Here is a 56561-nt window from a genome sequence, read left to right as displayed (position 1 = left end):
AAAGACTTATGGTAAAATCCTTTTCGAATTGAGGAAGAACTATAGAGAGCTAAGTCTTACAGAAGAAAAGCCTTCTTGACCCAGTTAATATAAGATAACTCACTCAATGAAATGCTTTTTTGTTATGTGTATAATAAAAAAACACTATTTTTGTAATCTAAATTTTTCAAGAAAATATGGCAGAATATACTTTTCGTGAGGTAATTGCACAGGCAATGAGCGAGGAAATGCGTAAAGACGAATCTATCTACCTGATGGGGGAGGAAGTTGCAGAATATAACGGTGCATACAAAGCCTCTAAAGGAATGCTGGATGAATTTGGTCCTAAAAGAATAATCGATACACCCATTGCTGAACTTGGTTTCACAGGAATCTCTGTAGGAGCGGCAATGAACGGTAACAGGCCAATCGTAGAATTTATGACATTTAATTTCTCTTTAGTAGGAATTGATCAGATTATCAACAACGCAGCAAAAATACGTCAGATGAGTGGTGGTCAGTGGAACTGCCCGATCGTTTTCCGTGGTCCTACAGCTTCTGCAGGCCAGTTGGGAGCAACGCACTCTCAGGCTTTTGAAGGTTGGTTTGCCAACTGTCCGGGTTTAAAAGTTGTGGTTCCTTCCAATCCTTATGACGCGAAAGGATTATTGAAAACAGCCATCCAGGATAATGATCCGGTTATTTTCATGGAATCTGAGCAGATGTATGGGGATAAAATGGAAATTCCTGAAGAAGAATATTACATTCCTATAGGTAAAGCAGATATTAAGAGAGAAGGTACAGATGTTACTCTGGTTTCTTTCGGTAAAATCATGAAGCTGGCTATCCAGGCCGCCGAAGATATGGCTAAAGAAGGAATCTCTGTAGAAGTGATCGATCTTAGAACCGTTCGTCCTCTTGACTTTGATACCGTTTTAGCTTCGGTTAAAAAAACAAACAGACTGGTAATTCTTGAAGAAGCTTGGCCATTTGGTTCCATATCTTCTGAAATTACTTATATGGTACAGCAAAAAGCATTTGATTATCTGGATGCTCCGATCAAGAGAATTACTACTCCTGATGCGCCTGCTCCTTACTCAGCTGCATTATTTGCAGAATGGTTCCCTAAACTTGAAAAAGTAAAAGAGGAGATCAAAAAAGCGATGTACGTAAAATAACTATTATAGAGAAAAACTTCCGAAAGGAAGTTTTTTCATTTATTATATTCATGAAGAATAGTTCTTGACGTCATAAAATTAGTATAAATTTGCGCGTTTAAAAAATAAGCTGACATGGCAGACCTTACAGAAGATGGTTATCATTTTGACATAAAGAAACTTTCTTTCATAGGAGTTTTAGTCTCTCTGGGAATTGTATTCGGAGATATCGGAACATCCCCGCTTTACGTAATGAAAGCGATTGTAAATGCAAAGGACGGAGGCAGTAATATGCCTTTTAACGAATACATTGAGGGAGCCCTTTCATGTATTATCTGGACCCTTACCCTTCAGACTACTATAAAATATGTGATCATTGCTTTAAGAGCAGATAACAAAGGGGAAGGAGGTATTCTGGCTTTATTCTCGCTGGTCAAAAACCTTAAAAAGGGATGGCTGTATCTTATTGCCATCATTGGGGCTGCAGCACTCATTGCAGATGGGGTAATTACACCATCGCTTACCGTAATGTCGGCTATTGAAGGTCTTGAAATATATAATCCTCACACCCCTGTAGTGCCTATTACCATTGGAATTCTGATTGTGATTTTTGTGGTACAGCAATTTGGGACCAGTTTTATCGGGAAGTTTTTTGGCCCCGTAATGGTGGTCTGGTTTTTAGTTTTAGGTGGGTTAGGAATGATGCATTTAAGCGAAAATCTCGAAATTTTGAGATCTTTCAATCCTTATTATGCCTACAAGCTTATTGTAAACTCTCCTAGTGCAATTGTTATCCTTGGTGCCGTTTTCCTTTGTACAACGGGAGCAGAAGCCCTTTATTCAGACTTAGGGCATTGTGGTGCCAAAAATATACGGGTAAGCTGGGGATTCGTTAAAATTATGCTTATTCTGAACTATCTTGGACAGGGAGCATGGCTTTTAACCAATCATGGAAAGCCAGGTTTTTCTGTAGTGAATCCGTTTTTTGGAATTATGGAAGAATGGATGATCGTACCGGGAGTAATTCTGGCAACTGCAGCCGCAATTATTGCAAGCCAGGCGTTGATTACAGGTTCATTCACCATTTTCTCTGAGGCAATGTCCCTTAATTTGTGGCCCAATCAGAAAATTGATTACCCTTCCGGGGTTAAAGGGCAGATGTATATCCCAAGGATCAACTGGGGACTTCTTATTCTGTGTATTATTGTTGTTCTTCATTTCAGGGAATCAGGAAAAATGGAAGCGGCTTATGGACTTTCCATCACTGTAACCATGCTGATGACAACAGTTCTTTTAATTTTTTGGTTATTGAAACACAGAGTAAGCAAAGTGTTGATCGTATTTTTTGCTTTGGTGTATATGGCTATTGAATTAGGCTTTTTCAGTGCAAATATCATCAAATTCATGGAAGGCGGCTGGATCACAGTTGTTCTTGCCGGTTCTATCGGGATCTCTATGTATGCATGGTATAATGGAAGACTGATAAAAACCAGATTTATCCAATTTGTGAAAATAGAAAAATATGTTTCCATCCTGAAAGATATGAAGCTGGATGAAAGTATTCCAAAATATGCTACCAATCTTGCCTATTTGAGCAGAGCCAAAAGAAATGATGAGGTAGAATCAAAAATTATCTATTCCATCATCAAAAAGCAGCCGAAAAGAGCAGATCATTATTTTATATTAAGTATTGTTAACCAGGAAGATCCATATACTTTCAAATATACAGTAGATGAAATTCTACCGGGAACAGTGTACAAAATCAACTTCCTTTTAGGATTCAAAGTAGACCGTAGGATCAATGACTATTTTAACATGGTGCTGAAAGACCTTATGGCAGAGGGAACCATTCCTTCAAGAAGCAGCCATCCGTCTCTCAGAGCCCACAACATACCGCCGGATCTGAAGTATGTAATTATAGATAATACATATATTAACGATATACTTTTAACTGTTAAACAGAAGATTACCCTCAATATCTACAACTTCGTGAAGTACATCGGAAGCGATGATTTCAAAGCCTGGGGAGTATCTTCGCACAACGTAGAAGTGGAATCAGCGCCGATTACCGAACTGACGGTTTATGACAGCAAGATTGAACAATCCGGTTTCTTCCGTCATAATTCATAAAAAAGTGCCCGTACCATATCATAAGGTCTATTTAAATAAAAATCAATAAATTTGTAGATAATTTTTTTGATGGATACAGTACAAAAAGAAAAGAATATTGCTTTGATCAAGGATGTTTTAAGAAATTACCTTTTAGAAAAGGGTTTCAGAAACACGCCTGAACGATATACGATATTGGAAGAAATTTACAGTATGGATCACCACTTCAATGTGGATGATCTGTACCTTCTTATGATGCAGAAGAAATATCATGTTTCAAAAGCAACCATTTACAACACTATTGAAATTTTCCTTGATGCAGGCTTGATCCGTAAGCATCAGTTTGGAGAAAAAACATTGACCTCTTCATCTTATGAAAAGTCTTATTTTGATAAACAGCATGACCACCTGGTGATCTACAAAAAAGACTCTGATAAAGAAATTGAGGAAATTATCGAATTCTGTGATCCGAGAATTCAGGGAATCAAAGAAGCAATTGAAGAAGCATTTGGCGTAAATATTGATTCGCATTCGCTGTATTTCTATGGTACCAAGAATGATTAATCAATGAGAATAATCCTTTTTCTGTTAATTTTTATTTCTGCGTTAAGCTCCGCACAGGACAATAAAACCACGCAGATGGATCCTTATATCCAAAATAAAGGAAAAGCTTCACCTGCAGTAAGACCTGAAGACAAGGTGAAAATCATTCATGCTGATGAGTTCAGAAAAGATACCAAGTACGAGGGAAACCAGTACATGATAGGACATGTTCAGATAGAGCATCAGGGATCAGTTCTCTATGCTGACGAGGTAATCCTTTACAACGACCAGAGTCTGGTAAAAGCTATCGGTAATGCAAAACTTCAGAATGCAGACGGTTCCGTAATCACGGCTAATGAAATGGAGTACAACGGGGTTACCCAGAAAGGGGTTGCCAAAAAAGATGTGGTTCTTACCGATCCTAAGCAGACCATTAAAACAGATATCCTGTACTATGACAGGCTGGCCAATCAGGCATACTTCAATACCGGAGGAACAATTTCTGACGGACAGAATGTAATGTATACAAAATCTGCCACCTATTTCCTCAATACCAAAATGATTGATTTTGTTGGAAACGTGAAAATTGATAATCCTGATTATATCATAGAAGGTCCCAATATCAAGCAAAACCAGAATACAAAGGTGGCTGAGTTCTTCGGACCTACTACAATCACCAACCGGGCCAATCCTAAAAACCGTATTTACACCGAAAGAGGAACTTATAAGATGGATACCAAGGAGGCCTTCCTCAATAAGAATTCCAGGATTTTTTATAATGATAAAATCCTTACAGGGGATGATATGTACTTCAATAATACAACAGGATTCGGGACAGCAACCGGAAACGTTACATTGGATGATCCTCTGGAAAAAAGATATATCAAAGGCGGTTATGGAGAAGTTTTTCAGAAGAAAGATTCTGCCATGATGACCAAAGGACCGTATGCCGTTAAAATCATGGAAAAGGATTCCATTTATTTTGCCGCAGAGAAAATTCTTTCCTATCAAAAGCCTGATCCAACGGACATAACTTTAAAGAAAAGCTTTTTAAGAGCATTCAGAAAAGCAAGGATTTTTAAGTCCAATGCACAGGGAAGAGCAGATTCTATTGCTTTCAATGAAACAGACGGAATCATGCATATGTATACCCATCCTATCCTCTGGAGTGGAGAGAAACAGGTAACCGGTGACAAAGTTGAGGCGTATTTTAATACCAAAACAGAAAATATAGATTCCCTTAAAGTCATTGGAAATGCTTTTGCCATCAGTAAAGTAGACTCATTAAACCTTAAAGATGAATTTAACCAGGTAAAGGGGAAATTCATGACGGTATATTATGAGAATAATGATATTAAAGAAGCCAGAGTAGTAGGGAACGCGCAGTCTATTGTTTATGTGGATGATGTGGATCAGGAAACAAAACAGCCCCAGAGAATTGGAATCACCCTTTCTACCTGCGGAATTATCGGAGCGCTGTTTGAGCAAAGAGGTTTACAGATCATATCATGCAGTATTGCAGCCAATTCCGATACCTATCCAATGAGTAAGATAGAACCGGAGAAAAGAAAATTCCCGGATTTCAACTGGAATACCAAAGACCGGATCAGAAAATGGCAGGATATTCTTGTTGACAGCCCTAATTATGAAGAAATAAAGTATTCTGCTGATAATGAGTTGTTTAATAAAGCTCAGGAAGCCATAGATAAAGAAAAAGCCAAAGAAGAGGCGAAAAAGCCTAAAAGGGTAAGAAAGTAGAGTTATTTTTTTCAACAAAAACAATAAATCACCATTTTTTAACTAGCAAATGGTGATTTATTGTTTATAAAATATACAGAAAAAGTTCAAAATTAACATAAAACAGGCCTTTTTTTATAATTTTTAAACTCTACCACATTATCTGAATGGCCTATTAAATCTATGTTTTTATCATTTTATATTCTATTTAACACTATTTTTTATTGAATAATAAGATTTAAATTGGAAATATTTCTAAATTTATTACACCAAGAATGATAAAAAAATTTAGAAATGAAAATCAAGTATTTCCTCTTGGCTCTTATTATTTGCTTTATAAGAGTCAACGCACAGGTTGGGATTGCGAAAGCTCCCGGTTTTCAGCCTGACACAAGAACCCTCTTACATGTAAAACAGGATGACAATGCGGCCCGGATGCCCAGATCAAACACCGCTTCAGCGTTGCCTGTATCTGCTACCGGTACCACAGGAAACGGAACCCAGGGCTCTGTTATTTTCAACAGAGAGACCGGAAGTATCGTTCAAAATGACGGTACAGCGTGGAAAATTTCAGATCCCATTGTAACGGCTCTGAAAAACAACAAAATGGCGCGTTTTATAAGAAGTGCTGTAGTGACGGCAGACTGCGGAACGTGCGGATTGGGATGTGGTGGAGTAAACAGGCTTTGTCCTACCGGGGAGGAGCCATGGATGTTCCTTTTACAACTGCCAGCCCTAGTTATAATGATATCTCGTCAGACGTTTCCCTTGCATCTGCAACAAGTAATGTCATTAATATCAAGACAAGAGGTTTGTATAAAATTTCTTTCAAAAGCGGTGCTATAGATGTTAAGACGCCGGCTTTGTGCGTAGGGGTAACCATTAACCTGTATTCTAAGGTTGATCTGGAAACAAGTACTGCTGCGGCTCCTACTACCTGGAGACCTATTACCAACAATACAACCAGTTCTACCAGCGGTGCCTTATCCCTGGGAAGTTTGTCGCCGGGAGCTATTGATGTAGGACAGTCATTAGTCCTTACCTATGTTGGAAGCTTTGAGGCAGGTGATAATTTAAGGCTCAGATTTTACGGAAACCAGAACATTGGAACAGGAGTCTGTACCGGTATCATTGGAGGGAATGTAATGTCTTTTTCAATGGATACTACAGGGAATGGGGTGTCAGAAATTATTGTTGAAAAAATAAATATGCAATAAGATGAAAAAGACAATGTTAATTTTAGTGCTTTTATTTCAATATGGTTTAAATGCACAAGTAGTAATAGGAGATAATATTGCCAGCAATCAGAATATATTAAAGGTAAAAGATGGAACAAGAGGAGCGATACTGCCTTATTCCAATATTTATACTTCGTTCCCTAAATATGATGCTGCATCTGCGGATCTCTTTAGTGATTATCCTAACCTTGTAGGAGGGCTTATCTATAACAAAGCCGACGATCAGTATTATAAATACGACGGCTATGCCTGGAACCCTGCAAGACAGATACAGGGAATTTTTCAGCCTAAAGGTTCAAGATTGGGAATTTCTTCAGGAATTACCATACCCTGCCTTGCTTTTGGCCTTGGAATATGTCTTTCCTTAGGATCTCCCCAGTACCTTGCACCGGATGATAAAAGCCAGGTTCTTGTTGATAACCTTCTTCTGAAAAATGCAAGTTCGGTTACGATAAAACAAAATGGGATGTATGATGTAGCAGCAGCTCTTGGTTTTACCGGGGGTAGTGTAGGAGCCCAGATAGGGGTTACAGAATTTAAATTGACACTGCAGGTGAAATATACTCCGGCTTCGGCTTGGGAAACTGTTGTTACCAAGAGTAATTACTCGATTATATTTATCATTGATACCCAGGGAAGTAAAACATCCAGTTTTTCCCAGACCATATCCTTGCCTGCCGGAGCAGAACTGAGAGTTGTTCCAACGATAACAACTATTGGAGGGTCCGGAGGATCTCTTGCCGCATACGGAACGGATAGCAGTTCTATCAACTCATATATTGGAGCCCGTTTAATTAAAGCCTATTAGTGATGAAAAAATATATATTCTGCCTGTTCCTGTTTACATTAAACATATACAGTGCGCAAGTTAATTTTACAAACATACCCAACCCTGATTCTAATGCTAACGGTAACGATCAGGTAATGATGTATATAACAAATGCAAACGAAGCGACCGGAGTTAAAGGTTTTGGCTTACCCGCTGTGGAAACCGCCACCGATTTGCCCTATACCGGGGTAAATGCTCCAGCCACAAGAATAGACGCTTTAAGAGGCATGCTTATATTTGTGAAAAGTACAGGTCAGGCCATGGTATTTGACGGACTTGTATGGAGCAAAGCTTTTGAAGTGGAATCTGATAATGTTTCAAGGTTTACGATAAACCCTGTAAGTACAACTTCAGGCGCTGTAATGCTTCCTATTAATTCCTTAATTGATAAGCCTAATTTTTTAGCAGATCCGTTAAAGCTTAAAACCAATGTTCCGACAACCGGGGCAGATCTGAACCGGATTTATATCCGTCAAAGCGGTTTATACAGAATTAATGTAAGCCTCAACTTTACAGGAGCTGCAGGTACATTCAGCAGCAGATTAGGGGCAAGTTTATATATCAACGATGCCAAGAGATTCCAGCTTTTGGAAAATACCGTGAATTTTGACGGTACAGTCAGAAAAATTAGCCTGGATTTCTCAGTATATGCTGTTCAGGGACAGTATATTACTTTGGAAGCGATTTCTGAGGTCGGGGGAACAACGGCCTATAATGTAATCAACAACAGTTATGTAACAGTCGAAAAAGTACTTTAACAAGATATTGATTTTAATACTATTGCCCTTAGAATTCTAAGGGCAATTTTTTTATTCAGGGGCCGATAATTTCTGCATGTGCTGAATCTTTTTTAGCTTTGCTGAAAATTTTCGAGACAATGGAAATGCACAAAGACTTTTTTATATATCAGGCACAGACCACAAAATTTGCAGCAGGTTTTGAAGTTGAAAAAGCAGAAGGAAGCTATATCTATGGAACAGATGGCAAAAAATATCTGGATTTTGTCGCAGGTGTTTCTGCCAATACTTTAGGGCATTCGCATCCTAAAGTGGTGGAAGCTATTAAAGAACAGGCAGACAAATACCTTCATGTAATGGTTTACGGGGAATATGCACAGGAAAAGCCTGTAGCATTATGTAAACTCCTGGCCGAAGCTACTCCGGACCCGCTTGAAATTACTTATCTGGTCAACAGTGGTGCGGAAGCGATCGATGGAAGCCTTAAACTGGCCAAAAGATATACAGGAAGAGAAGAAATTGTTTCCTTTAAAAATTCTTATCACGGGAATACCCATGGCGCATTGAGTGTATCCGGTAATGAAACCCATAAGCGGGAATTCCGTCCATTGCTGCCAATGGTAAGTTTTATAGAATTCAATAACGAAAACGATCTGGATAAAATTACAGATAAGACCGCCTGTGTGATTCTTGAAACCATTCAGGGAGCAGCAGGATTTTTAGTTCCGCAAGGTGATTATTTAATCAAGCTTAAAAAAGATGTGAAGAGGTAGGAGCACTTCTGATCCTCGATGAAATCCAGCCAGGGTTTGGCCGGACCGGTAAATTATTCTCTTTTGAGCATTTCGGAATTGTTCCCGATATCCTTGTTATGGGTAAGGGAATGGGCGGAGGAGTCCCTGTAGGTGCTTTTATGAGCTCCAGAGAAATCATGGAAACATTATCACATTCCCCAAAGTTAGGGCATATTACAACATTCGGGGAAATCCTCTGATTGCTGCAGCCAGCTATGCCACTTTGAAAGAAGTTCTCGAAAGCGGACTGATGGATGAAACCGTCGAAAAGGAAAAGCTGTTCAGAGAACTTCTGGTACATCCCAAAATTAAAAATATCAACGGGAAAGGGCTCATGCTTGCCGTTAATCTGGGAACACCCGAATATACCCTGGAAGTAGCTAAAAAATGCATGGAAAAAGGGCTTATTGTATTCTGGCAGCTCTACAGAAACGAGTACATGAGAATCTCACCGCCCCTTACCATTTCTATGGACGAAATCAGACAGGGATGCCAGATTATCCTTGATGTATTAAACAAAAAATAAATAAAAAAATCTCTCCGTTCAGGAGAGATTTTTTATGGGTTGCATGGCAGTTTCAGGTCCTGAAATTAGATTCAATATAGATTTAAAATCTGTGATAAATATCATGAAGATTGTTTAAAAAAATAACCGCTTTTTAGTGTAATAAAAAAATTAATTTATATATTGCGGGACGATAAAAACAAAGATTATATGGCGAAACATAAAGTCCATTACGAATTTCCAATGCATTGTTTATCAGAGATTTTATACGAATATCTGGCGACGGCAGAGGGTTTATCTGAATGGTTTGCGGATGAGGTAACAGAAAAAGGCGATGACTTCTTTTTTAGCTGGGGCGGAGGGCCTGCCGAAAAGGCCACTTTGATTAGATATAAGCCTGAAGGTTTCGTACGTTTTAGATGGGAAGAAGATGAAGGGACTAAAAACTTCTTTGAAATGACGATTACAATAGACGATATTACGGAAGACCTGGCACTGAATATTACAGATTTTTGTGAAGAAGGTGACGAGCAGGAGAATGCACTGTATTGGGAGAACCTTATAGAAAACCTTAGAATAAAATTAGGTGCGGCATAAGCCGGATACTATCACATGGTAAAACTGATGAACGATTTATCGTTCATTATTTTTTTATAAATAAATCACTTCAAAAATTGGAAAATCAATATTTTACATCAGACGGATTAAATGTAAAGAACAGAGCGTTTCTTTTGGGCGATGCAGTGAAGGTTTCTTTCTTTGTGAGAAACGGTAAACTGATCATGGATGAAGAATCTTATTTCTTCTTAATGGCTTCCATGCGGAAAATGAGGATGAATATTCCGCTTACCTATACATTGGAGTTTTTCCAGACCCTTTTTCATCAAGACGTTATCGATGGTAAAGGAATAAAAAACGGGATTATCAATTTTCAGGTTTTCAGGAATAATGATGCAATAACGGTTTCAAAATCTTCCGTATCCTATTTTTATGAAGTGACGGAATCGGAAGATGTGCTTGCGGTTCATCACAGACCGTTAGAAATGGATCTCATCAAGGAAATCAATGTAAATAATAACTTGTTGAGTAATATCAGGGTTCATTGTCCGGAAAATATTTACGGGGGTATTTACGCAGAAGAAAATGACTTAGATGATGTGATCCTGCTGAATCCCAACAAACGGATTGCGCGTACCACTTCCGGAAACCTTTTATTTCTGGAAGGAAACGTCATTAAAGTTCCAAAACAGTCTGAAGGGGCGTACATCTCTCCTTTAATGGAAAACTTCGTTACTTTTTTACATAAAAATAACCTGGCAGATATTCAGGAGCATGAAATCATTGCCTTTGAATCACAAAAAGCCGAAGAGATTTTAATGATCTCCGACGAGAAAGGCATATTTTCTGTAGGTAAAATAAGAAATAAGACTTTTGAAAGCTCCCGATTTAAAGAAATGGTGGAAAGCTGGAAAAATAGTTTTGAATAATTGACAAACCCGGTAAACAACAAAGTACCCAAGTCCTTTACCGGGTTTTATTCTGAGTAAATCAGAAATTGTTTCTTTATTTAATATTCACGGATTATTTCTGTGAATTTTTGTGCAATTTCTTTCTGTCCGTTTTCACTCGTCACATATTCTCTGTCCTTAGTATTGTTGATGAAGCCAAGCTCTACCAATACTGCAGGCGATTTTGTTTCTCTCAGCATGTGAAGATTTTTTTCTTCAATTTTGCGGACATCAAATTTTTTAGAGATTTTTTCAGCAAGTTTTTTTGAATTTTCAGTATTCTGAATATATACTTCGGTGCCCTGTTTTGGAGTCTCCTTTTGAGGGCTGTTATTCAAATGAAGGGAAATGACCATTTCAGGATTAAGCTTGTTGATCATATCCGTTCTCTCCTGAAGGCTTGGATAAGTGTCAGTATCTCTGGTTAATACCACTTCATACTGATCCTGATTTTCATTCAGTTTCTGGATCTGTTTGGCAATATTGATGGTAATTTCTTTTTCAGAGAATTTTTCAAAAACCGTTCCCAAGTCATTTCCGCCGTGTCCGGCATCGATAACGATATATTTTTTGTTGATGGGAGTAAATGATAAAAATGAGGCGGAAAAGGCTCCTAAAGCAAGTAGTTTGATTCCTTTCATTTCAGTGATTTTTGGTTTTTCAAAGAACGGAAATTCTTTCTATAAAATTGGTTAATATAATCTTAAAATTTGTTAATGTTTTTTAAGTGTATCAGAAAGAAATTCAGTTAGTTAAGAGAGATGTCTTCAGGTGAGTTGGCCCACAGCAGATATTCTCCGCCAAGGTTCTGCATAATCGATTTCCAAAGGGTCTGGTCGTTGGGAAGCGTATAATCCAGATTGTAGATATCCACTACAGTCCACATCTTCCTTTGTACCTCGTCATCAAGCTGTCCGGCAGACCATCCTGAGTATCCTGAGAAGATTTTCACGTCATTAATGCTCAGTTCCTTATTAAGAACAGCGCTGATGATGCTTTCAATGTCTTCCGTGATATAAAAGTCTTTGTTGATTTCAGAATAAACCTCAGTAACCTTTTTATTCTTAACGATAAAAAAGACCTTGTCATTTTCCACAGGGCCGCCGTCATAGACCTCTATTTTGAAATCAAAAAAGTTTTTAAACTTACTACTCATCTGGCCGTTTTTCTTGTTTAATATCAAACCAAATGCACCGCTTTCGTTATGCTCAACGATCAACACTACCGATCTCGAAAAAATATCGCCGGAAATGTCAGGTGTGGAAATTAATATTTTACCTTTGTATGAGTAATTCATACTCAAATTTAATAAAAAATATTTATGGAAAACCTGCACGACAAAAGAAAAGTGTATGAGAAATCCCAACTTATTGAAAGTGAGATAAAACAAAATCCGATTGAACAGTTCAGGGACTGGTTTCTGGATGCCAGTAATACCCCTGGAGTCTCTGAAGCCAATGCCATGGCAGTTTCTACCTTAGAAGAAGATGGATGTCCCAGGACAAGAATGGTGCTGCTTAAAGAATATACCTACGAAGGGTTTATTTTTTACACAAATTACAACAGTAGGAAAGGAAAGGCCATAGAAAGCAATCATAAAGCCTGTCTTCATTTTTTCTGGCCGAATCTTGAAAGACAGATCATCATTAAAGCCAATCTGGAAAGAATTGCTGAAAACCTCAGCGACGGCTATTTCCACTCAAGACCTAAAGGAAGCCAGCTTGGAGCTGTTGTTTCGCCGCAGAGCCAGGCAATTCCCGATAGAGAGTTTCTGGAAGAAAGATTAAAAGAGCTCGAAAAGCAATACGAAAATAGTGAAGTACCAAGACCTGCGAACTGGGGCGGATATATTGCAAAACCCTACGAAATAGAATTTTGGCAGGGAAGACCCAACCGTCTCCATGACAGGATCATTTACCAGCTTGAAGATCTGGACTGGAAAATTTCCCGTCTTGCACCGTAAGGTTAGCTTGGAAGATGGATGCAGGATGAGGGAAGATGGAAGAGGTGCAGAGGAGTAATAAAAATGTTGAGATATCATTTAAAAATCAATAGGAGCGGGCTTTAGCCCGCTTTTTATGTATAAAAAATCAAAGGCTTTAGCCAAAAAAAGAAAACAATAAGAGAAAAATAAAAACGAATCAATATTTCTATTTACCATATTTTCTGCAATGTCGAAAACATCTGGATGGCTGAGGCCCTCGAAGCCACCCATAAAAAAAGACCGCTTCCTGAGAAACGGTCTTGAATTTTCTAATCTGAATGATTATTTTTTCTTAGCACCAGAAACTGCGTTTGATAAATCAGCTCCTGCTTTGAATTTAGCAACTTTTTTAGCAGCAATTTTAATTGGTTTTTTAGTTGCAGGGTTGATCCCTTGTCTAGCCGCTCTCTCAGCTACTGAGAAAGTACCGAATCCTACTAAAGAAACTTTTCCGTCTTTTTTCTTTAGAGTAGTAGTTACATTACCAATGAATGATTCTAAAGCAGCTTTAGCTGCAACTTTAGTGATTCCTGCATCTTTTGCGATTGCGTCGATTAATTCAGACTTGTTCATAATTTTTAATATTAAGTTAGTTCGTAATTATAGCAAATATAATACTATTTTCTAATTGTGCAATTATTTTATTAAAAGTTATAAAACTTTTTTAGTTTTTGCTGAAAACAGTTAAAATATGATAATTTCATTTTTCACGTAAAATCTACGTTACCGCTCACTAAAATCATGCCAAATGCTTATGAGTATTGACTTTAGCAAAAAATTAATATTATTTCCTGTATTTATTAAATCCTGAATTATGTGTAAAGTATTAATATTTTCCTCGATATGTTTGCTGATTTTATAAACAATATCTTGAAAACTTGTGTAATATAAAATTAAATAGCTGGGTCTGTGGGAGTTTTAAAATGATTTCAAACACCCGATTTATTAATTTTTATTAATAAATTTGCAGAATGTTAATAGAAGTTTTCAAGTCTAAAATCCACAGGGTAAGGGTTACAGCCTCTGACCTTAATTATATTGGGAGTATAACGATTGATGAAGATCTTATAGAAGCTGCCGGTCTGGTAGTGGGAGAAAGGGTCTATATCGTCAATGTGAATAACGGAGAACGTTTTGATACCTATGTTATCAAAGGAAAAAGAAAATCCGGCGAAGTATGTTTGAACGGGCCTGCTGCAAGAAAAGTTCAGAAAGATGATATCATTATTATCATTGCTTATGCCCAGATGACGCCTGAAGAAGCGAAAGTCTTCCAGCCGAAAATCGTTTTTCCGGATGAAAAAACAAATCTTCTGACCTAATTTATGGAGAAAGAAACAAAGAGCCCCATAAAATCAATACTAACAATAGTAATCTCGCTTGCTTTTGCAGGCTTTTTTTATGGCTTGCATTAAAAGGACTTGATTTTAAAGTAATCAGGGCATCTCTGGCCAAAGCGAATTACCTCTGGGTACTATTCGCAGCCGTTTTTGGGCTTCTGGCTTACTGGTTCAGGGCTGTGCGCTGGAACTTAATGCTGGAGCCGATGGGACACAAAATTTCCAATTCCAATTCGCTCTGGTCCATATCTTTCGGATATCTGATGAACCTTACCATTCCCAGAAGTGGAGAAGTGGCAAGAGCTACTGCTTTATATGGGGTGGAAAAAGTTCCGGTGGATCAATCTTTCGGGACCATCATTCTGGAAAGAGTAGTGGATCTTATCTGCATGCTTGGATTTTTGGGGCTGACCCTTTTATTCAAATATGAAGCGATCCTGTCCTTTTATGAAAATTCAGGCATTAACCTTAACCCGAATAAGATCCTCTTAATTCTTCTGGCTCTTGCATTGGGAACTGTTTTGTTTTTTATTTTCAAAAAGAAGCTGGCAAATATCCCGTTTTTAGGAAAGATTGTGAATTTTATTGACGGTATTTTCCAGGGTTTAACTACCATATTCAAATTAAAAGAGAAAGGAAAATTCATCCTTTATACATTAGGAATCTGGATATGCTATTATTTTGCAGCTTATCTTGTCTGCTTTGCACTTCCTGAAACCTCCAATTTTACTATAGCTGACGGCTTTTTTATCATTGTAGTCGGTACCCTCGGAATGATTATTCCTGCAAGTGGAGGCATTGGAGCCTTTAACCTGGCAATGAAATACGGGTTTATGGCTTTGTTTATCTCAATGGGGAAAAGTGCGGATCTGGGAGCTGAAATGGGGCTGACCTATTCATTTATTTCACTTCCTCTGCAGATCACCATTATGCTGGTCATGGGGCTAATTTCCATACCGATGCTCGCCAAAGCAAGAGAGAAAGCGGTTTCTGACAAAGTATTTCAGGAATAAATAATAAAGCTTTTAATATACAGACCCAATTTTTTAATTGGGTCTTTTTTATGTGAGAATTTAATTCTCACAAGCTAATGTAATTTTAATCTTGTCAAAAAAGACAGGCTTCTGTTCTTCATACATATGTTAAAACCCTCATAAAATGTAATATTTATCTCATTCATCATGGGCCATTCATTTTTTTATCGATAAATTTGGTCAGCTCACAAATCAAATTTATCTTAAACAAAAAATAATTAAACTAAGACACTATGGCAATTAATTTACAGAAAGGACAAAAGATAGAGATCGGACTTACAAAAATGACGATAGGCCTGGGCTGGGACCCGAATGAAGGAACCGGTTTTGATTTTGATCTGGATGCTTCTGCCATCATGATTGATTCCGACAGAAAATTAATAACTGAAGAATGTTTTGTTTTCTATAATAACCTGCAGTCTCCCGATGGGGCACTCATCCATACAGGAGATGATCCAAACGGTAAAAACAGTGATGGCGACGATGATGAAGCGATTATTGTAGATCTTGAAAAAGTAGATCCCAGAGCAGAAGAAATTCTTTTCGTAGTAACCATCGAAGACTTTGAAAGAAGAAAGCAGAATTTCGGACAGGTGAGAAATTCATACATCAGAATTGTAGATAACAGTACCGGCCAGGAGATAGCGAAATATGAGCTGGACGAAGATTTCTCTATTGAAACCGGAGTGGAATTCGGAAGATTATACAAAAGAAACGGAAGCTGGAAGTTTGAAGCTTCAGGAATAGGATACAGGGCAGACCTTGCTTTCTTCCTTGAGAAATATTACAAAGGACAGATCATTAAATAATTATATTCAAATACACAAAACTATAACTATGGCAATTAATTTACAGAAGGGTCAAACCATTGATTTAAGAAAAAACGACCGCGGAGAAAGTGTTTATGACCTTTCAAAAGTAACGATCGGTTTAGGATGGGACGTAAGAAAACAGGGTGGTTTTTTTGGAAAACTGTTCAATAAAGAAGCGGAATACGATCTTGATGCGGTAGCATTTCTCCTGGATGGAAACGGAAAAGTAGCTAACCTGGGAAGAACAGTACAAACCAACGACGGAAGACAGATTGCACTCTATCAGGGTGATGTGGTTTTCTTCAATTCTATGCAGCATCCGAGCGGAAATATATGGCTGACCGGAGATAACAGGACCGGAGCCGGAGATGGTGACGATGAACAGATCATTGTGAAGCTTGACCAGCTTGACCAAAGTTATCAGAAAATACTATTCCTGGTAACTATTTACCAGGGAAAACAAAATAACCAGCATTTCGGGATGATAGAGAATGCCTTTATCCGTGCGGTAGATGCCAAAGGAAAAGAAATTACAAAATACAGCCTTTCAGGTGATGCCAGTATGAACGGAAAATGTGCGATGGTTTTTGCCGAAGCCTACCGTCACAACGGTGACTGGAAATTCCGTGCCTTAGGGGAGCCTCACCAGACCGATAATTTTATTGAGATCCTGAAGCAGTACGCCTACAGCAATTAACCGAATTTTACCTAATCCAACAGCCGGCAGGGAAGTTTTCAACTTCCGCTGCCGGCTTCAGAAATACTATTATCTTACCAATGAGCAGGAGATTATTAGCATACTTTTTACTGGATACTTCAGGTTCCATGAACGGTGAGCCTATCCAGGCACTCAATAACGGATTTAACGGGCTTATTAGCATGCTCCGTGCAGATCCCCAGGCCATGGAAAGCCTTCATCTGAGTGTGATCACTTTTGACCGTGAGGTTAAAAATATCATTCCTTTAACTGATCTGGCAAGTTTTTATCCGATGGAGATCACTTGCCCTGACAGCGGCCCTACCCATACCGGGGCGGCGTTGGAAATGGTTTCGGAGCTGGTAAAAAAGAACTGATTAGAGGTTCTTCAGATGAAAAAGATGACTGGCAGCCGCTGCTGTTTATATTTACAGATGGAAAGCCATCCGATATTCAGAAATACCGTCAGATGATCCCGGTAATCAGAGAGATGGAATTCGGTGCTATTGTAGGCTGTGCTGCAGGCCCTAAAGCAGATGAACAGTTTTTGAAAGAGCTTACGGACCATGTGGTAAAGCTGGATACTACCGATGCAATCACGCTTTCCTCATTTTTCAAATGGGTAAGTTCATCCATTACGATGGGCGGGAAATCCCAGGGAACCGGAGAAAATATTCCGCTGCCTCCTCCTCCTTCCGAGCTTAATATTATTATCTAAATCACTTTGTCTTTATAAATCATGAGAAGACTGCCCATTTATTTTTTAGTTGATGTCTCCGAATCTATGGTGGGAGACCCTATTGAGCAGGTACAGGAAGGTATCGCCAATATCATTAAAGAACTTAAAAAAGACCCGTATTCACTGGAAACGGTTTATATCTCGATTATCGGTTTTGCAGGAGAAGCTGAGGTAATAACGCCGCTTCAGGATATTATCAGCTTTTATCCTCCGAAAATCCCGATCGGAAGCGGAACATCTTTGTCCCATGGACTGATCAAAGTGATGGACTGCATAGACAGAGATATTGTGAAAACAACCTATGAAAGAAAAGGAGACTGGAAACCCATCGTTTTTCTCTTTACAGATGGAGTTCCTACCGATGATGCCACCAAAGCGATCGAAAGATGGAACAATAAATATCATGGAAAATCCAATACCATTGCGGTATCTATAGGCGAGAATACAAATTATAAACTGCTTGGAACCCTGTCGGACCATGTCTTGCTGTTCAATAATTCCGATGAGAATTCCTACAGGGAATTTTTCAAATGGGTGACGGATTCCATTAAAACAACCAGCCAGAGTGTTACCGAAGCCAATAAAGAAGGAATTAACCTCTCCAAAATAGATTCCATTATCCTGGAAAAAGTAAACCCGGAACTGGAGCAGAAGTTTCCGGATAACAATTTTGTGGTTCTGAACGGGAAATGCTCGGAAACAGAGAAATTATATTTAATGAAGTTTAAAAAAACATTCGCGGAATCAAGCATACCGGGGATGTCTACAAGATATTACAGACTGGATGGAGCTTATAAAATTGATGAAAAAGCATATCTGAGACTTTCCTCTTCCCAGAAAAATAATCTTAAAATTTCTATTGAAGAACTTCAGGGAGGCACGTCATGTCCTCACTGTGCCAATCCCATTGCATTGGCAACCTGTTCATGTGGTGGGATCCACTGTCTGCGGGGAGAGGGTTACAATAAATGCCCTTGGTGCGGAACTTCGGATTATTATGGGTTTTCCAGCGAAGGGTTTGATATTAACAGAACATTAGGGTAAGGAAGACTATCCGCAGGAAACAAACCATGGAAAAAGCTGTTATTTACAGGGAAAAAGAAGAGTTTAAAGATTTTCATCTGGTGCTTAAAAATGCCAGCTCCAATCAGTTTTACGAGTTCAGTTTTGAGCTGGATGATTTTCCAAACATAAGGATCAGTAATATTGCGAATCTTCAGGATACAGGGCTTACCTTCGAAAATAATAAAATATCGGGGACACCTTATGCCAATAATGTTCATGATTTGGATATTGAATTCTATCATATCCATGACGAAAGCAGTACGGAGGTTAAGAAGGTACATCTGTTCATTAACGCTGATCCTAAAAATCTCTGGAAAAATATTCCAAGTGATACAGACGATATTTATCATAAACCTGACGAAGATTCCTACAAAGGAATTTTTTAGATAAAAAAATCACGGTCGTATCCAAAAGGGGACGTTCCCATGCTCACGAAGGAAAATTCAGGGATGATGATTTTGCGGTGAAAGCCCTTCCCGGAGGCTGGTTTATTGCTTCTGTTGCAGATGGGGCGGGCTCTGCTGTTATGGCAAGGGAAGGCTCCAGGCTGGCTGTCAGTTCAGTTAACCGTTTTTTCAGCTCTGAAGATATTTTAAATGACATCGAAAAGAATATTAAAGATATTTACTCCATTCAGTCCTCAAAAGAAACAAAGTCCGAAGCCGGAGAAAATGTTATCCGACTTTTGTATGAAAGTGTTTATGATGTTTACCATGTTTTAGATAAAACCGCAGCAGAAAATTCTTTTTCTATTAAAGACTTTCATACCACTCTGGTATTTGTATTAACTAAAAAATTCGATTTTGGGTATGTAATCCTTAGTTTTGGAGTTGGAGACAGCCCGATCAGCCTGATTAATCCTGATTTTTCTGAAGTAAAGCTTCTGAACCGGATGGATGTAGGTGAATTTGGAGGCGGAACCCGTTTTGTGACCATGAAAGAAATCTTTAATGATGATAATGTGGCTTCAAGGTTTAAGATCACCTGCGTTAACGATTTTTCTTATCTGGTACTGATGACAGATGGTATCTATGATCCGAAATTCATGACGGAAAGCCGGCTTGAAGATATAGAAAGCTGGAAAACTTTTTTAATGACCTTGGCGGGAATAATGATGACCGGGCTAAGGTAGATTTCATCAACGATATCGATATTGATGAGCAGCTTCTTCTCTGGACCGATTTCTGGAGCCGGGGAAATCATGATGACAGAACCTTGGCTATAATCTATTAAACATGAAAAACATCGTTAAAGTTACTTCCATTCTTGACCCAGCCATATCCTACCAATATGTGGACGAAAGCCCTATCCGGGGCGGGGTGAAAGATGTTTACTTTTCGCCGAACAGGGAATATGTAGTTGCTTTTTACCGGAATCCTCTGGATGCAGGGCAGAAAGAGCGCATTATGAGAATTGTTTCCACCTATCTCGGAAATATTAAAAACGGAAATTCGGCAGATTATTTTCTGAACGAAATATTCAGATGGCCATATGATATTGTGGAAAAAGGAAAGCTGACGGGAATTGTGGTGCCTATTTACCACCAAAAGTTCTTTTTTGCAAAAGGATATGTAGGTTCAGATAATATTCAGGGTCAGGATAAGGTAGGGAAATGGTTTACGGCTCCCATATTCAGAAACCGGCAGTATCCTCTAAGGCTGGATGATTCCGAGCTTGGGGATTGGCTCAGCTATTTCCAGATCACGATTAATATCAGCAGGGGCGTAAAAAAGCTTCACCAGATGGGGTTGGCCCATTCGGATCTTTCCTATAACAATATTCTGATCGATCCGGTTACAAAATCGGCCTGCATCATTGATATAGACGGGCTTGTGGTTCCGAAATTATTCCCCCGGAAGTAATCGGGACGGCAGATTTTATTGCTCCCGAAGTCTTAAAAACCAAGCATCTGAATATGCAGGATCCCGGAAGGCACCTTCCTGACCAGAAAACTGACCTTCATGCGCTGGCTGTACTGATTTATATGTATTTGTTCAGGAGACATCCTTTGAGAGGAGGGAAGATCTGGGATCTGGATTCCGAAAAAGATGAGATTATTTCTATGGGCGAAAAAGCTCTGTTCGTGGAACACCCCACAGATCCGTCTAATCAGGTGAAAGCGGATCATCTGAGAAAATGGGATGCTTTCTGGGGCGATCCGAAAAAATTCCGTTTACGGCGGCCGGTCCTTATCTTTCCGAGCTATTTAAAAAAGCATTTATAGATGGGCTTCACGATCCAATCCGCCGTCCTACAGCCAATGAATGGGAAACTGCGCTGCTGAAGACTGCAGATATGATCCAACCCTGCCACAACCCGGAATGTACAGAGAAATGGTATGTATTTGATAACAGCAGCCACCCGAAATGTCCTTTCTGCGGAACACCCCACCGGGGAACACTTCCGGTACTGGATCTGTATTTTAAATTCGATGGAGATATATGGAAACCGGAAAACCACAGGTTGATGGTCTATAACAATCAATATCTATTCAAATGGCATGTATCCAGAAAAGTGATCAGAAATGAAAACCTTACCATGCAGGATAAAATGCCGGTAGGTTATTTTACTTTTCATCACGGGAAGTGGGTATTCGTAAATCAGAGTTTACCTTCCATGAAAGATGTTACGGAGCAGAAAGAAATTCCGTCGGGATCTATGGTGGAGCTGACAGATGGGAAAAAATACTTTTGTCTGCGGAAGAAGGTGGAAGGCTGATATTGGTGACGATGGCCAATCAGTAGGACGTGGGATTGGATTACCCCGTTAAAAATTCTTTGAATTTTCGCCACCCCTACAGGGGAGGTGAATACCTCCGACGAATGATAAACCAATAAGGAAATTTAGTTTTTTTAGAACTTAAGTAAATGTTTATCCTTCATGGAATTCCATAAAATAAGAATAATCATCTTCACCTACAGTTTTAAAGCCTAAGCTTGTGTATAAATGTTGGGCTTTATTGGTTTTTAATACGCTTAAAGCTACGGCTTTTCTTTCTGTGGAAGCTTCTTTCAGAATATCGGTTAAAATGGTTCTTCCGAGTCCTTTCCCCTGCTGATCAGGATCGATCTGAAGCTGTAGTACTTCCGTTTTATCAGCTGCTTTATTGATCTTCAGCAATCCTGCGGGTTCATTGTTCAGGAGGATGATATGGGCCTTGTCGAACTGATAAAGAATTCTCTGGAGCGTAGATTCTCTGTCTGTAGGAAGACCGGAATCGGTATAATGGGGATTCATGGTTTTGATTCTCAGATCAAGGAGATAATCTATATCGTTTTCTGATGCTTTTCTGTAGGAAATTGTATTCATAATATAAATTTCGGTATTCTTCCCATAGTTTCAGACAAAACTATTTCAACCCTATTTTCAGTCCCATTTCCTTTTTCATATACAGCAGGACTTCTGCATTGCCTCTTGCATCATCTACGGGATGGTGTGTATGCTCTGTCTTGCGCAGATGCTTCCATTGGGCAAAAGTGTCTTTTTCCAGTCCGCAATACAGGTCAGACAATCTTCTTGAAGAATATCCGAAGGGATTTCTGTTGATAAAATGATGAAAATACCAGCAGATGAACATCCAGTCGAAGCCGTTGTTATCACTGATGAAAATAGGTCTTCCCTTAGAATTTTCTTTAATCCATTTCTCAAAACCAAGCATGACTTCTTCAGGATCATCAAAACCCATTGTTTCTTCCCTGCTGAATCCTGAAACTGCCAAAGCATCAGCATTGAATTTTTCAGAAACAGGTTTAAGCTTGCCATAGAAGGTAGTCTCCAGTTCCTCATCCACCAGAACTGCTCCGAAGCAGATCATTGAAAAGTCTCCCGGAATCGGGCCATCCGATTCGATATCAACCATAAAATAGCTCATTGCCTAATCAAATTTTATATTTCTGCTGTTTATATATTCTTCGTCAATTTCTTCTCTTTCCAGCCGGTCAGGATATAAAGTAATTTTTATAAATTCATTTTCGAAGCTGTCTGCGATGAAAAGTTCATTGCTGTTTAACTTTACTTGAAGCCTTTGGTAATGATTTCTTCTGCTTTTAGGGTATCAATATTGAAAACAAAAAGCCGCTGTCTGTGTTTGTCCTGGTATAAAATAATAAGAAAGTTTTCAAAAAACTGTAAATGTCCTCCTGACGAAGGCTGTCCCATTGTATTTACCGGAGGCCGCCAATTGATGATGGTATCCCTGTTTATTTTTATTCTTATCAGTTCATGCCCCGCTTCATTGCTTTGCCACCATGCAAAGATTCCCTGATTATTGATTGCTGTGCTGTGTCTGCCTATTTCAATTTCCGCCCCGAAAGCATCTTTCCAGAAAATACGTTCTTCCTCAATCTCAAAATCAGGAACCGTGAGATAGAGCTCGTCTTCTATTATGTCGAAAATTTCTTTTGTAGTCATGCAATTTTATTCATCAAAACAAATATATTAAAAACACATCGACTTATATCAGTTCAAAGAAATCTCTTTTTCCGATTTTTACCTTTGTTTGTGGGAATAATTCAATTTCTTCATCAGGATTCGTTATTTTTATATGATTAACCTGAATACCTCCGCTTCGGATCATTCTCCCGACTGCCGATTTACTGAGATCGGTTTTAAGCTTGCTGCAGAGTTCCACCAATGGTATCCGGTTGTCTGTATGATGCAACGAGTTTAAAGAGACCGGTTCATAAACTTTTTCCTCAGTATTTTTGCTTTGAAACTGACTGCTGAAGAAGCTTTCTGCAAGTTCGGCTGCTGCCTGATCATGGTATTGGGCAACAATATTTTTAGCAATCATTTTTTTGATAATCATTGGGTTTTCACCGTTTTGTAGTTTTAATTGCAAACCTGCTTTCTCCTCATCGGAAAAATCAGAAGCCAGATCGATAAACTCATCAATAAGACTGTCCGGGATCGACATGGTTTTCCCAAACATTTCATTCGGTTCATCAGTAAGTCCGATAATATTATTCAGGGATTTACTCATTTTTTCTTTACCGTCAAGACCTTTAAGCAGGGGCATGCACATGACAATCTGTACCGGCATCTGGTGGGCTTCCTGAAGCTGCCTTCCCATCGTACAGTTGAAAAGCTGGTCTGTTCCGCCCATTTCAATATCACATGCAATCTGTACAGAGTCGAAACCCTGAAGGATTGGATAAACAAGCTCATGCATTGCAATCGGCGTATTTTCTGTAAATCTTTTATTGAAATCGTTCCGGTGCATCAGCTGGGCGACGGTAATTTTCGACATCAGCTGAATAACTTCCGGAAAACTAAGCGTATCCAGCCAATCGGAATTAAAAACAATTTTGGTTTTTTCTACATCAATAACCTTTGAAAGCTGGTTGATGTAGGTCTGTGCATTATGATTGGCATCTTCGGCACTTAAAGGTTTCCGTGCCTTGTTTTTCCCTGTCGGATCACCGATTCGTGCTGTGAAGCTTCCTACTACGATCACAACCTGATGCCCAAGCTCCTGAAACTGTTTCAGTTTTTTGAGCACCACGGCATGGCCCAGATGCAGGTCCGGAGCGGTAGGATCAAATCCAAGCTTAATAATTAATTTCCTGTTTTCCTTTTCAGCCTGTTCCAGTTTCTCTTCCAGACCGTTTTCCGGAAGAATGATGGCTGTGTTTTCTTTTAGTGTGCTGATCATCTTTATTGGATTTTTAAATTAAAAAAGCCCGGACAATACTGTCCGGGCTCTATATTATATGGATGTTATTCTTGTTTAGATTACAGATATAGAAAGTCTTCCCGAACGGTTCGCCGGGGTGTAATACTCATTAAAGAAAGGAAGATGCAATATGCTGTTTAAATGTTTCATTGATAACGTAAATGTAGAAAAAAACTAAGATAAATCCAATATTTAAACCACTAAGATCTGCTGTAAAGTTCCATATCAGCTGAGTTTTAAACTCACTGTTCTCGACAGTTGATTAATCTTAATGGTTTAAAATAAAGGTTTTCAAAACAATTTTACTTAGCGCTTTTGCAGCTAATTTCATGCCATAAAATCGTTTTTCAGGTAAAAATTAAAAGCTGTTGCAAGGACCTGTATTAAAAATATTTTGCAGGCTATAAAGTAAAATAGCTCAGTATAGCATCTTATCGTTTGTTCGTTTAAAAATCTAATACAGGCTGTGAATAGGTGTTTCTGATCTGTTCTTTCCAGATGTTGAGGTCTTCCTGAGAAGCTTTGTCTGCTCTGTCAAAAAAGAAGTGCTGTATGATTTCAAAACCGCTGTACAGGAAAATTCCGTTGTCCGATGTTAAAGTAAGGGCTTTATCCATTCCCATGCGCTCATACTCCTCGTGTGACTTTCCGTGGGTATTAATAATGACTGCTTTTTTACCTTTTAAAAGTCCTTTCTGAACTCCCTGATCATACCGGTAGGCAAAATTATAACTGAAAACCCGGTCAATATAGCCTTTCATAATGGCTGGCATTCCGGTCCACCAAATCGGGTAAATAAATGTAATTGTTTCAGCCCTTGAAATGAAATCCTGTTCGGTTTTCACATCATCTGAAACCCTTCCGGTACGCTGGCCCTGCATATCTGCCAATGAAAGGACAGGATCAAATCCGATTTTGTTGAGGTCCCTTATTTCTATTTCATGATTACCTTTTTCCAGACTTTCAACTACGGTTTGAAGAAGGTTGCTGTTTAAACTGTTCTCGTTAGGATGCGCGTAAATGATTAAGTGTCTCATTGTTTTTAGATTTAAATTTTATGAGACAAATGTAGAGCAGTGCAGCTTACAGAAATTGTAAGAAAACGAAAGGTGTTATGCTGACCCGGAGCGGCAGATGTCATCCTGGAATTTTACATATTGGGAAGGCGAAAGATTGATAAAGTGTTTAAAATCACGGATAAGCTGGCTCTGATCATAATAACCGCATTCGTCAATAATACTGAACCATTCAATTTTTTTCTGGTGGGCCAGTTCTTTTTCAATGATAGTAATGGCCTTGAGAAAGCGGTTATAGCGGTTAAGCTCTTTAGATGAATATCCGAGCTGTGTTTTATGTTTCAGCTGAATAGTTCTTTCACTCTGGCTGGTTTGTTTGGCAATTGCCTTAATAGGATTCAATCCGGGATTTTCAAAATGGCTTAGCAGGCGGATGATCTCATCCTGATTCTGAAGATAGGGCCTGCAGAATTCCAGAATATGACTGGTTTTTTCTTCGGGAGACGGAAAAACAGAGATCTGATGCCAGAGTTCTGTAAAACAGTTATCATGAAGAAGTTCGTTGGGATGTGTTCCGTTTCCAGCCGCAAGGGCCTGGCCAAAGAACCTGTAGAAAGCATCATCTTTAAAATTGGCTACCAGAATAGAAGTTCCTGCCGGCAGCGTATAATCAAAGGCATGGCGTACCGGTCCCAAAACAATACACTGATTTACTTCAACGGTATTTTTTTCCTGAGTTGTCATAAAGGCATTTTCACCAAAACAAAACAGCATAATAGTCTGGTAGGAGGGGAGCAGGGTTTTTGTAACCGGAGCGGGCGAACTGTTTTCCGCGTAGTAAAAATACGTGAATATACTCTCGAATTCCTTTGGAACCGGAATTTTAAGCTGGCGGTAATCCGGATGTAGTTCCTGCATGCTATTTTTTAATTTAATATTTTTCCCATCTTGGCTAAAATCAATTTCTCATGATCATGCTTCACGGATATATTTTGTTTCATACAGTTTCTGCTGTTCCTTGGTAAGTAAAGGATAGAACAGGTTCATCTGTATCAGTGCATAGTGTTTTACTGCTTCCTCTTTTTCGAATTTAAAAGCAAGGCAGTTGTGGATGATCCAGTTATCTGCAATGATAAAGATCTGTGTAGTGAGACCTCTGAGTATAAAATCCGGAATGTCTTCTATAAAAATGCCGTTTTTCTGAAAGCCTTTGAAGATCTCCTGAAACTCATCTTTTCTGCTGATATTAATAGATTCATACTGCGATTCTATAGCCGGAATATGTTTCAGAATATCAAAGAAATTCATGAATATAAAGCGGAAAGAGTAAAAGACTTCGTAGGTGGAAAATGTAAAATGATACAGATCTTCGAGGGTCTTATTCTCTATTTTCTGCAGATTGTTCAATAAATCGTCCATTTTAAGGACCAACTCAGAAAAAAGGATCTTGATAATATCTTCCGAATGTTTAAAATGGTAATGCAGATTTCCCGCACTGATATTCAGTTCTGCTGCAATGTGCCTTGTAGTAATATTATTGTAGCCTTTTTCATTGAACAGCTCCATTGCTTTTGATAGTATCTTGTCCTTTGTTTTCATTGTTCAAATATAAGAGAGTTTAAATTATATTTCAAAATTAGAACAATTGTTCTAATTTTATTATATTTGTTTTCCGAAAATCAATAAGAATGGAAGGGAAAGAAATGTTCAACTACGAAACTGCCGGAGAAAGGAATTCAGGAAAAGAAAAAGATGTACAGGAAACACTGGTGAAGATCCTGCAGGTCATTATCGGTTTCATCATGGCCCTGCTTCATATGTGATGAAAAATAAAATTTCATACTGGTTTATGCTGGGACTTATAATCTGGCTGGTCATGATTTTTTTGAGGAAAGAAGGAATTTTCATTCCAGTGATCAGTAATCATCTGACAGATTTCATTACAGTTCCGATGTATGCTTACCTGATAGAATATCTGATAAATGACGTGCTGAAATGCCAGTGGAAACCTGATATTAAGTTTATCCTGAGCTCGGTTATCTACCTTTCGTTGCTTTTTGAAGTTATCTGCCCGATGCTTTCAGGAAAATTTACCGGGGATATTCTGGATGTTGCAGCTTATCTGCTGGGAGGTTTGGTTTACTATTTCTTTAAATATATTTTTAGTTATAAGTAGCCTGTTACTGATCCAGTTTAACGATAGGCCCTTTATAAAACTTCGTCAGGTCATACAGTTCCCCGAAATACCGATGGAGGTCAGCATCATTGCTGATATCCGATCCTCTGGTCCGGAACTGTTCTTCTGCAAGAGCATGTAAAGAAGGGTAATCTGTTTTTAAATAATGGGAAAGAATGGTGTCGTTTCCTTTTTCTTTGAGAGCAATGTCTGTAAAAAACAAGCCATAGACAAGGAACTGATTAAAGTTTTGAGCATCTACCATAAAGTCCAGGTCCTTCTTAGCATATTTCTCATAATCAGCAAGGATTTCCTGAAAGGTTTTCACATGCTGTTCTTCCGGAATTTCATAAAAAAGATCGAGCCCATGGATGAAAAGCTGGGTTTTGGCCTCTTCCTGATCTGCAGGATAAGCAGTGCTGAGCCATCGGAAAATACTCGAAAGCTCTTCTTTTGAAAGATTTTCTATGGAATCTTTTACTTTATTCTTAATGATTTCAAGGCTTACTTTGGCATCGGACTGAAGAAAGCCAATGATTTTTTCCTCATCACGGCACAATTTATTATACAAATTGATTTTGGCAATATTAGGATTCGTCTTGATGAAAAAAAGTTCTTCTGCCATTGCTTATATACCACATGTCTTTTCCAAATGGTAACTAAAGATACAAAATATGTAATGAAAATGAGTAAAAATGTTATGCAGTGGATGTTTAATCCTTTTATGATTGATCAACTTAACCATTATTCTTCCGCACACTAATATTAATTTAATGAATGATTTCAAGTTTTGTGATAGTATTTTTTTATTTCTTGTTTCTTTTGCATCACAGTAAATTGAATGGCATCAATAATTTAAAAGCCGCTCCACTTTGTTAATGATAAAATGTTCAGGCGATATAACCTGATAAAAGATATCGTAGAAAGCATACCCGTACATGAACACAAAATTAATTTTGAATTCATATCGTTTAAGGTAAGAAATCTCAATATAGGATATGATATAATTGACTTCATCATCGGCTGCAAAATCATGATTGTGCTGCGTAATAGCATTAACAGCTGCTTTCGTTTGGGAGAGTATTGTGTACCGGTTGTCCAGATAGAAATCAATGAACTGTCCGAGATCATTTTCAAAATCGTTACCCTCGGAATATTCCTGATACAGGCAATCCGGAAAGATGAAATAAGGATTTTTAGTGAAAGAGATTCCGTCACTACCTGTCAGGTTCCTGTCGCTTTGCCATCCTTCCTCAGTTCGTTTAAATTCAAGATTCCATCCTTTTGGTGTGGTAATTTTCATTCCAGTGATTATTTTTTTCTGACTGCAAAACGATTTTGGCAATATTTCTTGTGATTTCTGTCGGCGAATGACAGTCACAGTTACTGAATCCTATAACGTAAATATCTTCACCGGGGATATAAACGCCCATGCTTTTGAATCCGAAAATGCTTCCGCCATGCTCCCTGTCAGGAATTCCGCCAATGTCTTTCAAATGCCATCCGTAGCCATAGGTAAATTCTTCACCGTTATTAAGCTTGTATTTCCGGAAAGCTTTTTGAGTTTCAGTGGAATTTAGCAATGTATTCTGGTTCAGAGCCTGCTGCCATTTCAGCATATCATCTACCGTTGACATCAGGGAACCGGATGCAAATGGAACACTGAAATTGATTACTGTTTTGTTCACAAATCCATGCTCTTTCTGGTGGTATCCACACGCTCTTTTGGGAATAATCTGGCGGTCGGTCGCATAGTAAGAATGGTCCATACCTGCCTTTTCAAATATATTTTTTCTGATAAAATCTTCATAAGTCTGCCCTGAAACCAATTCAATAATATATCCCAGGACCACATATCCTGAATTATTGTAGTCAAATTTTTCTCCGGGAGCAAAATCAACAGGTTCATTTTTAAAGAAATCGACCATCATTTCAGGCTTCATTTCTTTTTGGGCAATGGCAGATAAAGATTTCATTTTTGTAAAATCCCTGATCCCCGAAGTATGGGTTAGCAGATGGTGAATGGTAATTTTATCGCCTGAAGGATAATCCTTGATATACTTTGAAACAGGATCTGTTACATTTAATTTCCCCTGTTGTTCAAGGATTAGAATGGCAACAGCTGTAAACTGTTTGGTCATGGAACCTATTTGAAAAACATTCTCAGGAGTCATGTCGACATTCAATTCAAGATTGGCTTTTCCAAAAGCTTTCCGGTAAATGATCTTTCCTTTTTTTGCAATCAAGAATGCGCCGCCAGGCTCATCTTTGTTGCTGAAACCGCTTAGTATGATGCTGTCTGCTTTCTTTTCAATGTTCTGTGCGCTGATGGTATTGCAAAAAAACAGGAGAGGCAGGAGGGCTGTAAAAAGTTTTTTAGAGATCATAGTTATTATTTTGTTATGCAAAGATATAATTAAATAACATTACTATGTTATACTTTATAGTAATTTGTAAAAAAAATAATCAATGAAGGATTGATTATGTAAGGTTAACCAATATCTGCAGTATTTAGCTTCAGTTTCAAATCATTGAAGAAAGCTTCAAACTTAGGAAGATCTCTTGCGCTGATCTGGGATTTTCTCACCTTTAAAGTTTTTCCAGGAGTTCTGAAGGTAAAATCATCGGCGTAATAACCTGCTTCTGTTATTTCACGGATAGTCATCTGCTTTTTAGGAAATGTATTGATCTGAATCTTTTCGCCGGTAATGGTGAGATACTGATTATAGTATTCATAAGCAGACATGCAAAGATAGGCAGCACCCAGAACAATAGTAAAATAAGGACCGAACCTGGTGCTTTCACCTTCCAGAAAATAGCTGACGCCGACAATAATCCATACAATACCAAGGATCAGATTGATAATCAGTCTTTTATCTTTAAATGCAATTTTCATATTGGATTTTAATTGATTTTTTCAAACCACCTTATCTTCCATTTTCTTTCATGGCCCGGATCAGCTTGTCGTTTCTTCGTTCTGCCCTGGCATTGTTCAGGGATAAAACCGCCCAGATAGCAGCAGGAAGCCACCCGATGAGGGTAATCTGTAAAATGAGACAGACAATGCCTGTAAGTATTTTCCCACGGACCATAAAGGACAGAAAAGGAAGGAGAATGGCGAGTAACATGATGATAATTTTTAATTGAGTTAAAGATTACACTATTTTCTTTATTATTGCTCTGATAACAGGGCTCGAACCTGTGTCCTCCCGGTCCAGAGCCGGGTGCTCTGCCACTGAGCTATATCAGAAATTGAATAGATGCAGGGCTCGAACCTGCGTCAACCCGGATGAAGAGCCGGGAATTCTACCACTGAATTAACCTATCCGTTATTCTATTATTTTCAGATTTTGCCTGAAAAATATTTGTTTTTTCTTAAGACCGATGCAAGAAAAGGGTTTGAAACGGTCACTCCATGTACCAGTTCAGGCGTTGGTTTAAACTGGCTTACCTGTTGCGTTTTCGGAGCAATCCAGCCTGATTTTTCAGGATCAATACCGGCTTTTCTGCAAACCTGTACAATCATTTTTTTATTGCAGAATTGTTTTTCCTGAAAAACTTCCCATGGCAAAGGTAGTATATTCCAGACTTCTGTGTTGGGGTCGAGTTTTCCACCACTGGATAAATGCCATGCAATGACATCGGCAGCCATCAGTCGCATCACTTTTCCGAAGCAGATATCATCGAGAATATATTCCATCCCCAGTGCATAGATCAGGTTCATCCAGTTGTCTCTTGCTTTATTCCAGGCTCCGGCTGTATTATTCCATGTAGTTGAATCATTGCCTTTTTTTACAGCCATAGTTTTCCTGTTGATCTCGTTATCTGTCCACAATTCTCCCAGGAATTCAGCAATTTCCTGCAGGATTTTACTCCATTTGCCCAATAGTCTTCCTTTCTGTTCGTCGGCAAGATAGTGCAAAGCTTCTTCATTGGTATAGATATATGAAACAGCCTGCCAGTTGGTTTTGTCAGCATTTCCTTTGCATCTGTTGAATAACATTTCACAGATTTCATCAAACGGCCTTTCCTGGCTTTGATTGGTAAATGTACTTCTTACATTACTCCGTGCATTGAAATAGGCAATAAAACAGGCGGTATTAAGATCTGCATTAAAATCTTCAGGACTGATGGTGTGTGCCAATCCATGTTTTGCTATTTTCTGGAACTCAATCTTTTTGGACTCCTGGATGCACTTGTATAGTCTTTTTTCAATACGCTTCAGAAGACGCCATTTTTTATTGTAGTTCCTTTTGGAAAGATCCAGTCCTGCTTCTTTTCTCTGAATTTTATTGAGTCTGTCGCTACGAAAATCATTTTTTCCTATTGATTTATGGATCAAAGGAGATGTTTCCATTAAAAAGGTCTCAATATTTTCAATATAGTGATAATTGGAAGTTTCGCTTTGACTGATTTTAAAGATTTCAATTGCTTTTTTGATCTGCTTTTCTGCTCCAACTGCAGTTCCGAAAGTTTCGAGCATTGAAGTATACCCATACAGACTTCTTTTCAATGAGCCCTGAGCAGCTTTTTCCAAAACAGAAAGTTCATGACGGTTCAGGTCGTTTTTCATTAATTCAACGATCATCTCCGCAACATCTTCCGGACGTATGCGCTCATCTAAGGTTTTATAAAGCTGTTCAATGGTTGTCATAAAACTAAAGTTATACAATTATAAGATACTTTGTTAGGATATCTTATTTTTTGTAAAAAATTTGCTGTGTGAAAAAAGTAAATCAATACTTTCTTATTTTTACACACGAAACTCCTTTAATCTTTGTTCTTTTTCCCACCTTTTTCAATAAACCTGTTTCAGGATTACGCCTGAATACGAAAGCGTCTCCGCTGGAAGCATTGGTGACAATTAGAAATTTTCCTGTTTCATCTATATCAAAAACCCTTAATTGCTTGCCAAATGTGGGCTGATATCCAATATTTTTTAATGTTCCGTTTTCAAGAATCGAGAAAATGGCAATATTATTTTCATCTCCACGATTAGACGCGTATAAAAATTTACCATCCGGAGAGATGTGGATGTCAGAACTTTCAAATTCTTCTTTGTACTGATCATTATGTGTATTTATTCTTTGAATGCTTTCCAGCGTGGAGTTTTCATACCTGTATGCATTAACGGCACCTCCCATTTCTTCGATGGAGTAAGCAAATTTTCCGTTCGGATGAAAGGTGAAATGCCTTGGTCCGGCTCCTAGAGTGGTCGACACATAAGGTGTTTTTGAAGGGTGCAGAGGCTCGTTTGCACTACTGTCAAACATATAGATCCTGATTTTATCGGCACCGAGATCCGTTAAAAATACCTGACTGAAATCCGGGGAAAAAACAGCGGCATGAATATGTGATCTGTCCTGCCTTTGCTTATTGATGCTTCCTTCTGAAAACTGAAAATTCTGTACATAAGGATGAATAGTACCATCTTCAGACAAGGGATATACAGAGGCACTGCCTTCGGTATAATTGGCATTCACCAGCCATTTACCGTTTTTATGGACCGCTACATAAACCGGATTTTCACCACCACTTTTTTGACTGTTGATAAAAGTCAGCTTTCCTTCTTCAGGATTGAATTTAAAGCTGCTGACACTTCCTGCACCCGGTGTTTTACTTTCTGTACAGGCAAAAATGTACTTTCCGTTTGGAGACAAGGTAAGGAATGAAGGATTTAAAATTCCTCTAAAGGAAGTTACTTTGTTCAACTTGCCTTTAATGGTATCCAGTTGATATACATAAACGCCCTCAGATGTTTTATCCCGGTTGAATGAGCCAAAAAAGACATAGGTGTTCTGAGAGTATAAATGTATGCAGGTTAAAAATAAGGCAATTAAGCTTAATGTATTTTTCAATTTTACGGAGGATTTATGGTAAGAGATCTTTTTCGGTTTTCCCGGATGCTAAAATTAATCTAACTTTTTTAGAAAGCAGTTAAATTTTGCATTACTAATTTGATGTTTTTTCAAGAAATAAGTATTCAGATCCCTACCATTTCCATTTTCCGGGACAGGGTGATTAAATTCCAATCATCAGCCCTTAGCTTTTCACGATTTCTTTTTCAATATTAATCAACCTTTCGGACCAGTTGTTTAATACTGTTTCTCTTTCTTCGTCAGTAAGCCGTTCTACAGAATAAATAAATTCCGGCTGTAAGACCGAAAAACCGAGAAATTCCAGAATTCCACGATGGATTGGAAACAAAATTGAGCTTATATCACCATATTTGTCCTTTGTATAATTTTTTTCAGGGCCGCCGGCAGTTACAGACAGCATTGCTTTTTTTCCAACCGAAAATCCGTCACCGAAAATTTTTCCGTTATCATAAAATTTTCCCATTGTAAAGACCTTATCAATCCAGCCTTTTAAAATGGCCGGAGCGGAAAACCAATACAGGGGAAACTGCCAGATCATCATATCGCACCATTCGATCTTTTCCTGTTCCGATACGATATCAGGAGCAAAAGTAGAATGTTCCAGGGCAAATAATTCTTCATTCTGCTGCTTAAAATAATCTGCATTTTTTAATCGGGTGAAGTTTTCTTTCCCACTGACCGGCTGATATTTTTCTTTATACAAATCGGTGGTCTTCACTTCGTGACCTTCTTTTTCTAAAGTTCTGACCGCAGTGTTGAACATGGCCGCATTGAAACTTTTTTCTTCGGGATGAGCAAGAACAATAAGTATTTTCATTTTTTATAAATTTGTACTATAATTATTTTAGTTACAAAATTATTTTTAGTACGCTACATCTGCAATAACTATCTAAACCGATAGGCCAAAATAAATTTAAAATGAAAACAGAGTGCATTGGTGACCACGTAAAATTGAAAGGAAAAATATATCCCTGTACTGTAAGTCTTACCATGGATCTGGTAGGCGGAAAATGGAAAGCTGTCATACTTTACCATTTGAAAGAAGAGCCTAAAAGATACAGCGAGCTTCGGAAAGAACTGGCGGCAGTGACCGAAATGACTTTGAGTCTACAGTTGAAGCAATTGGAAAAAGACGGTTTGGTGTCAAGGAAAGTTTTTGGCAAAAAACCACCTGTAAAAGTGGTGTACAGCCTGACTGATCTTGGAAAAACATTTATTCCTGTTTTAGAAGCCATTACAGAATGGGGCAACAGGGTTGTTGTTGAAAGAGGGGAATTTGTAAATGTTCCTGAAAAAGACACCATCTAATTTCATGTTTTTAATTGATTTAAAATAAATTACCCAGCTTTTATCTTTTCTATTTCTTCAAATGCTGTTGGAAATAGACAAAATGATGCTCAATGGATTTGTTCCAGTATTCCGTATTGTGATCACCCGGCTGGCTGATAAACGTAGCCGGGATTTTAAGACTGTCAGTCTGGTGTTTCAGCTGCAGGGAAATCGGATATAGGATATCTTCTGTTCCGCAGTCAAAAATAAAAGCTTTTTTAAAATCCGGATGCTGTTTCAAAAGTGCTGAAATACTGTATTGGTTCCAGTTTGTGGTTTTCGGATGGCCTAAATTTTTCGTTAAATCGTCCGTCATTCTATTGTTCTGCCAGAAATGCTGACTTGCCTTTTGAAAATTGGGATAATCAATTTCCAAAGCCCCGCTGGTAGAACCTGCTGTATTGAAATAGTCCGGATGCAGAATGAAATACCGCAAAGCTCCGTAACCTCCCATACTCAAACCGCTGATGAAAATATTTCTGTTGTCAACAGTAAATGAACGGTGTACTTTCGGGACCAATTCTTTAAAGAAAAAATTTTCATACTGTGAACTTTTGTTGATGGGGCTGTTGATATAATAAGATGTAAAACCATCTGGTGTAACAATAATGAAGTTATATTGATCGGCCAGTTTCTGTAAATCTGTGGTTTTGGACCACTGTTTATAATTTTCGCTGTAACCATGAAAAAGATAGATCAAGGGATATTTTTCTGTTTTCTGATAGGTTTTGGGCTTAAAAATCAGAACTGTGTCGGATTTTTCCAAATAGTCAGATTTTATCACCCATTTTTCCTGTGCCTTGGCTGAAATTGCCGTAAGTAATCCGATCATAATGCTTATTACCTTATTCATATTGTGTAATTTTATTACAAAATTCAGCAAGCATTTTGTTCTGTACAATAACGAACAAAATTGTGAGCCGTTAAAAATGAAGACTTATGCGTAAAGAAAATTCAACCCAGGCGATAAATGAACAGTTTTTATTTCAGGTTTGTGAGCTCAATTCAGCGGTAGCAATGATTAGCGGCCGTTGGAAGTCGCAAATTGTTTATTCTATTTCACAGGGAAATAACAGGTTTCATTTATTAAAAAAGGAGTTGCCCAATATTTCCGAACAGGTTTTAGGGCGGCAGCTGAAAGAGCTGGAAACTCATGCAGTTATTGTCAAGAAAGAAATTCCTGAAACGGTTCCTCCCGGAATTAAGTACGTTTTAACGAATAAAGGCCTGGATTTAATTCCTATTTTGGAAAGCCTTTGCGACTGGGGGAAAAGCTATGCCGAGGGTAAAGAAATTTCGGTTTGTCCTATGTCGTGATCAACCGATCCCGTATAGCTGTCCTAAGTGTTTCAATATTAATATCTTCCAGCTTTTTGAATTTTATACAATATCCGGTAACGCTCGCTTTGCCTACAGTTTTTCCATACGTTTCCGCTAAATATTTCTTATCATCAATACCGAGAATATAGACTGAAATTCCGGTGGTATTAGCACTAATACCAATCTGATAAAACGCTCTGGTCTTTCCACCGGCATATTGTATAGTATAATGTCCGTAGCCAATATTGGGATTGGAAACAGTTTTGCCTTCATCATCTTTACCATCCAGAAACCATAGCTGGCATGTCGGATTTATTTCCAGAATGCTGCGGTGCAGTTCCAGCATATCATTGCGTTTAGACTCCGGCTGGCTATTGATGTATTCTGCGATCTGTTCCTGTTGGGTCATATAAAATTTGGTTTTAATATGGCTAAATTTAGATAAAACGAATTAACATTGACTTTCTACGAAAATATTGCGAAAATTTCCAAAGTGAAAACTTTTTTATTCAGTTGTTATTTTCAATAAAAATAATTAAACCAAATTATCACAACATTTATGTAGTAAAAAAGAAAACGGTAAAAATTCTAAGATTTTTACCGTATAATATTGTTTATTAATTCATTTTCAAAATAATAAATATGTTTAGGTTTATATTGTACCCCATTTAAGATAGAATGCAAAAAAAGGATCAGTAATATGTAGTTTTTTTTCAATGTCATCAAAATCAATTACAGGAGCAGAGCTTTCATCTGTGGCAGCAATTTTTGACATAGTTTTTAAAACTCTTGCAATTTCGTGTATTTGTGGCATTTGGGTCGAAATTACTTCTCGAATAGCTTGTCGAAGTTCTTCATACTCTATACTCACTAATCCAGGTTTAATATGAGCTAATGCTTTTAAAATTAAACCATAAATGTCTACATTTTCCCCGGTTTTTAATTCTCTTTGAATTCTATCAGTTCTTTGCCTAGGTCCTCTCATTAATTTTTCAAAAATTGGACGTCCTATATTATCTGCAATTTCAGCAAAAATATTTTCTGCATCATTTCTTTGTATCTGTTGCCCTAATGATAATTTTTTTGAAATATTTCTACAAAATTCTTGCATTAAATGTGGACTTCCCACAGCTTCTTCAGAAAGGTAATTAATTAAATCCTCATCAATTGTCTGATTAAGAAGTGGAAATCCTTTAACAGCTATAAAAGATAGCTCTTCATTTGTCCACATTGGTATTTGAACTTGTGAAATCCTACCAGTCATTTCCTTTTCAACTTTCATTGCATCAAATCTTTTATGCGGAATTGCAATAACTAAAACGGGGATTCCGTCAAAAATAGAAGCTTTTAATGCTCTTATTATTGTACCTTGTATTGTCCTATCTATATAGTGAAAATCATCTATTATTAACGGTAGTTTAAAAGTTTCTAAGCCTTTTATAGCTGATATTTTTGTACTTACTGTTTTTGTACGCAAATTTATTGTTCCGGATTTTTCATTCTCATTGAGTTGAGACTTTACGGAACCTTCAACAATCTTAATTCCTGCTTTAAATGAGCCTTCAGAAGATGATCCACTAGATGTTTCTTCATTGATTGAAAAGCTTTCAAGCTGATAATATTCTAGCTTATCAATCAAAGCATTCCAAAAATCTTCTTCAGTTTTGATAGATCCTCCGTCAATCCAAATTGAATCTTCTTTGGGGAAAATCTTTTTGTTAGTACTGTTTTTCCTGATTTTGTTTGGCCGGTTATTGTCACGAGTTTACATAAATTATTCCTCGTTTCTTCAATTTTTTCTTCTAGTTGCTTCTCTTCTCTTGGATTGTATGTGTATTGAGGAAATCCTCCTGGCACGAAAACATCTGAGTATTTCATAATTATTTATTAGTATATTTTTGATTATTTATAATATTTATCCGAATGCTCTCTTCAGCAGGCTTTCCACTTTAGGTTCGCCTCCCCTGAAGCTTTTATACAGTTCCATAGGGTCTTTTGTTCCACCTGAAGAAAGAAGGATTTTGTATTTTGCTGCCGTTTCAGGATTGAAGATTCCGGTTTCTTTAAAATACTGGAAAGCATCTGCATCCAAAACTTCCGCCCATTTGTAAGAATAATAACCTGCAGAATACCCGCCCTGGAAAATATGGGAAAAACTTGGACTCATGGCTGTTTCAGGATTCACAGGATAAAGGGAGGTTGCTTTGGTATATTTATCTTCAAAAGCTTTCACGCTCTCATTCGCCAGCTCTCCGACTTTTGTATGGTAGTTCATATCCAGAAGTCCGAATCCAAGCTGTCTCATCGTTTGGTAGCCTTCCATGAAATTTTTCGATTGTTCGATCTTTTCAATCTTTTCGTCAGGAAGTACTTCTCCGGTTTTATAATGTTTGGCAAAAGTCTTTAAAAACTCAGGCTCATAGCAGAAATTCTCCAGAAACTGGGACGGAAGTTCCACGAAATCCCATTTCACAGAGGTTCCGGAAAGATTTGGATATTGAGTGTCAGCCATCATTCCGTGAAGGGCGTGACCAAATTCATGAAACAAGGTCGTTACTTCCTGGAAGGTCAGTAAGCTTGGCGTATCTTTCGTCGGTTTGCTGAAATTGCACACAATAGAAATATGCGGACGGGAGTTTTCGCCGTCTTTTTTATACTGGTTTTTATAGCTCGTCATCCAGGCTCCGGCTCTTTTGCCTTTTCTCGGGAAATAGTCAACATACAGTAACGCTTTGAACTTTTCTTCTTTTACACCGTCCGTCTCAGCAGTTTCGAAAACTTCATATACCTTCACATCCTCGTGGTATTTCGGAATATCGTTCCTTTCCACAAAACGCAGTCCGAAAAGCTTTCCTGCCAGGCCAAAAACAGCATCCTGTACCTGGTTCAATGGAAAATAAGGCTTCAGCTCTTCGTCATTAAAATCATATTTCTGTTTACGTAGTTTTTCAGCATAAAAAGTATGGTCATAGCTTTGCAATTCGTCTATTCCATCAGCTTTGGCTAAAGCTCTGAGTTCTTCAATTTCTTTATCTGCATACGGCTTTGCTTTCGTTAAAAGTTCATTTAAAAAATCAAAAACTTTTACCGGAGATTTTGCCATTCTTTCTTCCAGAACGTACTCTGCATAATTTTTATAGCCTAATAATTCAGCTTTCTGCTGTTTCAGCTGCAGAAGCTCCTTGATGAGTTCCTGATTATCGAATTCTCCGCCGTCAAAAGATTTTTTACCGCTGGCCAGAGCAATTTCCTTTCTCAGCTCCCTGTTTTCGGCATAGGTCATGAACGGAATATAACTTGGATACTGTAAAGTAACTACCCAGCCTTCCAGTTCCCTTTCTTTAGCTTCTTCGGCATACTGGTCAAGGATAGCCTCCGGAATTCCGGCCAGGTCCTCTTTATTGGTAATATGTTTGAAATAAGCATTGGTAGAGGCTAAAACATTCTGCCCGAACTGAAGGGACTTCAAAGAGAGATCCATATTGATCTTCTGAAGTTTTTCTTTGTCTTCCTTATTCAGCAGGGCGCCGCTTCTTACAAAACCTTTATACGTTTCATCCAGCAGCATTTCCTGCTCCTCATTCAGCTTATATTTTTCCTTTTCATCGTATACTTTTTTGATTTTGCTGAAAAGATCTTCATTCTGGGAAATCTTTGAGGAATACTCAGTTAAAAGCGGAGACACTTCCTGGGCGATTTTTTGAATTTCGTCACTTGTCTCAGCAGAATTCAAATTGAAAAAAATATTGGAAACCACATCAAGCTGTTCCCCGGAATAAGCCAATGTCTCAATGACATTTTCAAAAGTCGGCGTTTCAGGATTACTGACAATGGCATTGATTTCATCTTCAGATTGTTTGATCAGTTCCTTGAATGCAGGAAGAAAATCTTCATTTTTAATGCCGGTAAACGGTGCTGCGTGATATGGTGTATTAAATTTCTCGGTTAAAATATTCATTTTTCGGTTTTTGATAAGGTAAATTTAATGATTCAATGGGAATCACAGCTGAAATACACAAAAATAATGCCCGGATATCCAGATGTGACAAAAATACTTTAACTTTAATATCTTGTCATATGAAAAGCAGCGATGTGGGTGGAATGACTAATTTTGAATAATAATAAACCACAAACATACCAGATTAAAGAGTGATGAATTCATTTTAATGGTTTTTGTGGTAAAAATGTAAAAAAATAAACTTAAAATATCAAAACTATGAAAACACTCTTAAAAATTCTTGGCGTAATCATTCTTTTACTGATAGTATATGCAGTTATTGCCATGCTGGCTTTCAGTAAGAATTATCACTTTGAAAAATCCGTTGTAATCAATGCCCCGAAGGAGAAAGTATGGCAGCATGTAGGTTCGCTGAAGCAATATAATATCTGGGATCCTTTTTCCAAGGCAGATAAAGATATTGTGATCACTTATTCAGGGGATGGCGACAAAGTGGGAGATTCCTATCACTGGAAAGGAAATGACAAAGTAGGAGAGGGCGAGCAATCGATCACCGAAATCGTACCTGGCGAAAAAATGGTGACCAAGCTTCATTTCATCAAACCTTTTGAAGGTGACGCGGTTGCAAAATTTATTTTGACGCCTGAAGGAAACGGAACAAAAGTTACCTGGGCAATAGACAATGAGCTGAATACCATGATGAAGATTATGAAGCCGATGATGGATATGAATATGAATAAAATGTTTGACCAGGGACTGGGAGATCTTAAAAAGCTTGCTGAAAAGTAAAAAACATAAGCCTTGTGGAAACACAAGGCTTTTTTATTACATTTAATCAATAACCGATCTTCTGTAAGAGTAATTTTAAGAATTACCGGCCGGTTTTTATGAAGAATGAAAATATCAATTATTATTTTAAAAAATTATTATCTTTATGTAAAGATTAGATTCATGGAGAAGATCGTATTTGAGAAAAGTGATATAAGAGATTACGTAAAAACGGTAATTTCTGAAAAAATAGAAAAGCTTAAAAATTTTATCGAGTTTACCCTGGAAGCCAGCCGTGATATTAAAAAGACTCCAAAATATGACAGCATGAGGGAGGAGATGCAGGAGGAAATTTACCAGATGCAGCGTCAGTTGGGAGCTTTGAATGATCTTAAAAGAAATATGTCAAAGGTTCTCAATACCTCTACGGAAAAGATACAGCTGGGTTCGCTGGTGATTACGAATAAAGCCCGTTTCTATATTTCGGTTTCTTTAGGAGAATTCTTTTATGAGGGCGACCGGTTTTACGCCATTTCCCCTGAAAGCCCTATGGCCAAAAAGATGATGGGAATGAAACCCGGCGCTGAGTTTACCCTGAACAAAATTCACCAGAAAATTATAGAGGTCATTTAGTATTGCAATAATATCAACTATTAATTATTCTTAAAGTAATGCATTCAATTACATATTGTAAATTTGCAGTATGAATCATGCAGAAATTTTAAAACAAATCATAGAGCAGAGAAGAAGCATCTTTCCAAAAGATTATTCTGACAGGGAGATATCTCAGGAAATCCTTGATGAAATCCTACACTCAGCAACCTTAGCTCCTAATCATAAGCGTACAAAACCATGGCGTTTTAAGATTTTTAAAGGAGAGGAAAAAGCAAAATTAGCTTCAGAAATGCAGGCTATTTACAAAGCCACACAACCCGAACACACTTTTTTGGAGAAGAAATACCAGGATATCGGTTTCAAAATCAATAAAGCAGATGCCGTAGCTTCTATTGTGGTCAATTTCAGCGGTATGGTTCCCGAATGGGAAGAAATTGCTGCTGTTTCCATGGCAGTACAGAATATGTACCTTACCTGCACAGCGAATAATATCGGTTGCTACTGGAGCTCTCCCGCTATTGTAAACCAACTTAAAGAATCTTTAACCATTGAGGAGAACCAGAAATGCCTGGGACTTTTTTATATGGGAACTCTGGCGGAAGAATAAATGAATAATTATGATACGGGATAGAAAAAATCAACAAATTATCGTATCAACTTATTAACATATCAGAAAAAGTATTATCTTTGCACTCTTAAATATTTAACTGGGACGAGTTCCCATAAAATTCACAACATTATGTCAGTAAAAATCAGATTACAAAGACACGGTAAAAAAGGTAAGCCTTTCTTCCACATCGTGGTTGCAGATTCTAGAGCTAGAAGAGATGGTAGATTCATCGAGAAACTAGGAACTTACAACCCAATTACTAACCCTGCAACTATCGATTTGAACGTTGATTCTGCTGTAAAGTGGTTAAACAACGGTGCTCAGCCAACTGATACTGCAAGAGCGATCCTTTCTTATAAAGGTGCCCTTTACAAAAAACACTTACAAGGTGGTGTTGCTAAAGGAGCTTTTGATGAGGCTGAAGCTGAAAAAAGATTCAATGCTTGGGTAGAATCTAAAGAACAAAAAGTACAAGGTAAAGTAGAAGGTTTATCTAAAGCTCAGGCTGACGCTAAGAAAGCTGCTTTAGAAGCTGAAGCTAAAGTAAACGAAGCTAGAGTTGCTGCGGCTGCACAAGCTGAGGCTGATGCTAAAGCTGCTGAAGAAGCTGCTAACGCACCTGCTGAAGAAGTTGCTGAAGCTACAGAAGGAGAAGCTCCTGCTGCTGAAACTGAAGAAAACACTGAAGCTTAAGAAAACCCTGTATGCGTAAAGAAGATTGCTATTTACTAGGAAAAATCACGCGCAGACACGGCCTTGCGGGAAATGTGATCCTTAAACTGGATACCGATCAACCCGAGCTTTACAATAAATTGGAATCAATATTCGTTGAGATCAACGGATTATTGGTTCCATTTTTTATTGCCAAATCATCATGGAGCAAAAATGATGCTCTGAATATTGCCTTCAAAAACTCCACTGAAGCATTGGTAGACCAATCCTTAGGGAAAAATGTTTACCTGCCGCTGGCAAGCCTTCCAAAACTTTCCGGAAAACAGTTTTACTATCATGAGATCATCGGTTTCGATATTCTTGATGAAAATGATAAAGATTGTGGTGTCATACGATCTGTAAACGATCAGACTGCCCAAAACTATTTTGTAACCAATCTGGACGGAAAAGAAGTAGTGATCCCAATCATTAAAGACTGGATCCTTGAGGTGAACAGAGACGAAAGGTTCATCAAGATGCAGCTTCCGGAAGGACTTATCGATGTCTTTTTAGTGTCTTCTAAAAAAGACGAATAATTATTTTTCAGATAACAGATCTGAAATTTATCTCTTATTTCCCCAAAACATTTTCCTGTTTAATTAGTTGATAATATGCACATCCAGCATTTTATTACTCATTACCTATCACTCATTACTTATTACTCATTAAACATGGCTGGAAGCAAATATTCCTGAACGATTTTATCCGTCTGTATGTGGGCGTAAGGTTTGTTATAAGCTTTTGCCGTAACTACGATTACAACAGGAATTTCTGTGAATATGATAATTTTGTTTCCCCCGTTTCCACTGGATTGATAAGCTTCATAGCTGCGGTCTCCTACTTTGTACACTTTGCGCCAGAATAAATAGCCGTACCCTTCAAAATCCTTATCATTAGTGAAATAATTGGTAAAAGATTTTTTTATCCAGTTTTTGTCGACGATATTTTTGCCGTTCCACAACCCATTATTTTTATAAAGCTGTCCGAATTTGGCAAAGTCAAGTACCCGCATCCGCAGTCCGCCGGCCAGAGAAGGTTTCTGTTGCGGAGTAAACTGCCATTTGTAATTTGTAATTCCCAGAGGTTGAAATAGCTTTTTCCCAGCATAATTTTCCAGACCTTTTGGAAGTGTTTTGTCTAAAATGTCTCCGGTCAGCACAACACCTGCAGTAAAATAACTCCATGTTTTTCCGGGTTTATTTTGTGTTACAGGCAGATCCAGGGCAAATTTCACCCAGTTTTCAGTAGGATACATATTTTCTTCATTTCCGGGAGAGCTTTCATCCGAATCATTTCCGTCAAATCCGGAACTCATGGTAATCAGACTCTTTATCGTAATGCTGTCCTTTGCCGAGGAATAATTTTTGAACTGTTTCAGGTCATAAAACTCCTTCAGCGTTTGGTTTTCACTTTTAAGATAACCGTCTTGAATTGCAATGCCGGCCAATGCAGAGGCAAAAGATTTTCCGACTGAACGGGTGTCCTGCAAAGAATCCCTTCCGGAGTTGCTGAAATATTCTTCCAGAAGAAGCTTTTCATTTTTAATAACCGCAATGCCGGTGATCTCCCTGAACCTGTTTTCTGCAATTTTTCTGTTTAAAAGTCTGATTTTCTCTTCATTCAGCTTTTCACCGGAAACCTTCCATCCGCTGTTGGGCTGTATTTTTTGAACGGCAATCTGCTGCCCCGGAATATTTTTATGAGGTATTTTTAATTGAATTTCTCCCGCTGCAATCAGATTTCCTGTCTTTAAAGCCGGATTTTTCAGGTAAGGTTTGATTTCAATTCTTAAAAGATGATTTCCCTCTTCCAAAGCATCAATTCCTCCATTTCCAAAGTAAAATCTCATCCACATATACCTTCCCCAGGAATCTTCATTTTTTGAGCTTAATAAAGGAATTCTGAAAGTGGTTTTCTTCTTTTTGTCGTCCGGGGTTCCGGCTCCGGTATTCAGATTTTCAGTGTAAATTAATTTTCCGTCAACGTAGAAACTAAACTGATAATTTCCCTTTTTAAGCAGTTCATCGGAAGTTAAAGAAGGATCAAGCTGATGTAAATAATTGACTAAGGAATTGTCCATAAAAATACGGATATCAAGATTCTTATCTTCCTGAAATTCTGTAGCAGTAATAAGGTCGGATTCTTTTAACTGGTCTAAGGGAACGGTTTTGTCCAGAAAAACAATTTTATTGAGGTATTTTTTCTGTACAGGGTGTACAATGGGTTCAGGATCTGTACTATTTGTGGACTGTCCCAAAGAAAATCCGGAAACAAGGAATAAGGTAACCAGCAGAAGAGATTTCATGTTAATGTTTTATATAAACAAAAATATGAATTGGTTCTCAGTAAAAATAGAATGAAATTAACATCTTTATTTTTTCAGAAGGTTTCTGTACTGCAAAGGCGTAATCCCTGTATTTTCTTTAAAAGACCTGATAAAATGACTTTGGTCTGTAAAACCGCATTCAAGGGCTGTTTCAGCTAAAGACAAATCGGTATTGAGAAGCTTCAGAGATTTATTGATCTTCAGTTTTCTTATATAAACGCCCAAGGTACACTGGAAATGTTTATGAAAATCCCTGCTTAAATGAACCGGGTGAACATCCAGAATCTTTGAAAGCTCTGTAAGGCTAATTTTTTCTGTAAAATTTTCGTGAAGTATTTCAGTAATCTTATGAGTCCATTCCGGCTTTTTATCAGAATTCCGGCTCTTTTCAGATAATTGGCTGAAAATGTCAAGTAAAAGCTCATGAACAGAAAGTTCAGATGATGGATCATTGATTTTTGCTTCTTTAAAAATCCTGTACATCAACAATTTTAAAGCAGGATCTTTCAAATTAAAGCTTCCTTCCACAGCTTCTTTTGAAATCTGAAACTTTTCAAACCAGCTTTCAGTAATTTCCAGATGAAATCCTCTCGTAAAAATTTCAGGCTTAATATTATAATGTGCATCTTCCCAATGATGATAGAGTAGTGTTCCTGCCTGGCAATCGTAAGTTTCTTTTTTGTTGCCTTCCGTCATATTTCCCTGCAAAAGAAATGTGAAATAAGCATTTTCATGATAGTGCCAGTCCACGTACGGATGCGTATATTCCGTATCCGTAATGGTTAACCCATCAAAACGAAGCGTTTCATTGGTCTTTCCAAAAAATTCACCATTATAGAGGCTTTTCATAGTATCATTTTTTGTTTTAAAGATTCAATCTGGTTATACATTTTATTGAAAAATATTTTTCTGTCACGGTTTCCCGACGTGTTCAAGGATTTTGAATTTTTAATCTGGTGTTCAAAATAATTCTGAGTTTCACCACAGGTTTTTGCATCATTAACCAGAATATACCCAAACATATTAGTAGGTATGGCAAAAAGCGACTGTTGCGGATGATGAAAAAAATGTCATTGGAAAGGTGCATCAGCTCATTTTCATAGAGGTGGAATTTTGGATTGCTTTCCGTTTTGTGCTCAATGTATTTTATCAGTTCTTCCAGTTCTTTCAGAATAATTTCAGCCTCATTTTTTTGTAAAAGTCCGGTTTCAAAATAAAACAAAATTTGCTGCAAAATACTGGAAATGGTTCTGTCATTCCACAGTTCCACCACATTTTGGGCTTCGTATTTTTTTCTAAGCTCCTGAGTGTTAGCTTCAAAATAAGGTGGTGAAAATTGCAGAAAAGGAATGAAGACCTGCTTGGAGTTCAGTAGATTCATCCAGACATAAATTTTAAAACGGGAAAGCAAAGTATCCGAAAGCGTATAGAAAAAAGGAATGTCCTTCGCAGAATAATAAATCGTCATCTCATCAGAAAGAGGAAGATTTTCAAAGATGCTGAGATTATTCTGAAAGAAAGACTGCAGGTCTTCCGTATTGTTTACTGCGGAGGTCTTCTGAACTACAAGCTGCCGGTCCGAAGTGATGAATTGGTTGAGGGAAATCTGATAATATTTTGCCAGTTCCAGTGCTTCTTCAAAGCTGAATTTTGCCTTTAGTGACGTTCTTCTGTGTGCTGCATCATAACTTATATTGAGGATGTTGGCAATCTCATCATTCAACGATTGTGTTCCGATTTTCCTGCGGATTTCCTTAAGTAAAAGTTCCTGATACATGGTTTTGTGATTTTCACAAATGTACTTCTTTATTTTAATTTTTTTCCGCATTCGGATTTGTGCTTTTCACAGATAATTTTGATTCATCATTTTAAAACAAAGCGTTATGAAAATAAAATTTTTCTTGATCATCAGTCTCTTTGCGGGAGGCATTATCTGTGCTCAGGACAGTGTAAAGGTTGAAAAAATAAAATCAAAAATAATCTCATTCACACCTAAGAGCAAAATGGAAAACACAACCGGAATCAATTTTGGCGTAATGGATGACTACAAAACCCAGAAGATCAATGGTATTAATCTCCAGGGGAATCCTCTTTCCGTTATTTATCTTCTGCTTCCACATGCGGTGGAAGTTCCCGGTGACGAAGCGGCAACGGTCTCTATCAATGGTTTACATATTTCAACAGGAGGAATGACGGATGCTAAAAAACTGAATGGGCTGGGAATTTCGATGTACCATATTGCCCAGGTAACCAATGGATTTACGGTGAATGGATTTAATAATAATTCCGGTAAGCTTAACGGGCTGCATGTTTCTTTTCTCAATAATTCTGCGCGGGAAGGCCACGGACTTTTAATTTCTTTCAGCAATACGGCAGATACTTTTGGGGGCGCCCAGATCGGAATTTATAATAACACCCAGGTGATGAAAGGGTTCCAGGGGGTGCAATCAATATAAGCAAGCAAAACAAAGGGGTACAGATTGGTTTGGTCAATAAGACACATGAAAATAAAGGACTTCAGATCGGTTTCTGGAACAAAAACAACAAAAGAACACTGCCATTAATTAATTTTTAACCTATGAAATCCTATATTTTTTGTCTGCTTTTATGCTGTATACAGATTGCAGCACAAAGTACGGAAGCTGGTCAGAGATATAAAAAATCACTCATCGAAGCCGGTGGTTATATGAATTTTTCCTCTGAAAAAGTAAAACAGAGCCCGGGATTTTATATAGGGTATTGGTATCAGTATCCTGTTGATGAAAATAAGTCCCATTTAGAGATAGGTGGAAATTTCGGTTACAGTTCAAGTATCTATGATTTTGATTACGGAAAAAGAGGAGCATTTTATCACATACATTCCAGGGAATTCATACTGAATCTTGGAGGCAGGCTGGTGAAAGAATATACTGCCGGAAATACCAGGATAGAGTGGGTGAGTGAACTTAGTTTCCATAACCTGTTCTTTGATGGAAAAACAGTTCCGGATGAACCCGAAACTGAAGATGATGAAAATACCATCAATATTAGTATAGATGCGGAAAGCATTGCTACTCTAAAGTTCGGGCAGGGGATAAGGTTATGGAAAAATAATATAGGAATTGGGATACAGGCTTCATATATGCCTTACAGACTCTGGTACAGGAATACGGTTCCAAAAGGTTTTAACTCTTTTTCCGTGGAAACAGGAATATATTTTAAGTTTTAGATCTAATATTTGATAATGGTTTTTTAAAAAGATGGCGTAATCATCAGGTTACGCTGTTTTTTTGTAACTTTGCCAACGTTAATTTTTAAACGAAAATTTATAATCAACAAATGAAAAAGCAAACGATTAAAGAAATCCTGCAGGATTACAAGAAAGTATTACATCATGACATTACGGTTTACGGTTGGGTAAGAACATTCCGTGCAAATCGCTTTATAGCACTAAATGATGGTTCTACGATTAATAATTTGCAGATTGTTGTTGATTTTGAGAATTTCGATGAGGAGATTATCAGTAAGATCAGTACGGCTGCCTCTTTAAAGGTAGTAGGTGAAGTGGTGGAAAGCCAGGGAGCCGGGCAAAGTGTTGAAATCGTAGCGAAAAAGATCGTTATTTTAGGAGATAACTTTACAGAAGACAGGGACAAAACGATCCTTCAGCCTAAAAACACTCACTGGAAGTTTTAAGAGATCAGGCCCATTTAAGATTCAGAACGAACTTATTCGGGGCGGTTTTCAGAGTGCGTCACGCGGTAAGCTTTGCCGTGCATTCATTCTTTAACAAAAACCAGTTTTTCTACATCAACACCCCTGTAATTACCGGAGCTGATGCTGAAGGAGCAGGAGAAATGTTCGGAGTAACGAACTTTGACCTGAACAACATCCCAAGAACAGAGGATGGTGAGATTGATTTTGCACAGGATTTCTTCGGAAGAAAAACCAACCTGACGGTTTCCGGACAGCTTGAAGGGGAAACTGCAGCAATGGGATTGGGAAGAATTTATACATTCGGGCCTACTTTCCGTGCTGAAAATTCGAACACAACAAGACACCTTGCGGAATTCTGGATGATAGAACCGGAAGTGGCATTCAACAACCTTGAAGATAACATCGATCTTGCGGAAGATTTCTTAAAATATGTAATCCAGTACGTTCTTGACAACTGTAAAGACGATCTTGAATTCCTGGACAAACGTTTTGAAGAGGAACAAAAATCAAAGCCGGAAAAAGACAGAGCAAAAGAAGGTCTGATCGAGAAACTTCAGAATGTAATTGCCAAGCGTTTCAAACGTGTGAGCTATACGGAAGCCATTGAGATCTTAATGAACTCAAAAGAAAATAAAAAGGAAAATTCCAGTATCCGGTTGAAAACTGGGGAACGGATCTTCAGTCTGAACATGAAAGATTCCTGGTTGAAAAGCATTTTGAAAGCCCGGTTGTATTGTTCGATTATCCGAAAGAGATCAAAGCTTTCTATATGAAACTGAACGATGACAATAAGACCGTTGCAGCAATGGACGTTCTTTTCCCTGGAATCGGAGAGATCATCGGAGGATCGGAAAGAGAAGCAAGATTAGACGTATTAAAACAGAAAATGGCAGATATGCATGTAGATGAACACGAACTTTGGTGGTACCTTGATACCCGAAAATTCGGTTCTGTACCACATGCAGGATTTGGTTTGGGATTGGAAAGACTGGTTCTTTTCGTAACCGGAATGACCAACATCAGAGATGTGATTCCTTTCCCTAGAACGCCGAAAAGCGCTGAATTCTAGAACAATAAAAAAGCCTTAATGTAAAAATTAAGGCTTTTTTTATTTTCCAATAGTTTATTATGTTGAAACTATAATGCAAAAATCATGCTAAATGTGTTTTTTTTCAAATTAATTCATTAAATTCGTAGAATATGTTATGTTAAAACACAAAGACTAATATGCTTAAACAACACTTACAACTCAAATTAGGACAGAAGCTGGCCCCTCAGCAGATCCAGTTGATGAAGCTTATCCAGCTTCATACATTGGAATTCGAAGAGGAGCTGGAAAGGGAGTTAGAAGAAAATCCTGCTTTGGAAATTGTAAAGGAAGATTCCAAGGAAGATGATTACTCTTCTATTGAAGATGCTTATCAGGACGAAGGAACCGATAGTATTGAGACAGATTTTGACGTCAACGAGTATATCTACGATGACGAACCTAACTATAAAACCGCATCCAGCAACTATTCTCCGGACGATGAAGAGTTCGATAATGAAAGTCTTCTTACTGAAGGCCAGTCATTGTATGATTACCTGCTGGAGCAGATCCACCTGGTAAATATCAGCGAAGAAGATGTAAAAATTGCTGAATATATTATAGGGAATTTAGATACAGACGGATATTTAAGAAGGGAGATCAAAGCTATTGTTGACGATCTTGCCTTCTCTCAGGGAATTTATACCACGAAAGAAAAGGTAGAGGATATCCTTGAAAATTATATCCAGAAACTGGATCCGCCAGGCGTTGGAGCAAGAGGCCTTCAGGAGTGCCTACTGCTTCAGATCGAGAAGAAGGTAAGCTCTGATAAAGCGGTTTCTCTCGCTGCCAATATTTTAAGACATCAGTTCGATGCGCTTACCAATAAGCATTACAACAAGATTATCCAGAAATATGATATAGAAGAAGATGATCTTAAAGACGCGTTAGATGAAATTTCCAAGCTTTCGCCAAAAGTAGGAGGGAATTTTGATACCCAGACCATCACCATCAACCAGGAAATTATCCCGGATTTTGTGATCCAGGTGAAAGACGGAATAGTGATTCCGATGCTTAACAGCAAAAATGCTCCGACTCTAAGGGTTTCCGAAGAATATAAGGATATTTTAACTACATATTCCCACGATAAAAACTCTTCTGAACATAAGCAGGCGGCATTATTCATCAAGCAGAAGCTGGATGCTGCGAAATGGTATATTGATGCTATTAACCAGCGTCAGAATACCCTGTTGCAGACGATTACAGCCATTGTGAAATTTCAGAAGGATTATTTTATCACCGGAGACGAAAAATCTTTGAAACCAATGATCCTGAAAGATGTTGCAGACATTACCGGATTCGATATTTCTACCATTTCGAGAGTTGTAAAAAGCAAATATGCCGATACTCCGAACGGAATTGTTTATCTGAAAGACTTATTCTCTGACAGTTTAACGAATGACGACGGTGAAGAAGTTTCTACCAAAGAAATAAAGACCCATCTTCAGGAAGTAATCGGGAAAGAAAACAAAAGAAAACCTCTTACCGATGATGCGCTGGTGGTGATGCTGAAAGAACAAGGTTATAATATTGCCAGAAGAACAATTGCAAAATACCGTGAACAGCTTAATATCCCGGTAGCAAGATTGAGAAAAGAACTTTAAAAAGTTATACAATATAGATAAAAAGCCCGGCATTGCTGGGCTTTTTATATTTCTTGAAAATAAAATAAATCAGTTTAATTAACAAATGAATCTGCTCAATCAGCTAAATCCACGAGAATTTTTTAACGCAAAGCTTTACTATAATCATTGCCTATTTTAGATGAGTTAAGAAGGATCAATTTCATTGATCTGACTAAGCGGTCGTTTTAACCGTATAGCTTAATCAAAGGCGTAGCCGTATCCTTTGCTTTTCTTCAAATTAACGTATTTAAAATAAAACTTTGCGTTATAACATAAAGCATCAATTAAGAACGTTGTTTCAATGCATCCAGTTGTAATTCTTTAATAGAAATCTCCCGCATTTCCACTTTCCTTATTTTTCCTGAAATAGTCATAGGAAATTCATCTACAAACTTCCAGTATTTAGGAACTTTATAATGAGCAATTCTTCCCTTGCAGTATTCCAAAAGCTCGGTTTCCGTTACATCAAATCCTTTCCTGACCTTTACCCAGGCCATCACTTCTTCTCCAAATTTCTCACTCGGAACGCCAATGATCTGAACATCCAGGATATTCGGATAGGTATACAGAAAATCTTCAATCTCTTTAGGCGAAATATTTTCTCCACCTCGGATGATAAGATCTTTAATTCTTCCGGAAATGGTGATATAGCCTTCGCTGTCCATTACTGCCATGTCCCCGGTGTGCATCCAACGGGCATCGTCCAGTACTTTTTTGGTATTTTCAGGATCATTCCAGTATTTCAGCATGACGGAGTAGCCTCTGGTGCAGAGCTCGCCATGTTCGCCCCGCTCCAGAATCTTTCCGTTTTCATCTATAATTTTGATTTCAAGATGATCCTGAACGGTTCCTACGGTGCTGACCTGTTTTTCCAGCGGTGTACCTATCAAAGTTTGGGTAGATACAGGAGACGTTTCTGTCATTCCGTAACAGATACTCATTTCTTTGATATTCATCAGGCTTTCTACCTTTTTCATGATTTCAGGAGGGCAGACGGATCCGGCCATCACCCCGGTTCTTAAATTTGAAAAATCGTAAGTATCAAAATCCTTGACTGCAAGCTCAGCGATAAACATCGTCGGAACCCCATATAAAGAAGTGCATTTTTCTTCGGAAACTGTTTTTAAGGTAATATCCGGATCAAAGCTGTCATTAGGGATCACCATACATGCGCCGTGGGTGGTACAGCATATGTTTCCGATGACCATTCCGAAACAGTGATAAAAAGGAACAGGAATGCAGACGCGGTCTTTCTCCGAATATTTTAAGCGTATACCGATGAAATAGCCATTGTTTAAAATATTATGATGGGAAAGGGTAACGCCTTTCGGGAAGCCTGTCGTCCCGGAAGTATACTGAATATTTACAGGATCATCGAACTGGACATGTTCTTCAAAGCTGTGAAGTGTATCATCCGAAATGTTCTGGCCGTTGTTCAGAAAATCTTCCCAATTGTCATCAAAGAAAATTTCATGTTCCAGGCTGGGACATACTTCTTTTGCATATTCTACCATTTCCTTATAATTGCTTGTTTTAAAGCTTAAAGAAGAAAACATCATCCGGATGCCGGATTGGTTGATGACATAGGTAAGCTCGTGTGTTCTGTAAGCCGGATTGATATTGACTAATATCGTGCCTATACGGGCTGTGGCATATTGCAGCAATACCCATTCATACCGGTTTGAAGACCAGATGCCGATTCTGTCTCCTGCTTTGGCTCCTGAAAAGATTAAAGCCTTTGCAACAGCTGTTGTCTGGTTATAAAATTCCTGATAGGTAGCCCGGTAATCCTGGTGAACACAGACTAAAGCTTCTTGGTTTGGATATTTTTCAACGGTCTTTTTAAGATTTCCCCCAATGGTTTGTCCCAACAATGGAATGTGGGAAGCTCCATGGACGTAAGATAATGGCATAGTTTAAGATTTGGTGGAATAAAATTAATGAAAAATCTTGAACTGCTGCCTGTTTGTATTAATTTTCCTGAGAATCTATCTCTCTGAGCTGTTTTAAATTTCTGTCCAGTTTTCTGATGATAATTCCATACACAAGCCTGTAGTAAAGCCAGATCAGGAGTACGCACAGTACAGTACTTACAATGATGCCGATAATAACAATAATCAGGTTGGAATTGTCCGGCCGCACATTCTGGGAATTCAGTGCGTAGAAAATAAAGGCTGTAAACACAAAGGTAAAAGCAACGAGAAGGGCAATGCTGATCAGGATAAAAGCGTTGACTGTTTTCTTGAATTTGATGATTCGTATGATGAGAACCTTGAGGTTTTCTTCGATTTTTATTTTGCGATAATTTTGGTAGAATTTTAAGACAAAATAAGCGGTAATCAGCAGGCTTAAGATTTTTATAGCCAAATAAGCATGATCAAAATTAGTTTCTATTTCAGGAGCTTTCTGTGCCCCCAGCTTTTCCAGTATTTTACGGAAGCTATCCGATTCCTCATCCTGAAAGAAATAGAATAATCCCAAAACAGAAAAGAATAAAAATTCCACCACGCTGATCCAGAAAATATACTTCACATAATTGCGCGATTTTTTGTTCAGCATCTGAAGGATTTCATTGCTGTCGTATTTCGGTTGAACAGGCTGCTCCTGCCATGTTTTCTTAAAGCTGTCTAAATCAAAATCAGGCATATTTTTGCATCTGTTCTTTAAGGGTTTTCTTTAATCTGTTCATTTTCACACGTGCATTAACTTCGGTAATCCCGAGGTTTTCAGCAATATCCTTATAAGGCAGGTCGTCAAGATACATCATTACAATGGCTCTTTCTATGTTGGGAAGGGTTTTGATCACGGTATAAAGAAGCGAGATCTGCTGCTGCTTTTCGTCATCATCCTCTACAAAATCTTTATGGTTGATGTCCAGCTCGTTCGTAGGAAGGCTTTTGCTTTTTTTCTGAAAAGAGTAATGGCTGTATTAAGGGCTACGCGGTACATCCACGTAGAAATTTTAGAATTTCCTTTAAAAGAGTCGTAGCTTCTCCAAAGCTGGAGCACGATCTCCTGAAACAGATCTTCTTCATCTTCAAGAGAATTGGTGTACAAGCGGGAAACTTTAATAATCAGGCCCTGATTATCCTTAATAAGCTGCGCAAATTCTTTTTCTCTGGAAGTCATAGTTATATAATGGCACGAAGATAATAATAATGTGTTGATTTGTTGATATGATGAGGGAGTAATTTGATGCGATGATACGATGATGTGCTAATGTGATGATTTGGTGATGTGATGATTTGATTATGATAAGCATTATTGAATTTATTGGTCAGTTTTAATATTTAATAGGAATGGGCTTTAGCCCATTTAACAAAGAAAAAGACATCATCCGGCTTAGCCAAACCCGAAAAATCACTCCTCATAATCTGAAACATTTATCACACCGCAACATTAACACATTTGCACATCAACAAATCAACACATCGTCACATTAGCACATCATCACATCAACAAAAATCCGTATCTTTGCAACCGCGAGAAAATCGGCTTGTTGATTCCTGTTTCGGCAGGGGTAGGAAAGTCCGGACACCATAGAGCAGCAAAGCGGATAACATCCGTCACCCGTGAGGGTAGGACAAGTGCAACAGAAAGCAGGTACAGTTCGGCTGTAGTGAAACCAGGTAAACTCTTTGCGGTGCAATGATAAGTATATCGGTTCTTTTCAGTAATGAAAATAGGGGCGGCTCGTCCTGAAAGCCGAGGGGTAATCAGCTCAAGTCTTGCAGCAATGCAAGACGCAGATAAATAACAGGCACTTCTTCGGAAGAACAAAATCCGGCTTACAGATTTTCTCGTGATTTTTATTCAATACAACTTTTTAAAATAAAATAGCAACAAATTTGCTAAATCCTTGCTGAAAGGGCGCTTGAGAGGATTTTGAAAAAGGAGGTAATGAATTAGTAATGGTACTTACTGCGTTGTTTTACAATACACTTCCTTGTAACTCGTTATCAAAGATATAAAAATTTCAATACACTTACAACCGGCTCTATTCAAAAAAGGAACGCAGACCACTGTTTCTTTGTATTTCTATGGTATAATTCGGGTTAGAAAATGTCTTGTTTGCTGATTGGGCTTTAAATCGCGAGCTATTTATTGTTGGAAGCAATCGTAGTTATTATAATTACTGCTAATCTAACCGTACATATTTAAGGGCTTCTAATAGCACCAAGCATCCTGATATTGCCATTTCAATGTCGCAAAGCAGAACATTGAAAATTTTCCACCATGGCTTTTACCGCTTGGATTACCCCGATAAGCAGACTCTCTAATGCTGACGGACCGGGCTATCCGCTATATCGTTTGCGCCCAAAAGAACGCTCAAAAGGATGCCGCTTCTATTTGAGAAGGTAAATTCTGTTATGGGAGACTTAGTAAGCTTCATTGGTATAAGCAGATGATATTACGCCAATCTTTCCTCCCGGATAGCCTCTGTCTTATGTTGATGATTACGAATAGCTACCGAAAATTAACCTCCAAAAAGAGGTAAGAAAATAAAAATTGCCACTGAATGGGGACATTGCTAAAATAAATTTCTACATCTTTAGAAAAAAATAGCAAAAACTTACTATTTCTGATTTTACTAAACATTCCATTCAATATTTAACTTTGAAAGCATCCACGCTTCAGGCGTGGCTTAGCCCACTAACGCTATGCACACACATCTGATTACGCTGCTTAATAAAAGAATACAGGATGCTATGATCCGGTTTTCAAGACTGCCAGGAGAAAATTTCTACCTGCACGACAGCTTATGTAATCATTATTATACAACTGCAAATTGTTTATTGAATACTACATCAGCTTGTTCAAAACTTTTAACTTCCTTCCCTCAGAGCCTAACCAATATTTAAAAAGGCAGTTACTTATAAAACATTATCTCAATGATCTGCCACAACTGACTAACAGTACCATTGATAAAAAAAATACAGGAAATAATTCAAAGTTCCATACAG

At 38.0% G+C, this 56561-nt stretch carries 62 protein-coding genes, 2 tRNA genes, 1 other RNA gene and 5 pseudogenes (1 of these 70 running past the window's edge); 39 read left to right on the top strand and 31 right to left on the bottom strand.

Annotation, left to right across the window (positions count from 1 at the left end; translation table 11 throughout):
- The 12 genes and pseudogenes from N4G44_RS16440 to N4G44_RS16385 all read left to right on the top strand — a co-directional run.
- On the top strand, positions 1 to 79 hold the 3' end of the coding sequence (locus N4G44_RS16440; protein WP_474928407.1) for a hypothetical protein. 287 nt of this gene lie to the left of the window's left edge; the window shows 79 of its 366 coding nt (coding positions 288–366); the start codon falls outside the window, past its left edge; it ends in the stop codon at positions 77 to 79.
- Positions 80 to 176: 97 nt separating this feature from the next.
- A complete protein-coding gene (locus N4G44_RS16435; protein WP_048502469.1) occupies positions 177 to 1157 on the top strand; it encodes a pyruvate dehydrogenase complex E1 component subunit beta in 981 nt (326 codons plus the stop codon).
- Between the two features lie 114 nt (positions 1158 to 1271).
- Positions 1272 to 3266, top strand: a complete 1995-nt coding sequence (locus tag N4G44_RS16430) for a KUP/HAK/KT family potassium transporter (RefSeq protein WP_474928406.1) — start codon at positions 1272 to 1274, stop codon at positions 3264 to 3266.
- Positions 3267 to 3335: 69 nt separating this feature from the next.
- Positions 3336 to 3809, top strand: a complete 474-nt coding sequence (locus N4G44_RS16425; RefSeq protein ID WP_040998101.1) for a Fur family transcriptional regulator — start codon at positions 3336 to 3338, stop codon at positions 3807 to 3809.
- A gap of 3 nt (positions 3810 to 3812) precedes the next feature.
- Entirely contained in the window at positions 3813 to 5546 is a 1734-nt protein-coding gene (locus tag N4G44_RS16420) for an OstA-like protein (RefSeq protein ID WP_474928405.1), read from the top strand.
- Between the two features lie 273 nt (positions 5547 to 5819).
- Positions 5820 to 6371 (top strand): hypothetical protein, encoded by a 552-nt coding sequence (locus tag N4G44_RS16415; RefSeq protein ID WP_474928404.1) that lies wholly within the window; start codon positions 5820 to 5822, stop codon positions 6369 to 6371.
- Positions 6338 to 6742 carry a hypothetical protein gene (locus N4G44_RS16410; RefSeq protein ID WP_474928403.1) on the top strand — a complete coding sequence of 135 codons (405 nt, stop codon included), beginning with the start codon at positions 6338 to 6340 and terminating at the stop codon, positions 6740 to 6742. Before N4G44_RS16415 ends, N4G44_RS16410 begins: the two co-directional genes overlap by 34 nt.
- A gap of 1 nt (position 6743) precedes the next feature.
- Positions 6744 to 7571 (top strand): hypothetical protein, encoded by an 828-nt coding sequence (locus tag N4G44_RS16405; protein WP_474928402.1) that lies wholly within the window; start codon positions 6744 to 6746, stop codon positions 7569 to 7571.
- A 2-nt stretch (positions 7572 to 7573) separates the two neighbouring features.
- Positions 7574 to 8350 carry a hypothetical protein gene (locus N4G44_RS16400; RefSeq protein WP_474928401.1) on the top strand — a complete coding sequence of 259 codons (777 nt, stop codon included), beginning with the start codon at positions 7574 to 7576 and terminating at the stop codon, positions 8348 to 8350.
- A 125-nt stretch (positions 8351 to 8475) separates the two neighbouring features.
- A pseudogene (locus N4G44_RS16395) lies at positions 8476 to 9649 on the top strand (aspartate aminotransferase family protein).
- A gap of 189 nt (positions 9650 to 9838) precedes the next feature.
- Positions 9839 to 10225: an START-like domain-containing protein gene (locus N4G44_RS16390; RefSeq protein ID WP_040998091.1), complete on the top strand. Its 387-nt coding sequence runs from the start codon at positions 9839 to 9841 to the stop codon at positions 10223 to 10225.
- Positions 10226 to 10302: 77 nt separating this feature from the next.
- Entirely contained in the window at positions 10303 to 11115 is an 813-nt protein-coding gene (locus tag N4G44_RS16385; protein ID WP_474928400.1) for an aminotransferase class IV, read from the top strand.
- Between the two features lie 80 nt (positions 11116 to 11195).
- Here N4G44_RS16385 and N4G44_RS16380 read toward each other — a convergent pair whose 3' ends face one another.
- Both N4G44_RS16380 and N4G44_RS16375 read right to left on the bottom strand, forming a co-directional pair.
- Entirely contained in the window at positions 11196 to 11777 is a 582-nt protein-coding gene (locus tag N4G44_RS16380; RefSeq protein WP_474928399.1) for an N-acetylmuramoyl-L-alanine amidase family protein, read from the bottom strand.
- Positions 11778 to 11884: 107 nt separating this feature from the next.
- Entirely contained in the window at positions 11885 to 12433 is a 549-nt protein-coding gene (locus N4G44_RS16375; protein ID WP_048502462.1) for a YqgE/AlgH family protein, read from the bottom strand.
- Positions 12434 to 12457: 24 nt separating this feature from the next.
- Between N4G44_RS16375 and pdxH the strand changes: the two genes are divergently transcribed.
- Positions 12458 to 13099, top strand: coding sequence for a pyridoxamine 5'-phosphate oxidase (pdxH, locus tag N4G44_RS16370; protein WP_474928398.1), 642 nt, complete (start codon positions 12458 to 12460; stop codon positions 13097 to 13099).
- Positions 13100 to 13402: 303 nt separating this feature from the next.
- Here the strand turns inward: pdxH and N4G44_RS16365 are convergent, their stop codons facing one another.
- Positions 13403 to 13693, bottom strand: coding sequence for an HU family DNA-binding protein (locus N4G44_RS16365; protein WP_002976900.1), 291 nt, complete (start codon positions 13691 to 13693; stop codon positions 13403 to 13405).
- Positions 13694 to 14091: 398 nt separating this feature from the next.
- On the opposite strand from N4G44_RS16365, the gene panD reads away from it, so the two are divergent.
- The 11 genes and pseudogenes from panD (at position 14092) to N4G44_RS16310 (ending at position 21525) form a co-directional block, all read left to right on the top strand.
- Positions 14092 to 14442: an aspartate 1-decarboxylase gene (gene panD, locus N4G44_RS16360; protein ID WP_040998077.1), complete on the top strand. Its 351-nt coding sequence runs from the start codon at positions 14092 to 14094 to the stop codon at positions 14440 to 14442.
- A gap of 3 nt (positions 14443 to 14445) precedes the next feature.
- Positions 14446 to 15473, top strand: a pseudogene (locus N4G44_RS16355) (lysylphosphatidylglycerol synthase transmembrane domain-containing protein).
- Between the two features lie 254 nt (positions 15474 to 15727).
- Complete coding sequence (locus N4G44_RS16350) at positions 15728 to 16303, top strand: TerD family protein (RefSeq protein WP_474928397.1); 576 nt, start codon at positions 15728 to 15730, stop codon at positions 16301 to 16303.
- A 28-nt stretch (positions 16304 to 16331) separates the two neighbouring features.
- Positions 16332 to 17003 carry a TerD family protein gene (locus tag N4G44_RS16345; protein WP_073061120.1) on the top strand — a complete coding sequence of 224 codons (672 nt, stop codon included), beginning with the start codon at positions 16332 to 16334 and terminating at the stop codon, positions 17001 to 17003.
- Positions 17004 to 17083: 80 nt separating this feature from the next.
- Positions 17084 to 17721 (top strand): annotated as a pseudogene (locus tag N4G44_RS16340) (vWA domain-containing protein).
- A 21-nt stretch (positions 17722 to 17742) separates the two neighbouring features.
- Complete coding sequence (locus N4G44_RS16335; protein ID WP_474928396.1) at positions 17743 to 18786, top strand: TerY-C metal binding domain-containing protein; 1044 nt, start codon at positions 17743 to 17745, stop codon at positions 18784 to 18786.
- A gap of 26 nt (positions 18787 to 18812) precedes the next feature.
- Positions 18813 to 19193, top strand: a complete 381-nt coding sequence (locus N4G44_RS16330; protein WP_474928395.1) for a hypothetical protein — start codon at positions 18813 to 18815, stop codon at positions 19191 to 19193.
- Positions 19194 to 19201: 8 nt separating this feature from the next.
- Entirely contained in the window at positions 19202 to 19939 is a 738-nt protein-coding gene (locus tag N4G44_RS16325; protein WP_474929010.1) for a PP2C family serine/threonine-protein phosphatase, read from the top strand.
- Between the two features lie 103 nt (positions 19940 to 20042).
- Positions 20043 to 20669, top strand: coding sequence for a hypothetical protein (locus N4G44_RS16320; protein WP_474928394.1), 627 nt, complete (start codon positions 20043 to 20045; stop codon positions 20667 to 20669).
- Positions 20670 to 20722: 53 nt separating this feature from the next.
- Positions 20723 to 21031 (top strand): hypothetical protein, encoded by a 309-nt coding sequence (locus tag N4G44_RS16315; protein ID WP_474928393.1) that lies wholly within the window; start codon positions 20723 to 20725, stop codon positions 21029 to 21031.
- The gene (locus tag N4G44_RS16310) at positions 20944 to 21525 is read left to right on the top strand and encodes a hypothetical protein (RefSeq protein WP_474928392.1); all 582 of its coding nucleotides are present in this window, start codon (positions 20944 to 20946) and stop codon (positions 21523 to 21525) included. The genes N4G44_RS16315 and N4G44_RS16310 overlap by 88 nt, the downstream gene beginning before the upstream one ends.
- Positions 21526 to 21678: 153 nt before the next feature.
- On the opposite strand, the gene N4G44_RS16305 is transcribed toward N4G44_RS16310, so the two are convergent.
- The 7 genes from N4G44_RS16305 to N4G44_RS16275 form a co-directional block, all read right to left on the bottom strand.
- Positions 21679 to 22116 carry a GNAT family N-acetyltransferase gene (locus N4G44_RS16305; RefSeq protein WP_474928391.1) on the bottom strand — a complete coding sequence of 146 codons (438 nt, stop codon included), beginning with the start codon at positions 22114 to 22116 and terminating at the stop codon, positions 21679 to 21681.
- Positions 22117 to 22156: 40 nt separating this feature from the next.
- Entirely contained in the window at positions 22157 to 22666 is a 510-nt protein-coding gene (locus N4G44_RS16300) for a 3'-5' exoribonuclease domain-containing protein (RefSeq protein ID WP_474928390.1), read from the bottom strand.
- A 152-nt stretch (positions 22667 to 22818) separates the two neighbouring features.
- On the bottom strand, positions 22819 to 23217 hold the full coding sequence (locus N4G44_RS16295; RefSeq protein ID WP_474928389.1) for a hypothetical protein: 399 nt from the start codon (positions 23215 to 23217) through the stop codon (positions 22819 to 22821).
- A gap of 43 nt (positions 23218 to 23260) precedes the next feature.
- Positions 23261 to 24460 (bottom strand): tyrosine--tRNA ligase, encoded by a 1200-nt coding sequence (gene tyrS, locus N4G44_RS16290; protein ID WP_474928388.1) that lies wholly within the window; start codon positions 24458 to 24460, stop codon positions 23261 to 23263.
- A 467-nt stretch (positions 24461 to 24927) separates the two neighbouring features.
- The gene (locus tag N4G44_RS16285) at positions 24928 to 25518 is read right to left on the bottom strand and encodes an NAD(P)H-dependent oxidoreductase (RefSeq protein ID WP_474928387.1); all 591 of its coding nucleotides are present in this window, start codon (positions 25516 to 25518) and stop codon (positions 24928 to 24930) included.
- 75 nt (positions 25519 to 25593) lie between these two features.
- Positions 25594 to 26415, bottom strand: a complete 822-nt coding sequence (locus tag N4G44_RS16280) for an AraC family transcriptional regulator (protein WP_474928386.1) — start codon at positions 26413 to 26415, stop codon at positions 25594 to 25596.
- Positions 26416 to 26469: 54 nt separating this feature from the next.
- Positions 26470 to 27096 carry a TetR/AcrR family transcriptional regulator gene (locus N4G44_RS16275; RefSeq protein ID WP_474928385.1) on the bottom strand — a complete coding sequence of 209 codons (627 nt, stop codon included), beginning with the start codon at positions 27094 to 27096 and terminating at the stop codon, positions 26470 to 26472.
- Between the two features lie 89 nt (positions 27097 to 27185).
- Between N4G44_RS16275 and N4G44_RS16270 the strand changes: the two genes are divergently transcribed.
- A complete protein-coding gene (locus tag N4G44_RS16270) occupies positions 27186 to 27320 on the top strand; it encodes a hypothetical protein (RefSeq protein WP_474928384.1) in 135 nt (44 codons plus the stop codon).
- 26 nt (positions 27321 to 27346) lie between these two features.
- Positions 27347 to 27673, top strand: a complete 327-nt coding sequence (locus tag N4G44_RS16265) for a hypothetical protein (protein WP_474928383.1) — start codon at positions 27347 to 27349, stop codon at positions 27671 to 27673.
- 4 nt (positions 27674 to 27677) lie between these two features.
- On the opposite strand, the gene N4G44_RS16260 is transcribed toward N4G44_RS16265, so the two are convergent.
- The 10 genes from N4G44_RS16260 to N4G44_RS16215 all read right to left on the bottom strand — a co-directional run bounded on the left by N4G44_RS16260 (position 27678) and on the right by N4G44_RS16215 (position 34369).
- On the bottom strand, positions 27678 to 28298 hold the full coding sequence (locus N4G44_RS16260; RefSeq protein WP_474928382.1) for a hypothetical protein: 621 nt from the start codon (positions 28296 to 28298) through the stop codon (positions 27678 to 27680).
- A 222-nt stretch (positions 28299 to 28520) separates the two neighbouring features.
- A complete protein-coding gene (locus N4G44_RS16255; protein ID WP_474928381.1) occupies positions 28521 to 28976 on the bottom strand; it encodes a hypothetical protein in 456 nt (151 codons plus the stop codon).
- Entirely contained in the window at positions 28942 to 30060 is a 1119-nt protein-coding gene (locus tag N4G44_RS16250) for a serine hydrolase domain-containing protein (protein WP_474928380.1), read from the bottom strand. Before N4G44_RS16250 ends, N4G44_RS16255 begins: the two co-directional genes overlap by 35 nt.
- A gap of 104 nt (positions 30061 to 30164) precedes the next feature.
- The gene (locus tag N4G44_RS16245; RefSeq protein WP_474928379.1) at positions 30165 to 30569 is read right to left on the bottom strand and encodes a hypothetical protein; all 405 of its coding nucleotides are present in this window, start codon (positions 30567 to 30569) and stop codon (positions 30165 to 30167) included.
- A gap of 31 nt (positions 30570 to 30600) precedes the next feature.
- Entirely contained in the window at positions 30601 to 30801 is a 201-nt protein-coding gene (locus N4G44_RS16240) for a YqaE/Pmp3 family membrane protein (protein WP_228374920.1), read from the bottom strand.
- A 50-nt stretch (positions 30802 to 30851) separates the two neighbouring features.
- Positions 30852 to 30923 (bottom strand) — tRNA-Gln (locus tag N4G44_RS16235).
- Positions 30924 to 30926: 3 nt separating this feature from the next.
- Positions 30927 to 31001: transfer RNA gene (locus N4G44_RS16230), tRNA-Lys, on the bottom strand.
- 15 nt (positions 31002 to 31016) lie between these two features.
- Entirely contained in the window at positions 31017 to 32327 is a 1311-nt protein-coding gene (locus N4G44_RS16225; protein WP_474928378.1) for a hypothetical protein, read from the bottom strand.
- Between the two features lie 82 nt (positions 32328 to 32409).
- Entirely contained in the window at positions 32410 to 33531 is a 1122-nt protein-coding gene (locus N4G44_RS16220; protein ID WP_474928377.1) for a lactonase family protein, read from the bottom strand.
- Between the two features lie 184 nt (positions 33532 to 33715).
- The gene (locus tag N4G44_RS16215) at positions 33716 to 34369 is read right to left on the bottom strand and encodes an NAD(P)H-dependent oxidoreductase (RefSeq protein ID WP_474928376.1); all 654 of its coding nucleotides are present in this window, start codon (positions 34367 to 34369) and stop codon (positions 33716 to 33718) included.
- 101 nt (positions 34370 to 34470) lie between these two features.
- On the opposite strand from N4G44_RS16215, the gene N4G44_RS16210 reads away from it, so the two are divergent.
- Positions 34471 to 34860, top strand: coding sequence for a winged helix-turn-helix transcriptional regulator (locus N4G44_RS16210; RefSeq protein ID WP_474928375.1), 390 nt, complete (start codon positions 34471 to 34473; stop codon positions 34858 to 34860).
- Between the two features lie 49 nt (positions 34861 to 34909).
- Here N4G44_RS16210 and N4G44_RS16205 read toward each other — a convergent pair whose 3' ends face one another.
- A complete protein-coding gene (locus N4G44_RS16205; RefSeq protein ID WP_474928374.1) occupies positions 34910 to 35734 on the bottom strand; it encodes an alpha/beta hydrolase in 825 nt (274 codons plus the stop codon).
- Between the two features lie 86 nt (positions 35735 to 35820).
- On the opposite strand from N4G44_RS16205, the gene N4G44_RS16200 reads away from it, so the two are divergent.
- Positions 35821 to 36198, top strand: coding sequence for a winged helix-turn-helix transcriptional regulator (locus tag N4G44_RS16200; RefSeq protein ID WP_474928373.1), 378 nt, complete (start codon positions 35821 to 35823; stop codon positions 36196 to 36198).
- On the opposite strand, the gene N4G44_RS16195 is transcribed toward N4G44_RS16200, so the two are convergent.
- From N4G44_RS16195 to N4G44_RS16180, 4 genes are all read right to left on the bottom strand, one after another.
- Positions 36188 to 36610, bottom strand: coding sequence for a DUF1801 domain-containing protein (locus tag N4G44_RS16195; RefSeq protein WP_474928372.1), 423 nt, complete (start codon positions 36608 to 36610; stop codon positions 36188 to 36190). The two genes, N4G44_RS16200 and N4G44_RS16195, sit on opposite strands and share 11 nt — an antisense overlap.
- A 243-nt stretch (positions 36611 to 36853) precedes the next feature.
- A complete protein-coding gene (locus tag N4G44_RS16190) occupies positions 36854 to 37840 on the bottom strand; it encodes a hypothetical protein (RefSeq protein WP_474928371.1) in 987 nt (328 codons plus the stop codon).
- Entirely contained in the window at positions 37837 to 38079 is a 243-nt protein-coding gene (locus N4G44_RS16185) for a hypothetical protein (RefSeq protein ID WP_474928370.1), read from the bottom strand. Before N4G44_RS16185 ends, N4G44_RS16190 begins: the two co-directional genes overlap by 4 nt.
- A gap of 37 nt (positions 38080 to 38116) precedes the next feature.
- Positions 38117 to 40159, bottom strand: coding sequence for a M3 family metallopeptidase (locus N4G44_RS16180; protein ID WP_474928369.1), 2043 nt, complete (start codon positions 40157 to 40159; stop codon positions 38117 to 38119).
- Positions 40160 to 40417: 258 nt separating this feature from the next.
- Between N4G44_RS16180 and N4G44_RS16175 the strand changes: the two genes are divergently transcribed.
- The 5 genes from N4G44_RS16175 (at position 40418) to rimM (ending at position 43399) form a co-directional block, all read left to right on the top strand.
- On the top strand, positions 40418 to 40948 hold the full coding sequence (locus N4G44_RS16175) for an SRPBCC family protein (RefSeq protein WP_474928368.1): 531 nt from the start codon (positions 40418 to 40420) through the stop codon (positions 40946 to 40948).
- A 162-nt stretch (positions 40949 to 41110) separates the two neighbouring features.
- Positions 41111 to 41560, top strand: a complete 450-nt coding sequence (locus tag N4G44_RS16170) for a hypothetical protein (protein ID WP_048502430.1) — start codon at positions 41111 to 41113, stop codon at positions 41558 to 41560.
- Positions 41561 to 41630: 70 nt separating this feature from the next.
- A complete protein-coding gene (locus tag N4G44_RS16165; RefSeq protein ID WP_474928367.1) occupies positions 41631 to 42149 on the top strand; it encodes a nitroreductase family protein in 519 nt (172 codons plus the stop codon).
- A 132-nt stretch (positions 42150 to 42281) separates the two neighbouring features.
- A complete protein-coding gene (locus N4G44_RS16160) occupies positions 42282 to 42845 on the top strand; it encodes a 30S ribosomal protein S16 (protein ID WP_111956448.1) in 564 nt (187 codons plus the stop codon).
- A gap of 11 nt (positions 42846 to 42856) precedes the next feature.
- The gene (gene rimM / locus N4G44_RS16155) at positions 42857 to 43399 is read left to right on the top strand and encodes a ribosome maturation factor RimM (RefSeq protein WP_474928366.1); all 543 of its coding nucleotides are present in this window, start codon (positions 42857 to 42859) and stop codon (positions 43397 to 43399) included.
- 122 nt (positions 43400 to 43521) lie between these two features.
- Here the strand turns inward: rimM and N4G44_RS16150 are convergent, their stop codons facing one another.
- The 3 genes from N4G44_RS16150 to N4G44_RS16140 form a co-directional block, all read right to left on the bottom strand.
- Positions 43522 to 45168 carry a serine hydrolase domain-containing protein gene (locus tag N4G44_RS16150; protein WP_474928365.1) on the bottom strand — a complete coding sequence of 549 codons (1647 nt, stop codon included), beginning with the start codon at positions 45166 to 45168 and terminating at the stop codon, positions 43522 to 43524.
- 66 nt (positions 45169 to 45234) lie between these two features.
- Positions 45235 to 46038, bottom strand: a complete 804-nt coding sequence (locus N4G44_RS16145) for a helix-turn-helix transcriptional regulator (RefSeq protein ID WP_474928364.1) — start codon at positions 46036 to 46038, stop codon at positions 45235 to 45237.
- A gap of 82 nt (positions 46039 to 46120) precedes the next feature.
- Positions 46121 to 46966 carry an XRE family transcriptional regulator gene (locus N4G44_RS16140; protein WP_474928363.1) on the bottom strand — a complete coding sequence of 282 codons (846 nt, stop codon included), beginning with the start codon at positions 46964 to 46966 and terminating at the stop codon, positions 46121 to 46123.
- A gap of 106 nt (positions 46967 to 47072) precedes the next feature.
- Between N4G44_RS16140 and N4G44_RS16135 the strand changes: the two genes are divergently transcribed.
- The 5 genes and pseudogenes from N4G44_RS16135 (at position 47073) to rpoN (ending at position 51576) form a co-directional block, all read left to right on the top strand.
- Positions 47073 to 47645 (top strand): hypothetical protein, encoded by a 573-nt coding sequence (locus N4G44_RS16135; RefSeq protein WP_474928362.1) that lies wholly within the window; start codon positions 47073 to 47075, stop codon positions 47643 to 47645.
- Positions 47636 to 47764, top strand: a complete 129-nt coding sequence (locus N4G44_RS16130) for an LA_2272 family surface repeat-containing protein (protein WP_474929008.1) — start codon at positions 47636 to 47638, stop codon at positions 47762 to 47764. Before N4G44_RS16135 ends, N4G44_RS16130 begins: the two co-directional genes overlap by 10 nt.
- A 3-nt stretch (positions 47765 to 47767) precedes the next feature.
- Positions 47768 to 48397: a hypothetical protein gene (locus N4G44_RS16125; protein WP_474928361.1), complete on the top strand. Its 630-nt coding sequence runs from the start codon at positions 47768 to 47770 to the stop codon at positions 48395 to 48397.
- Between the two features lie 110 nt (positions 48398 to 48507).
- Positions 48508 to 49954, top strand: a pseudogene (gene asnS, locus N4G44_RS16120) (asparagine--tRNA ligase).
- A 158-nt stretch (positions 49955 to 50112) separates the two neighbouring features.
- Positions 50113 to 51576, top strand: coding sequence for an RNA polymerase factor sigma-54 (gene rpoN / locus N4G44_RS16115; protein ID WP_474928360.1), 1464 nt, complete (start codon positions 50113 to 50115; stop codon positions 51574 to 51576).
- 305 nt (positions 51577 to 51881) lie between these two features.
- Here the strand turns inward: rpoN and N4G44_RS16110 are convergent, their stop codons facing one another.
- From N4G44_RS16110 to N4G44_RS16100, 3 genes and pseudogenes are all read right to left on the bottom strand, one after another.
- Complete coding sequence (locus N4G44_RS16110; RefSeq protein WP_474928359.1) at positions 51882 to 53510, bottom strand: AMP-binding protein; 1629 nt, start codon at positions 53508 to 53510, stop codon at positions 51882 to 51884.
- A gap of 58 nt (positions 53511 to 53568) precedes the next feature.
- Positions 53569 to 54243 (bottom strand): beta-carotene 15,15'-monooxygenase, encoded by a 675-nt coding sequence (locus N4G44_RS16105; RefSeq protein ID WP_474928358.1) that lies wholly within the window; start codon positions 54241 to 54243, stop codon positions 53569 to 53571.
- Positions 54236 to 54726, bottom strand: a pseudogene (locus N4G44_RS16100) (RNA polymerase sigma factor). The gene N4G44_RS16105 and the pseudogene N4G44_RS16100 overlap by 8 nt, the downstream one beginning before the upstream one ends.
- Positions 54727 to 55080: 354 nt before the next feature.
- Here N4G44_RS16100 and rnpB point away from each other — a divergent pair.
- An RNA gene (gene rnpB, locus N4G44_RS16095) (RNase P RNA component class A) lies at positions 55081 to 55404 on the top strand.
- The last annotated feature ends 1157 nt before the right edge of the window (positions 55405 to 56561 follow it).

Source organism: Chryseobacterium sp. GTID13 (genome assembly GCF_056172655.1).
The sequence above is the reverse complement of the archived record's forward strand: the minus strand, read 5'-3'. Positions and strand labels throughout refer to the sequence as shown.

Coding starts and splice junctions, on each gene's coding strand:
- N4G44_RS16435 (WP_048502469.1), top strand. CDS start 177: ATGGCAGAATATACTTTTCGTGAGGTAATTGCACAGGCAATGAGCGAG.
- N4G44_RS16430 (WP_474928406.1), top strand. CDS start 1,272: ATGGCAGACCTTACAGAAGATGGTTATCATTTTGACATAAAGAAACTT.
- N4G44_RS16425 (WP_040998101.1), top strand. CDS start 3,336: ATGGATACAGTACAAAAAGAAAAGAATATTGCTTTGATCAAGGATGTT.
- N4G44_RS16420 (WP_474928405.1), top strand. CDS start 3,813: ATGAGAATAATCCTTTTTCTGTTAATTTTTATTTCTGCGTTAAGCTCC.
- N4G44_RS16415 (WP_474928404.1), top strand. CDS start 5,820: ATGAAAATCAAGTATTTCCTCTTGGCTCTTATTATTTGCTTTATAAGA.
- N4G44_RS16405 (WP_474928402.1), top strand. CDS start 6,744: ATGAAAAAGACAATGTTAATTTTAGTGCTTTTATTTCAATATGGTTTA.
- N4G44_RS16400 (WP_474928401.1), top strand. CDS start 7,574: ATGAAAAAATATATATTCTGCCTGTTCCTGTTTACATTAAACATATAC.
- N4G44_RS16390 (WP_040998091.1), top strand. CDS start 9,839: ATGGCGAAACATAAAGTCCATTACGAATTTCCAATGCATTGTTTATCA.
- N4G44_RS16380 (WP_474928399.1), bottom strand. CDS start 11,777: ATGAAAGGAATCAAACTACTTGCTTTAGGAGCCTTTTCCGCCTCATTT.
- N4G44_RS16375 (WP_048502462.1), bottom strand. CDS start 12,433: ATGAATTACTCATACAAAGGTAAAATATTAATTTCCACACCTGACATT.
- pdxH (WP_474928398.1), top strand. CDS start 12,458: ATGGAAAACCTGCACGACAAAAGAAAAGTGTATGAGAAATCCCAACTT.
- N4G44_RS16365 (WP_002976900.1), bottom strand. CDS start 13,693: ATGAACAAGTCTGAATTAATCGACGCAATCGCAAAAGATGCAGGAATC.
- panD (WP_040998077.1), top strand. CDS start 14,092: ATGTTAATAGAAGTTTTCAAGTCTAAAATCCACAGGGTAAGGGTTACA.
- N4G44_RS16350 (WP_474928397.1), top strand. CDS start 15,728: ATGGCAATTAATTTACAGAAAGGACAAAAGATAGAGATCGGACTTACA.
- N4G44_RS16345 (WP_073061120.1), top strand. CDS start 16,332: ATGGCAATTAATTTACAGAAGGGTCAAACCATTGATTTAAGAAAAAAC.
- N4G44_RS16335 (WP_474928396.1), top strand. CDS start 17,743: ATGAGAAGACTGCCCATTTATTTTTTAGTTGATGTCTCCGAATCTATG.
- N4G44_RS16330 (WP_474928395.1), top strand. CDS start 18,813: ATGGAAAAAGCTGTTATTTACAGGGAAAAAGAAGAGTTTAAAGATTTT.
- N4G44_RS16320 (WP_474928394.1), top strand. CDS start 20,043: ATGAAAAACATCGTTAAAGTTACTTCCATTCTTGACCCAGCCATATCC.
- N4G44_RS16315 (WP_474928393.1), top strand. CDS start 20,723: ATGCAGGATCCCGGAAGGCACCTTCCTGACCAGAAAACTGACCTTCAT.
- N4G44_RS16310 (WP_474928392.1), top strand. CDS start 20,944: ATGGGATGCTTTCTGGGGCGATCCGAAAAAATTCCGTTTACGGCGGCC.
- N4G44_RS16305 (WP_474928391.1), bottom strand. CDS start 22,116: ATGAATACAATTTCCTACAGAAAAGCATCAGAAAACGATATAGATTAT.
- N4G44_RS16300 (WP_474928390.1), bottom strand. CDS start 22,666: ATGGTTGATATCGAATCGGATGGCCCGATTCCGGGAGACTTTTCAATG.
- N4G44_RS16295 (WP_474928389.1), bottom strand. CDS start 23,217: ATGACTACAAAAGAAATTTTCGACATAATAGAAGACGAGCTCTATCTC.
- tyrS (WP_474928388.1), bottom strand. CDS start 24,460: ATGATCAGCACACTAAAAGAAAACACAGCCATCATTCTTCCGGAAAAC.
- N4G44_RS16285 (WP_474928387.1), bottom strand. CDS start 25,518: ATGAGACACTTAATCATTTACGCGCATCCTAACGAGAACAGTTTAAAC.
- N4G44_RS16280 (WP_474928386.1), bottom strand. CDS start 26,415: ATGCAGGAACTACATCCGGATTACCGCCAGCTTAAAATTCCGGTTCCA.
- N4G44_RS16275 (WP_474928385.1), bottom strand. CDS start 27,096: ATGAAAACAAAGGACAAGATACTATCAAAAGCAATGGAGCTGTTCAAT.
- N4G44_RS16270 (WP_474928384.1), top strand. CDS start 27,186: ATGGAAGGGAAAGAAATGTTCAACTACGAAACTGCCGGAGAAAGGAAT.
- N4G44_RS16265 (WP_474928383.1), top strand. CDS start 27,347: ATGCTGGGACTTATAATCTGGCTGGTCATGATTTTTTTGAGGAAAGAA.
- N4G44_RS16260 (WP_474928382.1), bottom strand. CDS start 28,298: ATGGCAGAAGAACTTTTTTTCATCAAGACGAATCCTAATATTGCCAAA.
- N4G44_RS16255 (WP_474928381.1), bottom strand. CDS start 28,976: ATGAAAATTACCACACCAAAAGGATGGAATCTTGAATTTAAACGAACT.
- N4G44_RS16250 (WP_474928380.1), bottom strand. CDS start 30,060: ATGATCTCTAAAAAACTTTTTACAGCCCTCCTGCCTCTCCTGTTTTTT.
- N4G44_RS16245 (WP_474928379.1), bottom strand. CDS start 30,569: ATGAAAATTGCATTTAAAGATAAAAGACTGATTATCAATCTGATCCTT.
- N4G44_RS16240 (WP_228374920.1), bottom strand. CDS start 30,801: ATGTTACTCGCCATTCTCCTTCCTTTTCTGTCCTTTATGGTCCGTGGG.
- N4G44_RS16225 (WP_474928378.1), bottom strand. CDS start 32,327: ATGACAACCATTGAACAGCTTTATAAAACCTTAGATGAGCGCATACGT.
- N4G44_RS16215 (WP_474928376.1), bottom strand. CDS start 34,369: ATGAAAATACTTATTGTTCTTGCTCATCCCGAAGAAAAAAGTTTCAAT.
- N4G44_RS16210 (WP_474928375.1), top strand. CDS start 34,471: ATGAAAACAGAGTGCATTGGTGACCACGTAAAATTGAAAGGAAAAATA.
- N4G44_RS16205 (WP_474928374.1), bottom strand. CDS start 35,734: ATGAATAAGGTAATAAGCATTATGATCGGATTACTTACGGCAATTTCA.
- N4G44_RS16200 (WP_474928373.1), top strand. CDS start 35,821: ATGCGTAAAGAAAATTCAACCCAGGCGATAAATGAACAGTTTTTATTT.
- N4G44_RS16195 (WP_474928372.1), bottom strand. CDS start 36,610: ATGACCCAACAGGAACAGATCGCAGAATACATCAATAGCCAGCCGGAG.
- N4G44_RS16185 (WP_474928370.1), bottom strand. CDS start 38,079: ATGAAATACTCAGATGTTTTCGTGCCAGGAGGATTTCCTCAATACACA.
- N4G44_RS16180 (WP_474928369.1), bottom strand. CDS start 40,159: ATGAATATTTTAACCGAGAAATTTAATACACCATATCACGCAGCACCG.
- N4G44_RS16175 (WP_474928368.1), top strand. CDS start 40,418: ATGAAAACACTCTTAAAAATTCTTGGCGTAATCATTCTTTTACTGATA.
- N4G44_RS16170 (WP_048502430.1), top strand. CDS start 41,111: ATGGAGAAGATCGTATTTGAGAAAAGTGATATAAGAGATTACGTAAAA.
- N4G44_RS16165 (WP_474928367.1), top strand. CDS start 41,631: ATGAATCATGCAGAAATTTTAAAACAAATCATAGAGCAGAGAAGAAGC.
- N4G44_RS16160 (WP_111956448.1), top strand. CDS start 42,282: ATGTCAGTAAAAATCAGATTACAAAGACACGGTAAAAAAGGTAAGCCT.
- rimM (WP_474928366.1), top strand. CDS start 42,857: ATGCGTAAAGAAGATTGCTATTTACTAGGAAAAATCACGCGCAGACAC.
- N4G44_RS16150 (WP_474928365.1), bottom strand. CDS start 45,168: ATGAAATCTCTTCTGCTGGTTACCTTATTCCTTGTTTCCGGATTTTCT.
- N4G44_RS16145 (WP_474928364.1), bottom strand. CDS start 46,038: ATGAAAAGCCTCTATAATGGTGAATTTTTTGGAAAGACCAATGAAACG.
- N4G44_RS16140 (WP_474928363.1), bottom strand. CDS start 46,966: ATGTATCAGGAACTTTTACTTAAGGAAATCCGCAGGAAAATCGGAACA.
- N4G44_RS16135 (WP_474928362.1), top strand. CDS start 47,073: ATGAAAATAAAATTTTTCTTGATCATCAGTCTCTTTGCGGGAGGCATT.
- N4G44_RS16125 (WP_474928361.1), top strand. CDS start 47,768: ATGAAATCCTATATTTTTTGTCTGCTTTTATGCTGTATACAGATTGCA.
- rpoN (WP_474928360.1), top strand. CDS start 50,113: ATGCTTAAACAACACTTACAACTCAAATTAGGACAGAAGCTGGCCCCT.
- N4G44_RS16110 (WP_474928359.1), bottom strand. CDS start 53,510: ATGCCATTATCTTACGTCCATGGAGCTTCCCACATTCCATTGTTGGGA.
- N4G44_RS16105 (WP_474928358.1), bottom strand. CDS start 54,243: ATGCCTGATTTTGATTTAGACAGCTTTAAGAAAACATGGCAGGAGCAG.